We start from the raw sequence: 49,131 nt of genomic DNA, 5'->3' as shown, positions 1-49,131 counted from the left end.
ATAATTCTATATGACTATTCATTTGCAAGCTGCAGATTGCAATTCAGTTAAATTATAATACTTTATCAAATAATCGATTATGATAAAAACAATTCTGCTCCATATATTGGGAAAGAATGTACCAAAGATGATTGTGAAAGTCGGTTTTTTATCTATTTTTGTATAGTAATATTTATGCTTGAAAAAAGTCGATTAATGGAGGAAAATAAAATTATTATAACAGATAAAGAGGTGGCTGCTGCAGCTACTGCCGGAATGGATGAATTTATCAAAGTCTTTACTGATAAATATCTAGAGGTTACCGGTGGGGTAATTGATGCATCTACAATGCCTCTTCTTAATGGTCATCAGCACTCACTGCTTGGGTACCACTTCTTTAGAGAAGAAATTAATGAGGGAGGATTTATCCAGTTGATACAGAATGGATATGGCCCATACATATTTGACAATCCTTTTGCTATGGCGATGAGAATATTTGGTGCAAAGGATTTCTCAAAACTGATATATGATGCTAAGAAAATTTATGAAGAGAACCGTAAGGATCTTGAGAAGGAGTGTGATGATGATGAGTTTATGGCAATGTATGAGCAATACGAAGCTTTCGATGAACTGGAAGAAAAATTCATGGATATGGAAGAACTCATAACAGCACAGATTGCTGAATATGTAGACAATAATATCGAACAGTTTGCTAAGATAGAAAAGTAAAAAAGAGAATAGATAAAAGACTCCCACGCTACATTAAATGGAGCGGGGGAGTCTTTTTATTATATTATCAAGTCAGTCAAAATTGAAATGTAATCTTCACTTACACCATGGCTCCTGAGGAATACCTTGCTTTCATCAATAGTTTTGAAAATCTTCTCTTTATCAAAGATTAGCACGGCTCCGATTCTATAGTTGTTTATTGCATCTACAATATTACCTTGAATTATGTTCACGTGCCCTAGGTTGATATAGTCGTAAGCATTCGCTTTATCTTCGCCAATGACCAAAGAAAAATATTTTTTTGCCTCATCATAATTTCCTGTCTGCGCCAAACACCAACCAAGAGCTCTCAGTGCATTGATATTATTCTCATCAATATATATTACCTTATAGAAATATTGTTGCGCCTCTTTATATTTCTCTAGCTTTATGAAACATTGCCCTATCTGAATGTCAATATTTAGATTCTCAGGATTCAACTCTTCAATAATCTTGTAATACTCTATAGCTTTGGTATATTCTCCTATTTTTTTGTAGCACTGGGCAAGATGAAGGTTTGTCCACTTCTGCTCAGGTACTAACATATCTGCGCGAAGGTAGCATCTTATAGCTTCTTCACATCTTGATAGTTTCTGAAGTATAAATCCAGTCTTCTGCCATGACTCAGCATCTTCAGGAATTGTGATATTCATTAACTGGTATATCTGTTGTGCCTCCTGCAGGTAGTCATATTTAATTAGAAATGATCCTATCTGCTTCAAAGTTTCTTCATCACTTAACAGGTCGCATAGATATGGATTGTTCCATAAGTCGAACTTATCATTGAATATGTCATTTTCCTCATTTTTATAATTCCAGAGCTTAAAAAATCTATATAGATCCTGAATGTAGAGGCGACTGATTATATCACTTCTCTTTGATTCCTCTTCGAATAACTTTATAATCTCATTCTTATCCGAATAATTTTCGTTTAATTCTGAGAACTGACTTAAAAACTGCTCCTTTTGTGAAGCCGGAATGCTCTGGAAAGTGAAGCATAATGAATACTTATCCAAGTTGCAGAAGAATACAGACTTAATCATGATATCAATGAATGGTATCTCCTCATTCTTCATCCTATTTATAATAGGGAATATGTCAGACTGATATGTGAAGAAAGGGTAGAACCAATGGGATATCTTGAAGAAAAAACCATATTTTTTCAAGGGTGCGAACGAATGCATATAGATATCTGCACCCGATGACTGAAGTTCATTTATCTCCATTAACTTATCAGAAAAGCCGGAATCGTATTTAATCTTTTCCCAGTCAGGATTCTCCCCATCAGTATCATCTATATCCTCGGAATCCCTCTTAACTTTCATCACATCTTCCATAATGCCTTCACGAATCTTCTTATCGAAGTTATCAGTCTCGCGCGTCATTAGGAACTGTAGCTGTATATTCCTTAAGTCTTTTACCACTCTCTTGTCATCTTTTAGTATGGAGAGTTGTGCCAGTATCTCAGGGTAAAAATTTATACACTTTGAGTTTATCTGAAGTATTATAACAACACCTACCAGAGCTCTTGCTGAGATTAAAGCACTTTCATTATTGTACGAAGATATCAAAAGGAGGAATTTCTTATCATCGAAAACATGTAAAAGGCTCATTGTGATAGCACTTAAAAATATAGCCTTGTCTTCATCTGTGATAAGCAGTGAACTCATCAATTCCTTTGCCTGAATATGGTCAGTTTCACTCCAACGCAAAGAGGCATAGGTCTTGTTGAACATGTAGTTTACAACCTCCTCATGCTTTTTAGACATATCTAACTTCTTATCATCAATATCGTCGGGAGAGTATATTAGATCGGCAGTACCTATATTCTCTGTATAATTCTCCAACTTCTTTTGTATCTTATCGAGAGGGATATATTCAGAACTAATTGCTTTATTTATTTTGGAAATAGTAGAGTCTGAATTTTTGTGTCTCTTTATCAGGGCTATTCTCTCTGTGATGTTGTATGCATGAGCCAAACTCTTTCTTATCATATCATGCATGTTGGGATCTTTAATTCCTTGCATAATGTACGAAATCATCATTTCATACGATACAAGCAAATTATGTGCTTCATCTCCGATTTCACCCTCATTTATCTCTAGAGCAGCTGATTCAATCTTCAATAGAGCTGCTTTTACTGCCTTATTATCAAGCAATAAGTAGATTTCTTCTATCTTTTCGTCCATAATAGACTTAATAATTTATTAGTTAATAAACAAATATGACAACATACATGTTCACATATGCAAATCTAATAAATAAAATAAATAGGTTTTCCTTTAAATAGAATAAATGAGATATTTCAGTAATTTTGCACTATTATTTTGAATTTTATGGATATATCTGAAATACAACGTATATATAGTTCTCATCCCAATACTGTCGCAATGAGTAAAATCCTGAGTGACAGGAAAATCAAATACTCTTATTTAAAGGGGTTGCAAGGCTCATCTGCTTCACTTTTCTTTTCTAATTTTTTGAAAAGAGATGACTCTATATTCCTTTTTATTCTTGATGATATTGAGTCGGCAGGATATTTCTACCATGATATAACTCAGATAAATGGAGAGTCGAATATATTCTTTTTCCCTTCGTCTTACAGAAGGGCAATAAAGTATGGTCAAAAGGACTCTGCAAACGAAATATTAAGGACAGAGGTGCTTAGTAGTATTCAAAAGGGAAAACCTATTACAGTCATTACATACCCCGAAGCAATAACTGAGAAGGTTATAGCACATAAGGAACTTACTACAAAGACTCTTAAGGTTGTTCTCAACGACAGGCTCTCAATAACAAAGTTGGTGGAGAAGTTGTCGGATCTTGGTTTTGAGCATGTAGATTATGTATACGAGCCGGGACAGTTTGCACATAGAGGAAGTATAGTCGATGTTTTCTCTTACTCTTCGGAATATCCATTCAGAATAGACTTCTTTGGGGATGAGGTTGACAGTATAAGAACATTCGAGATTGAGTCACAGCTCTCGAAAGAGAAGAAAGATTCTGTATCTATTGTTTCTGAGCTTGATTCACATAATGGCTCTATTTCAAAGATATCATTCCTCGATTTTATACCGCAGGATTCTGTAGTCGTTATAAAAGATATTTTCTGGTCTAAAGAGAATATTGATAAAAGCTATAATGATGCGCTTTCGCCACAGGCTGTTACTGCATGGAAGGCTGAAAACGATGGCGCTCCATTTCCATTAAGTGCGCTCAACCTGATAAGTGGTGATGAGTTCCTAAGAAAGATTGTAGACTTCCGTAGGATAGAATTCGGTAACCATCCTTCACAGTCTGTTCAAGCTAAATTGGACTTCAATATCTCCGTGCAACCTATATTCCACAAGAATTTTGACTTGGTAAGTTCTACTTTGTCCGACTATCTGAAAGGTGGATATAAGCTATATATCTGTTCAGACAGTGATAAACAGGTTCTGCGTCTGAAAGATATTTTCGAGGAGAGGGGAGATAAGATAGATTTCACTCCTATAAACAGGACTCTTCATGATGGATTTGTAGATAACACAATAAAGAGTTGTCTCTTTACCGACCATCAGATTTTCGACCGTTTCCATAAATATAACCTGAAGAGTGAGAGAGCAAGAAATGGAAAGGTTGCTCTTACTCTGAAAGAGTTGAACCAATTCGAAATAGGTGATTATGTGGTACATATTGACCATGGAATAGGACGTTTCGGAGGACTTGTACGAATTCCTAACGGTGATAACACGCAGGAGGTTATAAAACTTATCTATCAGAATGATGACGTTGTCTTTGTCTCTATACACTCACTCCATAAAATATCTAAGTACAAAGGTAAAGAGGGTGAAGCTCCAAGAATAAACAAACTTGGCACAGGGGCATGGGAGAAACTCAAGGACAGAACTAAATCGAAGATAAAGGATATAGCAAGGGATTTGATAAAGCTATATTCAAAAAGAAGACAGGAGAAAGGCTTCAGGTATAGCAAGGATAGCTTCCTGCAGAACGAACTTGAGGCAAGTTTCATATACGAAGATACACCCGACCAGCTGAAAGCAACAATAGATGTCAAGGAGGACATGGAGAATGATCGTCCTATGGACAGACTAATTTGTGGTGATGTGGGTTTCGGAAAGACTGAGATTGCTGTAAGAGCAGCATTCAAGCTGTTGCCGACAATAAGCAGGTGGCTGTTCTAGTACCTACAACGGTGTTGGCTTATCAGCATTTTAAAACCTTTTCGGATAGACTTAAGGATTTCCCATGTAAGATAGATTATCTAAGCAGGGCACGTAGTGGAAAAGATACGACACGTATAACAAAAGAGCTTGAAGAGGGCAAGATTAATGTTCTGATTGGTACCCACAAGATTATTGGCAAGTCTATTAAGTTCAAGGACCTGGGACTGCTGATTATTGATGAGGAGCAGAAGTTCGGTGTCTCTGTCAAGGAGAAACTTCGTCAGATAAAGGTAAATGTCGATACACTTACTATGACTGCAACTCCTATACCGAGAACTCTGCAGTTCTCATTGATGGGAGCAAGAGATCTTTCTGTAATTCAGACTCCTCCTCCAAACAGATACCCAATTCAGACTGAGCTGCATACATTCAATGAGGATATAATAGCCGAAGCTATAAACTTTGAGATGAGTAGAAACGGACAGGTATTCTTTGTGAACAACCGAATCAATAACTTGCCTGACTTGGCTGCAATGATTAAGAAGAATATTCCTGACTGTAGGGTATGTATTGGCCATGGACAGATGGACCCTGAGAAGTTGGAGAAGATTATATTCGACTTTGTAAATTATGATTACGATGTATTGATTGCAACAACTATAATCGAGAGCGGTATAGATATTCCTAATGCCAATACTATTATCATAAACCAGGCACAGAACTTCGGCTTGAGTGACCTGCATCAGATGAGAGGAAGAGTTGGACGAAGCAATAAGAAGGCATTCTGCTATCTGATGGCTCCACCATTAAGCTCCCTCACTCCAGAAGCAAAGAGAAGACTGCAAGCTATCGAGAACTTTAGCGATTTAGGTAGCGGAATACATATAGCTATGCAGGACCTCGATATCCGTGGAGCAGGAAACATGTTGGGTGCAGAGCAGAGCGGATTTATTGCAGACCTGGGCTATGAGACATATCAGAAGATTTTATCTGAAGCAGTAACTGAACTTAAAAATGATGAGTTTTCCGAATTATATGTTGAATCTTCAGGAGAGGAGAAGATAAGCGGTGAAGGTTTTGTGGACGATTGCCAGCTTGAAAGTGACATGGAGATTATGTTCCCTAATGAGTATGTACCAAGCAGTAGTGAGAGGATGCTTCTTTATAGAGAACTTGATGGTATGGAACTCGATAAAGATGTGCTGGAATTCAAGACTCGTCTTGAAGACAGGTTCGGGAAAATACCATACGAGGCACTTGAGTTGTTGCGTATTGTACCATTGAGACGACTAGCAAAAAGACTTGGCGTGGAGAAGATATTTCTTAAGGCAGGAAATATGACGCTGTTCTTTGTAAGTAATCCTGAGAGTCCATACTATCAAAGTGACTCTTTCGGAAAGATAATAGATTATATGGGAAAGAATCCTCGCATCTGTAATCTACGCGAAAAGAACGGCAAGAGAAGTATGGTAATTAAGAACATACCAAGTGTGGAGACAGCTGTCTCTGTGCTTCAGCAAATTGTTGTTATACAATAGATTCTTAATATTTGACAGATTTTATTTGAATTGTAGAGTATATTGCAGCAAAATGCTGCTTTTTACAAATAGTATGAAATAAAAAGTTGTTGTTTGTTTAATAATTGTTACATTTGTACTGCTTAAATAACAATGAGGTAGATGAAAGCAACAATTATACAGACAGATATTGAATGGGCCAATCCCAAGGCCAATATTGCTTCGGCTGAATTGGCTATGGAGAATGCTCCCGGAGCAGATCTATACATCCTTCCGGAAATGTTTTCAACAGGTTTCTGTACGGAGCCTGAAACCGGAGTTGACAATCAGAAATTTGCACTCTCATGGATGATAAAGCAATCCTCAAAGATAAATGCTGCTATTTGTGGTAGCGTTGCTACAGATGAGGATGGTAAATACTATAATCGTTTTTATTTTGTAAAGCCTGATGGTGAAGTGACCTGCTATGACAAAAAGCATCTCTTTACCTATGGTGGTGAACACAAACACTATACTCCTGGAAAGGATAGAGTGATTGTTGAGTATAAGGGCGTACGTATTCTTTTACAGATATGTTATGATCTTCGTTTTCCTGTATTTGCCCGAAGCCACAAGGATTACGATATGATTATATATGTTGCAAGTTGGCCTATACCACGCATAGAGGCATGGAAAACATTGATAAAGGCCCGTGCAATAGAAAATCAATGTTATGTTGCTGCTGTTAACCGTGTTGGTAAAGATCCTTTCTGTGATTATAACGGAGCAAGTGCATTCATTGATCCATACGGCAAGATTATTGCAGAGTGTGAAGAGAACAAGGCAATGACTGTTACTACAGATATAGATATGGGTGAGCTTAATTCGTTCAGGAAGAAGTTCCCTGTACTTGATGATGCCGATTCATTCACATTGTTATAAAGAGAGTTTTCAAACATTTCCTCTTTATAGTTACCATTATACTTTCTGGCTCTCAGTGAGCTGAACCCTTTGTTGGTCTTCCAACATATAGTTTTAAATTGAAATAAACAGATTTTTTATATATGAAAGATAAATTACTTTTACTCGGTGACGAAGCCATTGCACTTGGCGCAATCAATGCCGGGCTCTCTGGAGTTTATGCTTACCCTGGTACTCCTTCTACTGAAATTACTGAATTTATCCAATCAAACTCTTTGGCTAAGCAGAGAGGTATCCATAGCAGATGGTGCACAAATGAGAAGACTGCCATGGAGGCTGCTTTAGGTATGAGCTTTGCCGGAAAGCGTGCTTTGGTATGTATGAAACATGTAGGAATGAATGTTGCTGCCGATGCTTTCATCAACTCAGCTGTTACAGGTGTGAATGGTGGTTTGGTGGTGGTTGCTGCCGACGATCCTTCAATGCACTCTTCACAGAATGAGCAGGACTCACGTTTCTATGGGAAGTTTGCTATGATTCCTATTTTTGAGCCATCATCTCAGCAAGAGGCATACGATATGATGAAGAAAGCATTCTCTATGTCCGAAGAGATTAAGTTACCTGTTCTACTGAGAATAGTTACCAGATTGGCACATTCAAGAGCTGATGTAACTATCAGTGAACCTATTGCTGAAAATAATATAAACCTCGATGTTAACCGTTCTGAGTGGGTACTCCTTCCGGTAAATGCAAAGAGACAATATAATAAGCTTGTTGACAAACAGGCACTATTAATAAACAATTCCGAAAAGTCAGATTTCAATAATTTCAATATTGCTGATTGCAAGAAGAGATATAAAAGAGGTATCATAGCATGTGGTATAGGATATAACTATGTTATGGAGAGCATGCAGAATGTAGAGGAGAAGATTCCTCTAATTAAGGTATCTCAATATCCATTACCAGTACAAATGATAGAGAAACTGAGCGAGGTATGTGAAGAGATTATTATTGTTGAAGATGGTCAGCCATTTGTTGAAGAGCAAGTAAAAGCTATTGCTCCTGACAATGTTAAGGTAAGTGGCCGATTGACAGGTGCTCTTCCTCGTGTAGGTGAACTGAATCCGGACTTTGTTAGAAAGGGATTGGGCTATGAGGTTACTGAGGGTTTTGCAAAATCAAATATCGTAATGCCTCGCCCACCGGCTTTGTGTATGGGGTGCGGACATAGAGATGTTTACAATGCTCTTAAAACTATTGTAGCTGAATATAAAGATGCTAAAGTATTTGGAGATATAGGATGTTACACTCTTGGAGCACTTCCTCCATTTACAGCAATAGATAGTTGCGTGGATATGGGTGCATCTATAACTATGGCAAAGGGTGCTGCTGATGCAGGTGTTTTCCCTGCTATTGCAGTGATTGGCGATTCTACCTTTACTCATTCAGGTATGACAGGACTTCTTGATGCTGTCAACGAAAATGCAAATATTACAGTTATCATATCCGATAATCTTACAACTGCTATGACCGGCGGACAAGATTCTGCAGGAACAAACAAGTTCGAAGCTATCTGCCTGGGATTAGGTGTTGAACGTGAACATCTACATGTAGTTGTTCCATTGCCTAAGAATATGGAAGAGATAGATAGAATACTTCGTCAGGAGATTGAGTATAAGGGTGTCTCAGTTATTATCCCAAGAAGGGAGTGTGTTCAGACACTTAATCGTAAATTGAGAAAACAAAAAGCAGAGAAGCAATGACAAGGAATATAATATTTGCAGGTGTCGGCGGACAAGGTATTCTGTCGATTGCAACAATAATAGGTGATGCAGCTACAAGGACAGGTATTAACCTTAAGCAGGCTGAAGTACACGGTATGAGTCAGAGAGGTGGCGATGTACAGTCGAATATGCGTCTCTCTACAGAGAAAATATGGTCTGACCTTATTCCTGAGGGAGAAGCTGATATCATTATCTCTATGGAGCCAATGGAGGCAATGAGATATCTGCCATTTTTGGAGAAGGAGGGATGGATAATAACATCTACTGATACTTTCAGAAATATACCTACATATCCTGAGGATGAGGCTGTATTGGATGAGCTACACAAGATAAAGAACCTAGTTGCCCTCCCTATAGAAAATATTGCTAAAGAGAATTCTATGCCTAAATGTGCTAACGTAATCCTTTTAGGTATGGCATCAAAATATATCTCAATCATCTCGAGAGATGAGTTGAGACAAAGTATTATTAATGTATTTGAACGTAAAGGTGAGAGCATTGTGGAGATGAATCTCAAGGCTTTTGACCTTGGCGTAGAACTAGCTCAATGATATGAAACATCAGGTATTCAGTGAAGAACTTGTAGCACAAGTAGTAAGTGAATTAAATATTGCTAACCTTGGTCAGGCAACGATAGGCGAGATTTTGCTTGTTGCCTCTACTCTCGAGAAAAAGACAGGTATCCCATTTATACGAATGGACCAGGGCTCTCCTGGTCTGCCTGCAAACAAGGTAGGCATAGAGGCTGAAAAGGCTGCTCTCGACAGAGGAGTTGGCTCTCAATATCCTGCTGCAGATGGTATCCCTGAACTTAAGTTCGAGGCTTCACGATTCATTAATGCATTTATGAATATCGATATATCTGCACGCTCATGCATACCTACTACAGGTTCAGTGGCAGGTTCTTTCGGCTCTTTCATTGCAACTACACAGAGAATAGAGGGTAAGAACAAGGTTCTCTTCATTGATCCCGGTTTTCCTATTCAGAAATCTCAGTTGCGTGTTATTGGAGCAGAATGGGAGCAGTTTGATATATATAATTATCGTGGTAAGGCACTTGAAGAAAAGCTGATAGAATTCCTTGAAAAGGGTGATATAGCATCAATTGTCTATTCAAATCCAAATAATCCTGCATGGATATGCCTTGAAGAGGAGGAGCTGGAGATTATTGGTCGCCTTGCAACTAAATATGATGTGATAATATTGGAGGACCTTGCATACTTCTGCATGGATTTCCGCCACAACTTGGGAACTCCTTTCCATGCACCTTATCCTCCTACAGTTGCTAGATATACAGACAACTATATCTTAATGCTCTCTTCATCTAAGATATTCAGTTATGCCGGTCAGAGAATGGCTTTGACATGTATCAGCGATAAGCTATACGATAAGTATTATCCTGCTTTGGCCAACAGATATAAAGATTCAGGTATCTTTGGAAATACACTTGTGGCATCAATACTATATATGATTACATCAGGATGTACCGCATCTACTCAATATGGTTATGCCGAGATGTTGAAACGCTCTACAGACGGAGAAATAGACTTCGTTTCAGATACAAGTGAATATGCACGCAGGGCAAATAAGATGAAGAAAATCTTTACCGATAACGGCTTTCATATTGTATACAGCTATGATGTAACTCAGGCTGTGGGTGACGGTTTCTTCTTTACAATAGGATATGGTGATATGGACAGCGGAGAGCTGCTCAAAGAGTTGCTATATTATGGAGTAAGCAGCATAGCACTGAATACTACCGGTAGCAATCAATCGGGTATCCGAGCATGTACATCACGTATGCGTGACGAACTTTATGAAATAATGCAAGAGAGGATGAAGGCATTTAATATGGATCATCCAATAAATACAAAATGACAACTAAAAAGAGTGATACTATGATATGGAATTCGAGTAAAGAGTGCATGAGCCGCGAACAGATGCGCGAGCTTCAAGGGAAGAGATTGAATAAACTGGTTAATCTTGTTTACCATAATGTACCTTTCTATAGAGAAAAACTTCAGGCTCTTGATATATCTCCTGATGATATTCAGACAATAGATGATATAGTAAAGTTGCCATTCACTACCAAGCAGGATTTGCGTGACAACTATCCATATGGATTGATGTCAGCACCTAAGAGTGATATTGTACGTGTACATGCCTCTTCGGGAACTACCGGTAATCCAACTATCGTGGGATATACACGTCGCGACCTCTCTATCTGGTCGGAAGTGATGTCAAGAAGTCTTGCTGCTTTTGGTGTGACAAGAGATGATACATTCTCTGTTAGTTACGGATATGGACTCTTTACCGGCGGTCTTGGCGCTCACTATGGTGTTGAAAATCTCGGTGCTACAGTAATTCCTGCATCTACAGGTAATACAGAAAAACATATCAAACTGATACGAGACCTCGATATAACAGGTATTGCTTGTACTCCATCATATGCTCTATATCTTGCTGAGACACTCGACAAGATGGGGGTTGATAAGAAGGATATTAAACTCCGTGTGGGAGCTTTCGGAGCTGAGCCATGGACAAACAATATGCGTAAGGAGATAGAGGAGAGACTTGGTCTTAAGGGATACAACCTTTACGGATTAAGTGAGATTATAGGTCCGGGAGTCTCTTATGAATGTCAGGAACAGAATGGCTCACATATCAGCGAGGATCATTTCTATCCTGAAATTATTGATCCAGATACTTTAGAACCTATTGCTGATGGTGAGACAGGAGAACTTGTATTCACTACATTGACAAAGACAGGAATGCCTCTTATAAGATATCGTACAAAAGACCTTTGTACACTTTCACATGAGACTTGTTCTTGTGGTAGAACAAATGTAAAGATGGGACCTATTATGGGAAGAAGCGACGATATGCTCATTGTAAGGGGTATAAATGTATTCCCATCTCAGGTTGAGAGCGTAATTCTTGAGATTCCTGAACTGGAACCACAGTATATGCTTGTACTCGACAGAAAGAATAATCTGGATACTCTTCAGATTCAGGTGGAGGTTCGTAAGGACTACTTCTCGGATGACCTTGGAAGCATGCTTCAGATGAAGAAGGTTCTAGGTGACAGACTTAAGAATGTCCTCTCTATAAGTGCTGATATACGACTCATGGAGCCAAACAGCATACCAAGAAGTGAAGGAAAGAGTAAACACGTTATAGATAATAGAATATTAAAATAAGAGCTATATGACAATTAAGCAATTATCTGTCTTTCTAGAGAATAAGACAGGAAGAATAAATGATGTTACTAAGACTCTTGCCAAGTATAATATCAATATGCATGCATTCAGTATGGCTGAGGCTACTGATTTCGGTATCTTGAGACTTATAGTGTCGGATGTGGAGAAGGCAGTTGAGGTGTTGAGAGCTGAGAACTTTGCTGTTATGCTTACAGATGTTGTATGCATTAGCTGCCCTAATGTAGCAGGTTCATTATCGGTGATACTTGACAATCTGGCTAAAGAGAAAATATTTATTGAGTATATGTATGCTTTTGCTCAGGGAGATACAGCTAATGTTGTTATACGTCCTAATAACATTAAGAGCTGTGTCGAGGTGCTTGAGAGAGACAATTGCAGTATAATAAAGGAAGAGTACCTATAAGGAGACAACGATAAACCGATCATGATCCGTTGCTAACCCGATCATGATCCGTTGTTAATCCGATCATGATTCGTTGATGATCCGATCATGATCCGTTGATGCTTCTGCCATGACAGAAAAAATATATCATGATTCAATAATGAGATGACTATCTAAACGGATATAATCTTAGGCAAAAATAAAAACGGTAATGAATCAATTCTTTTGTTCATTACCGTTTCTCTATTTTTTAGAATAACTATCTGTTGTTTCTTCCACCGCCTCCATAAAGCTTGTTTATAAGGTCACTTCTTCCTATTCGGTTAAGTTCATTTGTTATGTTCCTTCTTTCCTCCGGCTTATACCAGAAGAAGAACATTCTCTGTCTGAGCTTATCCATAGGTGACTTAGCGGAGAATACCGGCTCTAGTGTATAGGGGTTGTAACCTGTATACCATGCCTCTGTAGAGACAGTCATTGGAGTAGGAGTGAAGTCCTGTACCTGTTCCAGATGGAAGTCCAGTTTCTTTGTCAATACAGCAAGTTCCGCCATATCCTCTTCGCTGCATCCCGGATGGCTGCTTATGAAATATGGAATAATCTGCTGTTTCAAGTTCAGTTCCCTGTTTATCCTGTCAAAGGTATTTTTGAAATCATAGAACTGGCTGAAAGAGGGTTTTCTCATCAAGTTGAGGACCTTATCGCTAGTATGTTCAGGTGCAACCTTGAGTCGTCCGCTTACATGTTTTGCAATGAGTTCTCGAGTATACTCCTCAGTACTTTTGTTCACCTTATCATTCTTACTCTTATACTGTAACAGGTCATATCTAATGCCACTGCCTATAAAACTTTTCTTTATACCGGGTATGGCATCAACCGAGTGGTATATATCAAGCAGAGGACGATGGTCTGTATTCAGATTTGGACATACCTTTGGATGAATGCATGACGGACGCTTGCACTTGCTGCACATATCCTTGTTCTCTCCACTCATCATGTACATATTTGCACTAGGTCCGCCAAGGTCACTTAGATAGCCTTTAAAGTCGGGCATGTCGACAACCTTCTTTACTTCGTTGATAATGCTCTCCTTACTGCGGCTCACAATAAACTTCCCCTGATGAGCTGATATTGTGCAGAAAGCACATCCTCCGAAACATCCCCGGTGAATATTAACCGAGAACTTTATCATATCGAATGCAGGTATGCGTTTGTCTTTATATTTTGGATGAGGAAGGCGGGTGTATGGAAGGTCAAAAGAGTGATCCAGCTCAGCCTGACTCATAGGTGGGTATGGTGAGTTCACCACAACGACCTTATTGCCGACATGCTGTAGTATTCTAGACGCTTCATACTTGTTCGATTCTTCCTCTATGAGTCGGAAGTTGTGTGCCTGTTTCTTTTTATCTTTCAGACAATCCTCATGTGATGCCAGTGCTACATCCTCCTTATCAGAGTTTGAAGCAGGTATCTCATTTTTATTTACCAAATATGCTGTTTGTGGAATATCTTTTGGTATTGTTATAGGCATGTTCTGATTGACCTGTTGCAAGAGTTTTTCGCAAAGCTCTGTAATAGGTTTCTCTCCCATACCATATATCAGAAGGTCAGCTTTTGAATCGCATAGAATAGACTTCCTGACTTTGTCCTGCCAATAGTCATAATGTGTCACTCTTCTAAGTGAAGCCTCTATACCACCAAGGATAATAGGAACATCAGGGAATAGGCTTTTGAGTATCTCTGCATATACTATGCTGGGATATTCAGGTCGCATGTCATGACGTCCGTCGGGTGTATATGCATCTTCACTTCTAAGACGTTTGTTGGCAGTATATTTGTTTACCATGCTGTCCATACAGCCGGCAGATATACCGAAAAAGAGTCTTGGTTTACCTAGTTTCTTGAAATCTCTTAAATCGTCTCTCCAATTTGGTTGAGGCACAATAGCTACTCTTAGCCCTTGTGCCTCTAATAATCTTCCTATGACTGCCGCCCCAAAAGATGGATGGTCTACGTATGCATCTCCGCTGAACAGGATGACATCAAGTTCATCCCATCCTCTCATTTCCATCTCTTTTTTAGTAGTAGGTAGCCAATCTGTTACTTTATATTCTTTCAAATTCCTTTTTATTGTTACATGTCGCTCTATGCCTCATCATCCTCATCATCTTCCTTTTCACTTTCCCATTTGATGTAAAGCAAGATAAGCTGATGTAGTCCAAAAGCTTTCATATTATTATGATAAATCACATCTATGCAAAGGTCCAAAAGCTCTTTGCACTCTCCTTCACTTGAAGAAATCAGTGAACGTAAATTCAGTCTTAACTTCTCGAGCACCTCTTCATCAACAATTCCATTGCTATCTATAAGATGTTGAAAAAGTGCATATTTTTCAATTGTCTGAAGATTTTCTTCAGAAATATCCATGCTGCGTGTGCCAGTAGGGTTTGTCTGTATAGTGTACATAGTGCTATATTTTTATGGTTATATCACAAAGTTATTAAAAAAACGATGCAAAGGGGATTTGCACCGTTTTATTTTATGAATAATCCAAAAAATTATTTAGACATAAAGAAGTTTATCGCAGCACTCATTATTGCAGCTCTGTTATTTTCTCCGTCAACACATTCAAAAGGGAAACCTAATACAAAAGTCCTGTAATCTCCTTTGTATGCTGTAGCAGCACTATAGTTTCCCGGTGTATATACAAATGTAGAGAATGCAGTAGAGAGAGGCATGACACAATCGGATGCTTCGGCACAATAAACCTTCTCATTGAGAGTTACAGGTATTGTGAAGTTCAAACCTATACCCGAAATGTTACCCGAGTTGATGGTATGCATACTTCCACCGTTATCACATTTCAGTATCTCTTTATTGAAGTTTGCTGAGTAGTTGTCTGCACCACTTACAATATCTGTTCCACTAATAAGCAGGTTGCCTCCTCTGTTACAATATATTGTCAACAGTGCTTGAATATCTCTTGATAGAGGACTCTTCTGAGCTCCATATATATAGTCTATAGCAAAATATTTGTCAAGGTTCTGTCCACTCTTTACTAAAGCTGCCGAGCTGCATGATACATACGAATATCTGCCATCTCTCTGGATTGCCTTACCGTGAACGAATGGATAGTCGAAAGTATTACCTGCGACAATCACACCCTCGAGCTCATTACCACTATAGCCTAGCCCCTTACTATCTTCAATTCCTATCTTGCTTTTATCATTAATTATCTGATTTCCGCAGAAAGATGATGTTCGGATATATGGCATTCCTGCATCCTCTGACAAGTCGAATCCCTGTGAGACGCTGTCATTTGTAAATGCAGGTCCTGAAAGTCTGTCGAAACCATTCACTATGAGTATAGTTCCAAGACTTTTACGTGCTTTGTATGCCGATAGAATTTCGGAAGGGAAACTTTCTCCACCCTTGTTCACTGCAGTGACTTTGAAACTGTATGTAAGTCCCGGCTCAGCCTTGAATGTATATTTGTTACCTTCTACTAACACACCATTGTCGAAACCTCCATATCCAACTCTTGTATATACCTTATATGCTATTGGTTTTGCTGTAGGCTCATCCTTATCTATTGTTTCTCTCCATGATAGAGTGAATCTGTTCTTCTTATCTTCTGTAATCATGAATTCAGTAACAGGCAGAGGCTGTACGATATAATCCTCATTATGCATGGAAGAGATATACTTCAAAATAGATTTGTATACAGAACGACCAACAGTGAATTTGAATCTCGGGTCATGTCCAAGTTGCATATCAGCAAAGTTCTGATGTGACAGAAGTTCCAGAATCATAGATGGAATACCTGGAACTCTTGTCTCGCTGTAGTTTCTGTTCCACAGGCTTCTTACTTTCCAGTTAATGTTGAACTGGGATAAGATATCTCTTTTAATTCCATTAAGCATCAAATCGGCAAAATCTCTTGATGCATAGCGAGATATTCCCGAGTTGAGGAGCTTCTTGTTAGTATCTGTTGTATAAATTCCTAAGCTTCCTATAAGGCTGTCGCCTCTTGAGTATCCGGCATCGCTATGTAAACCTAGAGACAGATCTAATGGTACAGCAAGACCTGAATATATTGGGTTGTAGATAGATTTACCGCTGATGTAATTAGTTGCGTTACCTCTTACATTGATATCATCTTTATAATCGTCTTCCCCTTTACTCGGGCTATAGACATTATAAGGCATCCCGTACCACTGTGCAGAGTAACGTGCACCCTCCAGGTATCTTGGAAGTCCGCTTGTTTTGCCTCTTCTGACTATATTACCCATACCACCTCCGAATCGCACTGCATCTGCACATACCACACCTTTGCTCTTACTCTGGTTGCTGAGTACAACCATTCCGTAATCGTTACTTCCTTTATCGAAAGCAAATGTTCCAAGGTATACCCATGTGCCTTCGCCCATCTGTTGGTTGACATGGAACTCGGTCACTCCACCTTTGTGGAAAACCATATATTTGGCATCATCAATACTCTCCGGTAGAGATTGGTAGGTGACATATACTGCATACTCACCACTCTCCGGTATATTAGGTATCCACTGAGCGAAAGCCTTCTCAGCCTTCTTTTCTATCGCAGTGAAACGTATTGTGCCGTCCTCGAAAGGATTATGGTTGTCCAGATATTTTTGATATTTCTGTGCAAAACCTTTCTGTATATGAGTCATCCATTTGCCTTTCTTACTTGAAGTCTCAAGGTAAGTGCCACCGCCATCGTTGTCTACAATCACCTCGTTTCTCTGCCAGTCTCTTTCACGTGGCGTAAAAACAGTAGCACCGGCATTTTCAATCATTGGGATTATATACTGCGTTACAAATGACTGAGTGAACATATCTTCGTTTGTTGCAAAGAGGTTAGGTCTCTGCCATATCCATCTGTTCTGATTAGCATCGAAATATTTGCCATGACTTTGCCATATAGCTATGTGCCTTCCGTTCAGTCCTTTGGTAGGATAAACTTCATTAGAGATATTCTTTACCCACTGTTTGCCTTTATACTCTAATTTGCCCAGTTCTCTGGTCTTATCTCTACGACGTAAAAATATGTTAGGAACAAGATCTTCTATTGGTTTCCCATCGGCAACGACTGTTATTTCGTAATAATTGGCAGGTCCGGGGAGTAAGCTCTTAATTGTTGAGTAAATGGTTTCAACCTTTTCAGGTGTGAAAGACTGGTATCCGAAGTTTTCGTTGGGGTATATTCTCAATGTACGTTTGTCATGATTAATATCATAACTGGAGAGTTTACACTTACCAATGTTAGCATTTGTAACATATCCGGCAAAATATTCCTTAAGTTTATTCTCTATATTATTCTCAAGACTTTGCGAATAGACGCCAAGGATTGATGTTATTGTAAAAAGAAGAAATATATATAGTTTTCTCATGACCGATATTTTTGATGCGAATTTATATTTTTTTCCTCATTATATTGACTGTTTTCATCACTTTATTGGTTTATTGCTCTTCTTTGATGAAATAAAGATATAGATTCAGGGAGTCTGCATCAAATAAATTCTGTCACAATATGTATAATGGATTGTTGTCTCCTTACCATTTGTAAATGCAACATTCTCATAGTATTTCTAGGCAAAAGAGGGGGCTATTTCAGGTTAGGGGAGATTATAATAAATATTGAGTAAAATGAAGGTAGATATTATAAGGACAAAAAATAAGTGCGTTTCAAATTATCTTTGAGACGCACTTACTGTAAGTTATTCTACATTTCCTATGGAGAAACGTTCCGGATGTTTACCTCTGAAATTTTTGTAATAGAGTTTAATTTCTCTCAAATCACTTTTCATATCTCCAGAAGGATATATCACCTTTTCTGCTGAAATGCACTTATCTACGTAGTCTATACCTATAAGGATTATAGGCAGGTTTGCACCTTTTGCTATGTAGTAAAATCCTTTTTTCCAGTTACCATTCTTCTTTCTTGTTCCCTCAGGTGTTATAGCCAGATGGAACTCTTTGCTCTCTTGGGCTTCCTTAATCATCTGGTCAACCAATGATGTTTTTTTATTCCTGTCTACAGGAACTCCACCCATTGCTCTGAACAAATACCCCAAAGGCCAAAAGAACCAAAACTTCTTCATCATGAAACCTGTCTTCCTGCCATTAGCAGCAATGAATAGTTTACCAATGAAAAGGTCGAAATTAGAAGTGTGTGGCGCAGCACAAATAATATATTTATCAAAATCAGGAACAGTAACTTTTGATTTCCATCCCAAGATCTTATGATAAATAAAGCTACAAATTGCTTTTTCCATTATTGCAAGTCTTAATTAAGCAACATCTTTGATAAGATCGTTAACTTGCACTAAGCAATCGCTGTACTCTTTCTTTATATTTTTGTAGTACTCTTTAGCCTTTCCTGGTTCTGTATGGCTTATTCTTGATACTAAATCAGTCATCTTGTCGATGATACCATACATCTTATCGTCATTCTTCTGATCAACCATTACGCTGATTATGAAAAGGAAATCTATTGCGCCTTTAATGTTCTTCTTTAAAATTCTTCTACTTGCCATAACAAATTAATAATTTAAGTGAATTAATAATTCCTTTAATAATGTATGCAAATGTACTATTTTTATTTTGATAAGTTTTTATAATTCCAAAAAATGAGCGAAATTTGCAATCCAATTACGGAATTACATACATTTTAAAAAAATAAGAAAATGACTAAAAGTGCATTACAGATTGAAAGAGCTGCGTATCAGCCAAAACTTCCAAAAGCTTTGAGAGGTGCAGTTAAAGTGGAGAAAGGAAATCCAACTGAGTCAGTAGCTGACCAGGATGCTATAAAAGCATTATTCCCTAACACTTACGGTATGCCAATCATTCAGTTCGCTGAGGGTGAGGCTAAAGCTTTCAAACCTATCAACGTTGGTGTCATCCTTTCAGGTGGCCAGGCTCCTGGTGGTCATAACGTTATTTCAGGTCTATTCGACGGAATCAAGAATCTGAATAAAGATAGCCGCTTATACGGTTTTATCCTTGGTCCTGGTGGATTGGTAGACCATAACTATATGGAACTTACTTCTGATATCATCGATGAGTATCGTAACACAGGTGGTTTCGATATCATAGGTTCTGGCCGTACTAAACTTGAAGCTGAAGAACAGTTCGAGAAAGGTTACCAGATTCTTAAACAACTTGATATCACAGCTTTGGTTATAATTGGTGGTGACGACTCTAACACAAATGCATGTGTTCTTGCTGAGTACTATGCTGCTAAAAACTATGGTATCCAGGTTATTGGTTGTCCTAAGACTATCGACGGTGACCTTAAGAACGAGATGATCGAAACATCTTTCGGTTTCGATACTGCTTGTAAGACATATTCTGAAGTTATCGGTAACATCCAACGTGACTGTAACTCAGCTCGTAAATACTGGCACTTCATTAAACTGATGGGTCGTTCAGCTTCTCATATCGCTCTTGAATGTGCTTTGCAGGTACAACCAAATGTTTGTATCATTTCTGAGGAGGTAGAGAAAGAGAACCTTTCACTTGATGATGTTGTAACTTCTATTGCTGAAAAGGTTGCTGCTCGTGCTGCAGAAGGTAACAACTTCGGTACAGTTCTTATTCCAGAAGGTCTTATTGAGTTCATCCCTGCAATGAAGAACCTGATCTCTGAGTTGAATGACTTCCTTGCTGCAAATGCTGCTGAATTCGCTCTTATCAAGAAATCACACCAAAGAGAATATATCATCTCTAAACTTTCTAAAGCTAACTCAGAAATCTACGCTTCTCTTCCAGAAGGTGTAGCTCGTCAGCTTACTCTTGATCGTGACCCACACGGAAACGTACAGGTATCACTTATCGAAACAGAGAAGTTGCTTTCTGACATGGTTGCTGTTAAACTTGCACAGTGGAAAGAAGAGGGTAAGTTCGTAGGTAAGTTTGCTGCTCAGCACCACTTCTTCGGTTACGAAGGACGTTGCGCTGCTCCATCTAACTTCGACGCAGACTACTGCTACTCACTTGGCTTTACTGCTTCTGTTCTTATCGCTAATGGTGAGACTGGTTATATGTCATCTGTACGTAACCTAACTGCTCCTGCTGCTGAATGGATTGCAGGTGGTGTGCCTATCACAATGATGATGAACATGGAACGTCGTCACGGAGAGATGAAACCGGTTATTCAGAAGGCTTTGGTTAAACTTGATGGTGCTCCATTCAAATTCTTCGCTGCAAACCGCGAAGAGTGGGCTATTAAGACTGACTATGTTTACCCAGGTCCAATACAGTACTTCGGTCCTTCATCAGTATGCGATCAGGCTACTAGAACTCTTCAGTTAGAAAAAGCTAAATAATTTAGCTATATCATACTATCATTTCAGACAGGGCATGATCTCTTCATGCCCTGCTATGAAATGAAATTTTTATACCGCAACATACATGACCAATCAATCTCCTATAAATACTGTGAACAAATCTTCGAAAACAAGAAAGGGTTCATCTTCCTCAAAGGGTCGCAAGAGAAATTCCGGCACTAGGAAGAAAAAAACAGATAAGGAGATCCCTTGTTGGGTTTACAAATTATTAATGGTCTTGGTTTCGATTGTATTCATTGCTCTATTCTACTATTTTTTCATCCGCCCATACTCATACCGTTGGAAACCATGTTACGGATATAAGGCCTATGGTGTCTGTATGCCTTCAGGTTATCAGATTCATGGCATAGATCTTTCACATCACCAAGGTGTAATAGACTGGAAAAAACTTTCACAATCTCAACAAGGACGTTTCCCATTGAAGTTTATATTTATGAAAGCTTCCGAAGGTGGTGACTTTGGTGATAATGTTTTCCGGGCAAATTTTGACTCTGCAAGGGCTTATGGCTTTATTCGCGGTGCATATCATTTCTATAATCCTAACACCAGCGCTTCACGTCAAGCAGATTTTTTCATAAACTCTGTACGTTTGGAGAAGGGTGATTTACCTCCTGTGCTTGATATAGAGAAGAAAGGTGACGATGCTGAGAAGATGAGACGTGATATAAAGCTATGGTTAAGTAAGATTGAGAAACATTATGGAGTACGGCCTATAATATACGCTTCGTATAAATTTAAGACAAAGTATCTCAGTGACTCCATCTTTGATACATATCCATATTGGATAGCACACTACTATGTTGACTCAGTGAAATATAAAGGCGACTGGGACTTTTGGCAGCATACCGATATAGGTAATATACCTGGTATAGAGAAGAGTGTTGACCTTGATATCTTCAACGGCTCTCTTGATGAGCTTAAGTCAATGACTATTAAGTAGTAGGTCTCATAAAACATGTCCCTTTATAAGAAAAAACCTCGCAAGTATTAATAGATGACTTACGAGGTATTTTTTTATCTTTTAATAAAATGCAGGATATTTTCTATTCCATTACAAACTTCACAGCTGCCCAGTTGTTTTTTGCTCTATGATGGATGTATTTCATTCCGAGGCTTTCAGCTTTTTCTCTTATGATAGGTATATCTTCTACATAGAATCCACTCATAAATAGCTCAGACCCCTTTTTCATGCATGAAGCATACTTGTCCATGTCGTTAAGCAAGATGTTGCGGTTTATGTTAGCAATGATTACATCAAAAGGAGTGCAATCCTTCAGAAGTGAAGCATCACCATGTTTTACTGTGATATTATCTATACCATTCAGATTTATATTGTCAATAGAGTTGTTCACGCACCAGTCATCAATATCTATTGCCATGACAGGATTTGCCCCTTTTTTTGATGCGAGAATAGCCAAGATAGATGTACCGCATCCCATATCGAGTACAGATTTATCCTTAAGGTCTGTATCCAACAGCTCACCTATGATTGAACTGGTAGTTTCATGATGTCCTGTTCCGAAAGCCATCTGAGGATTTATAAGAATCTCATACTCAGCTTTTGGAGCATCATAATGGAATGTACTGTGTATGCAGCATCTGTCATCAATAACGATAGGTTGGAAATAATTCTTTTCCCACTCCTCATTCCAGTTCTTATCCTCTGCATGAACAATGGTATACTCAATGTTTACTCCTTCAAGAGGAAAATTACGTATCATATTATCAAGCTCATCTTGATTGAAAAGAGACTCCTGAACATATGCTTTTTCTCCTTTTTCCCACTCTATAAAACTTTCGAAACCTATATCGCCAAGTTCAGCCGAGAGAACATCGTTTACAATTTCGTTGCATGGATTATTTGTAAATGTTATTTCCAGATATTTCATATTGATAAAAATAAATTCAGAACAAAGATAATGCAATCTAAATGTAGATAAAAAGGAACTTCTCTAATTTTTATTTTTGTATCTTTCTTTCATTTCCTATTATCCATGACAGCATACTCTTTTTTATAATAAAAATAGGGGAATCCCTATAAACTAATAGGGAAATTCTCTACTTATTGATGTTTCCTATTTTTATTTTTGTATCGTAATAAAAAGAAAACTTAATATTCAATAATATGAAAAAGATTGTTTTAGCTTCGCTTATATTGGCTTGCCTGCCATATCTGTCATGGGCACAGAGTAGTGACGACGACCTTTATTTCATTCCCAAGAAGAAGACTGAAAATAGGGTTACTACAACTCAGACAGTTGACCAGGTGATACCAAAGAATAATAATAAAAATTATTCAAGCAATAATGCTCCGGTCGTTGTAAGAGATGCATCCGGAAGAGTAAGAGACGTGGATGAATATAATCGTCGCTATTCATCTAAAGACAATAACTTCGTTATGGACAACGATACACTCTATATTGAAGAAAAACCATATGGAGAAAGAGGTGAATGGGTAAATGGCTTTGAAGGTAGTCAGGATGATTACGAATATGCAATGCGTATCGTAAGATTCAGAAATCCGTTTTATGCTATTCCAATAAGCTCTCCTCTATACTGGGATGTGGTATATACACTAAATTCATGGGATTGGAACGTATACGATGACGGATTCTATGCATATGCTTTCCCAACATTTTCTAATCGCTTGTGGTGGGATTGGAGATGGAACTATCCTTATGGAGGAGGTTTGGGAATGAGTTATAACTGGTATTCACCATGGTATAATAACTGGTACTATCCATCATGGAACTATGGTTGGAATTACGGCTGGGGTTATGGTTGGGACTATGGAAGAAACTACGGATGGGGAGGCCCTTCATACGGTGGTTACCACAATTGGGGAAGACCTAATATAGGTTCAAACATAAGAAATGGTAATGGCGTATATGATAACCGTAGAGCTGATTACAGACCTGATAGAACATCCAGAACAGTAGATGGCGTGAATTATAGGACTTCCGGTAGCCGTGTATCTGGTAGAGTAGTTAACAGCAGTGATAACAATTACTCTGTAAGACCACAAAGAACTGTTCAGCCAAGTAGAGATATTAATTCTACAAGAATAGAAAACAGTGTAAGAGGTGATAGAACTTATCCATCTTCATCATATACTCGCCCGAGCATGAATAGAGGCGAATCATCATACTCAAGGCCAAGCAGCACACGAAGCAGTGTACGTGAAGGAGGTAGTGATGCTATGAACCGTTCATACAATAGCGAACGTAGCTACAACTCATCAAGAAACAGTTATCAGAGTAGCGGCAGTAGCAACAGCTTCAGAAGTAGCAGTAGTGGTGGTAGTAGTGGAAGCTATCAGAGCAGTGGTGGAAGTTCAAGCTCTTCATCCGGTGGTGGTGGTGCACGTAGAAGATAATCTAAATTAAACTTGATAATTATGAAGAGTAAAAGAAATATACTTTGCGCTTTCTCTTTGATGATGTCATTGGGAATGGCTGCTCAGACACAATTCGATGCTGAACGTCTTATTGGAACAGAACTTAATGGAACAGCCCGTTTCGTAGGTATGGGTGGAGCTATGGGCGCTCTTGGTGGAGATCTTTCGGTTATGGGTACAAACCCTGCAGGTATCGGTATATATAGGAGCAATGACTTCGCTGTATCTTTTGGAGCAAATAATTCATCGAATGAGGCAACATTCAATGGTACTATGCTGAAAGATGACAAAACTCGCTTCTCATTCGATCAGGTAGGTTTTGTTTATAGCAACAAAATTGGTAACAATACCAGCCTGAGATATGTGAACTTTGGATTCAACTATAAAAAGAATAAGAACTTCAACAGACAATTTGTGGCAGGTGGAAATCCTCAGGGTCTTTCTCAGACATGGCAGATGGTTAATACTCTGCAGAACTGTTTCGATACGTATGGAATGAACAGTGATACATGGGCAAATGAGGTTGACGCAATTTATAACTCAAAAAATCCTTATATGGATAATACTCAATATCCTTATCTTGGAGTAATGGGTGTTAGAACAGACCTTGTTGGAGTAAGCAGTAAAACTAATTTGCCTATCGGATGGAATAGTGACCTTAATAAGTTCACCAGCCGTGAAGAGGGTGGAATAAGTGAGTACGATTTCAATGTCTCTTTTAATATTGAAGATAGATACTATCTAGGTATTACATTGGGAGCATACGATGTGAACTACAAGAAGTTCTCATACTATACAGAAGATATATTTGATGATAATGGTAATCAAGGATATTATGAATTGACAAATTGGTTTAAGACTAAAGGTTCCGGTGTTGATCTGAAACTTGGTTTCATTGCACGTCCTTTTGAAGATTCACCATTCAGAGTAGGCTTAGCTATACATACTCCTACATGGTATAATCTATCGGACTACCATTATGCAGATATCACCTCTAATATAGCTTATATGAATAATGGTGTGCTTGGAAATCCTGAGGGTGTGGAAGAGTATTCTCCTGACTATACCAATAATGGTGATATTCGCATAGACTATCAGTTGGTTACTCCATGGAAGTTCAATTTCAGTATGGGTACTACAGTATCTAACATACTTGCTATTGGTGCTGAATATGAATATTCAGACTATTCAGCTGCAAAACTTAAATATGATGATGGAGCTGACATGGAAATAGCAAACTATGCCATTTCAGAGGATCTTAAGGGAGTAAGTACTCTTCGCTTAGGTCTTGAAGCTAAGATTGTTCCTGAGTTTAGTTTGCGTGCCGGTTATAATCTATCTACTGCTGCATTCAGTGATAAAGCATATAAGACATTGAACTGGAATGACACAAGAACAGATACCGATTTCAACAATACAAAAGATAAGAATACATTCACTTTTGGACTTGGTTACAGAGGCAATACTTTCTATGCTGATTTAGCTTACAAGTATGATTATTATAAATCAGATTTCTATGCATTCGACAATGTAGATCTGCCTGCAACAAAAGTGACTAATTCAAGAAATCAGCTGTTACTAACTTTAGGTGCTAAATTCTAATAAGTACATTGTGTTTTTTAAAATTATAAGATTAGTCTAATTTGAGCAACTTTGCTCATAAAAAATCCACCCATATAGTTTAAGCTATATGGGTGATTTTAATTTTTACTATTTATTTTTCTTATCCATCTTACTTTTATACGCCTGTTTCTTCCAGAAATTGAAACCCATATAGAAATTAAGTGAGCCAAAAGAGTTGGTAATTGAGAATGATGGCTTTTTATAGTTGTATGTATGAATCAACAATGATAGTCCAACGAAATATTTTGCATTGTTGTATACCACTCCCGAACGCGTGATAAGGTCGAAGTTTATATCTTGAATCCAATGATTACTGCTTGCTAAGCTACCATTTATCCTTGATTTCTTATATCCTATGGCTGGAAGAAGAGAGAGGTTGGCTACAAAGTTCTTTTTGAAGACCCAGTTGTATCCATAGCCAATGTTGATGCTATAGTCGGAATATTTAACTTGGTCGAACTTCAAAGCATCATCAAGGTCATTTTGCAGCACTGTTGGGAGTTGCGTATAGTCGAAAGATACCTTATGCTGTGAATAAGAGAACCCAGCCATAAGTGAGCCGCAACTTCTCCTTTGGTTGGTCGACTGGCTATATACAGATGGGTATGAGAAGTGCTTATAGTTGAATATCCAGTATGCATTTACACCCTTTATATCACTTCGTATTCCATTGAAATCAACGTCTTCTACACTATTTCCATTACTAAATCCTCTTGCAGAACGAATCTTGGAGCCATTTCCTGTCTCTCTGTAATACATGTCAACTCCAAACTTTGAACTATATAAACTCAGCGTGTACTCTTTTTTTGAAATTTTCTGCTTGGAACCTCCGAACAGTTCACCTACATCGAATGTGTATCCCAAGAAAATCCATCTCCATCCAAAATAAACTCCCAGCTTATAGCTCACATCCGGTGCGAAAGTCAGGCTCTGTCCTCTATTTTTTGAATAGGTACCGAATCTATACTCCTCGTATGAGGAGGTATGTTGTAACATGAAGGCAAAGTTGTACAGGTTAGGTGATATAAATGTGGTATCTATATCATTAAACTCCTTACCCATACGTCGTATTGTCCTCCCTGTTTCTCTTACTGTTCCTACCATTCCGTCGGTTACTTCGGTTATGAACCCTTTAAAGTTATTATCAGTAATAGAATCTTTTGTTACCTCCTGAGCTGAAACAGTCGAGAAGAAACATAATATCATTGCTGAAATATATACCTTACGAAATGGCCTCATATATAGTATGATGCTTTATAGTTTATTCAGAATTCTGTCCATAACCCAGTTTGTAGGGGTAGCGCTTATGCCATCGCAAGTGCATATAGCTTTTCCTTGCAGATGCTCTACTACAGCCTTTATAAGTGGCAACTGTACATGAGGTGGGTTAGGAGGTAATATTTCTTCTCTTCCTCTTTCTGTATGGAGAGCAATTGGGTCGAAGGTAAATATTGAAAAACATATCATACCCTTGTCACCTACAATTTCAATCCTATCCTCTTTGGCAGATTCGTGTGCAACAAAACACCATGATCCTGAACCTGGCAATCCCGATTCAAACCTAAAGCATGCGCTTACAGTATCTTCAGCAGGATATAGTCCGCCTCGGTTGCTTGTATAACCCTCTGCTTCGAGTATGCAACCAAACATATCCTGAAGAAGATCAAGCTGATGAGGTGCAAGGTCATAGAAGTAGCCTCCTCCTGCAATAACAGGCTGAACTCTCCAAGGAAGGTTCTTAGTATTATAATCCAAGTTTCTTGGAGGTTGAGCAAATCTAATCTGTACGTTGATAATATTACCTATCTCTCCGCTATTTACAAGGTCGCGTACTTTCTGGAAATATGGAAGGTATCTTCTATAATAGGCCACAAAGCAAGGTATTCCTGTTTCAGCAGATATTCGGTTAATCCTTGCGCAGTCTTCGTATGTAGCTGCCATCGGTTTCTCAATATATACAGGCTTTCCGGCCTTCATAGCCATTATGGCATAGGTCGCATGTGATGATGGAGGCGTAGCAATGTAGATGGCATTTACATCCTCATCACCGATAAGTTCCTGAGCATCGGTATACCACTTCGGGATGTTATGACGTCTAGCATATGATTCGGCCTTCTCTTTGTCACGGCTCATTACGGCAACAACCTTAGAGCCCTCAATTAACTGAAATGCGGGCCCACTTTTTTTCTCTGTAACCTCACCACAGCCAATGAAACCCCACCTTACACTCTTTAACTTCTCCATATTGTTATATTATTATATCTTTTTAATATACAAAGATATTAATTCTAAATAATATGATTAGCAAAAAAGTTACTTATTGTAGTATTTGCGGTTCAGCTCTTCGAACTCTTTTGTAGTAATGAAGTGGTTTAGCCAGGTGTCTAAAGTGTCTAATAGAGTCTTTGATTTCTTGTTTATACCCCATGAGTAGAACAGTGTGAAACTGATAGGGGTAGATATGTCCAGTTGTGGAAAATCTTTTAGTGAGGCCTTAGCTATGAACTCATCGCAAACGGCATAATCTATATCGCCTGAAGCAACAAGAGCAAGAAGTTGTTCTTGGCCATATTTATCTATCTGGTGGATATTTATAGTGTCACCAATTTCATTACTAAGATTGTGTATGCGGCTTATTGCCGGAGATCCTTTTACCACATTCAATGTCTTCTTTGATAGATCCAACTGAGTGCTAATATAGATTGAATCGCTTACAAGTTCTCTTTTCCTCTGTACTAAAATCTGTTTGTTTAATATGATAGGTCTTGTAAAGAGTAGTGAATCCTTTAACTCACTTGTAGTAACATTGTTATCTGCAATGATATCATACTTTCCCTTTTCCAGGTCCAGTCGTCTCTGCTCATAACTCATCTCAGGAGTAATCTCAAGTTTAAGACCTTTAGCTTCAGCAAATCTCTTCAGCAATTCATAGCTGAATCCGGCTAATGTATCCCCATCTACATAATAGCTTACAGAATTATATTCTGTAACAGCTCTCAATACTCCGGACTTCTCAATCTCCTTATATTCACGTGGGTGAACAGAAGAAGTAGATAGTCCTCGGATGACGAAGGAAGCAATCAATATAATTGCTGCAGCAATGTAAATTAAGTTCTTTCTCTTGATTATCATATCCTTAATCGAATAAGCTCCATGAAACGCCAAACTTTAACATTCTTGGATTGATAGGATAGTGTGGCGCAAGGAAATAATTAGATTTTCCTGAACCTTGATTGACATGGTTCATCATTATAAAGAATCTGAAACTATTAAGATGAATATTTGCATATACATTGACAACAGGGAATGAACCTATCTCAATTCTCTCGTTCGGATTCTGTGTGTAGAATTGACCAATAACCGGAGAGTAATCAGGTGCATAGTATTTTGAGAAATATCTTACATCTGCTCCAAGCTCAAGTTGCATGGCTTTCTTTGCTAGGTCTGTCTTGATATATAAATTACCATATACTGATAGATCAGGAAGAGGAAGAACTTCGTTGTCGCTAGATTTCTGATATGCTACCTCACCGTCAAGATGGAATATGCCAGCTCTCAATTTCTGGTTTAGTACAGCCGAGAAAACCTGAATATTCTTGCTCTGCTGTCTTACCTCAGCATTATTCTTGAAATAATCTCCGTTCCCATCTTGTGCTACTATACTTGTATTAGCGAGATATGTGTAGTTCTTTATATTCTCCACGCCAACCATAATCTCTGTGCCAAGCTTCTTGGATTTCAATGTTCCAAGAATTCTGGTCTTCATAATTTTTGATAGGTCATTATTATCCCACCAATAATGTTTAGAGTAAAAATGACGCATATAGAAGACAGGATTGAGGTTCTTTATATATGCCTCTGCACCTAACTGTATCGTATCACCAAAGAGACGGAAGTTCATGTCACCTCGCCCTTCAATATTGAATTGTCCTGAATCTTCACCGGTAAGTGTCAACTCTCCAAGTACGTTATAGTGAAGGGTATTTCCCTCTTTTTTTGACAGTACACCACCTATGGATAGATTATTTTCTTTGAATGATGCCTTTCCTCTCCTCGTCTCTCCCGGAATAGTATCTTGAAGTGTAAAGTCCCGCATCTCATAGCTTACAAAAGCAGTGAGACCAGCTTTAGCCCATTTGTTGAAACCTTCAAGAAGAGATATTCCGAAAGTATTTTTGACAATAAGGCTTTTTATCTTATTTATAGAGTCACTACCAAGATAGTTATGTTCGAAATATTTCTGGTTCTGTGTATCATCGTATGATATATAATTTCTCGAGTTATCATCTATCTGAAGTGTATGGATAAAGCTTGTAACAGGAACAAAACTCTTTACGGTTATTACAGAGTCTTTTTGGATTGTATCCGTTTTTTCTCTGTAGAAACCGAGGTTATACCTGTGTGAGATGAAAGCATGATTGCCATAGTTACGGTTCCATATCTGGTTATATTTAGTAGCTATATCGTAACTAGCATACTGTTTCTTACCCTCTGCCATATCAAGAGGGTTAGTAATATATCTGTCATCGGCTATACCTCCATTCTCTGCCATCTTCAGGTTCTCTGTATTTAATAGTGCATGCATGCTGTACTTGTCACCCAAATAGCTTGCAAAGAGTCCTCCATTGAAAAAAGCAGTAGATTGATTAGCGTATTGTCCGCGTCCGTATAAGTAGTCTATATAGAAGCCTATTCCAAATTTCTTGTTGGCATTTACAGAGAAATAAGATTTAAATCTCTCTTCTGAGTTGGCTCCAGAGCCTCCGGACCAATAAGATAAGTTTGCGAACGGAGAGAGAGTGTTTAAGAACTGAATAGTCTCAGGGCGTTTGACGCTGAAATCGTATGGATCAGTAAAGAATGCCTGAGTATGATCTTTTCTCTGAAAAAAGAGTCTTGAAATACGTGGTGAGCCAAGGTTACCAAGGAAGTTGTATTGCCCCAAATCTCCACCTGTATCGTTTGAATTTTGGAATCCCTCTTGAAGAGTATCTACGGGAACATAGTTCACGTTACCTAAACGTGTATCAACTTTCCATGCATAAAGACCTATAGGAATTGTATTGGCATCGTTTACCTTGGAACTGTCTATAGGGTTACCATTTCGGTCATATTTATCCCTGTCCAACCCGCTTGAAGATGAACCATATCTGTCGTTCCCTGTTGTTAGCTGAGCATGCAGCATCACTGCAGAGATGCACAGCATGAAAAATAGAGTAAGAATTCTTCTCATAATGTTGGCAAATATACAATATAAAAGTAAAAGGAGAAACAATCTGTATTAAGAATGATTCTCCTTTTTTGTATATAACTGATGATAAATATCTGTTACTGTTCCTTGATAATATCCATGCCAATTCGTATTGCCTCTTCGTTCATAGGTATAAGTTTATGATGACGTTCAGGCAATGTTTTCTTAAGGGCTTTTAAAACACTCTCAATAGATACTATAGGACGTAGTTTAAGAAGTCCGCCAAGTACAATCATGTTGAATGTTTTAGCCATACCTCTTTCGTTTGCCTCATCCATGGCATCAATTCTGAATATCTTGATATCCTTACGCTTAGGAGGGTCAATGATTCCGTATCCATCGTAAATCAAGATACCGCCAGTTTTAACCTTACTCTCGAATTTCTCCAATGATGGTTGGTTAAGTATAATAGCAGTATCATATTTGCTCAAAATAGGAGATGAAATACGCTCGTCGCTAACAATAACAGTTACGTTAGCTGTTCCACCTCTCTGTTCAGGTCCGTAAGCAGGCATCCAAGTAACCTCTTTATCCTCCATCAATCCTGAATATGCAAGAATCTTACCCATTGACAAAACTCCTTGTCCGCCAAAACCGGCTATAATAATTTCTTCTTTCATAATTTCTGAGTTTTATTCTTTGTCTTTTAAGTCACCCAATGGATAAAATGGAAACATATGTTCTTCCATCCACTGGTTTGATGCTGCAGGGCTCATCTTCCAACCTGAGTTACAAGTTGAGACAATCTCTACAAGGTTTGAACCCTTTCCTTGCATTGAGTTTTCGAAAGCTTTGCGAATAGCTTTTTTTGCTTTACGAATAGCTGCAACAGACTGTACAGACTGACGTGTAACATAAGCAGTACCTTCAAGAGTAGCAGCAATCTCAGTCATCTTAAGAGGATAACCATGAATTGTCACATCACGACCGTAAGGGCAAGTGGCTGTTTTCATACCAACTAGAGTAGTAGGAGCCATCTGACCACCTGTCATACCGTATATGGCATTGTTGATGAATATTATTGTTATATTCTCACCACGGTTAAGAGCATGAATTGTCTCAGCAGTACCAATGCAGGCAAGGTCACCATCACCCTGGTATGTGAATACCAGACGGTCAGGCCATAGACGTTTGATAGCTGTAGCAACAGCAGGTGCACGTCCGTGAGCTGCTTCCTCCCAGTCAATATCAAGATAATTGTATGCAAATACTGCGCATCCTACAGGAGAGACGCCTACAGTTTTGTCTTCCATACCCATCTCCTCAATAACTTCCGCGATAAGTTTGTGTACTACTCCATGACTACATCCAGGGCAGTAATGCATAGGATTGTCATTCATTAAAGTAGGTTTCTTGTAAACCAGATTTTCGGCTTTTATTATTTCTTCTTTTGTCATAAGTTACTTCTCCTATACATTAACACATGAAGCGTAAAATGAACTCAACTACTTTTACTACTACCGCTACTGCGCAAACATATATGAATGTCTTGAAATCGTCAGCAGCGAAATAGGTAACAATAGCTATAACGGTTAATACCATAAATAGTATATTCAATACGTTTCTTACACTGTCTCTGTTCATGAAATCTTATTTTATAAGTTTTTCTTTAAGTGCAGCTACTACCTCGTCAGGATCAGGAACTATACCTCCTAATCTTCCGAAATACTCTACTGGAACCTTACATTCCACTGCAAGACGTACATCTTCTACCATCTGGCCCGCATTGAGTTCGACAGAGAGAATTCCCTTAACTTGTTTTGCACGTTCAGCGATAGCTTTTGATGGGAAAGGCCATAGGGTTATAGGGCGGAGTAATCCAACCTTTATACCCTCTGCTCTAGCTGTTTCCATAGCTTTCTGAGCTATACGTGCAGAAGAACCGAATGCTACGATGAGGTATTCTGCATCTTCGCACTCAACCTCTTCAAATCTAACTTCATTCTCTTGAATCTCTGCATATTTCTTCTGAAGATTGATGTTACGTTTCTCCATCTCAGCAGGGTCGAGTTCAAGTGATGTAATTATATTTGGTTTACGATTTTTATTTTTTCCTGTGGCAGCCCATGGACAACGAGCTAGAACCTCTTCATCAGTAAGACGTTTTTTCTGTTCTGGCAATATCACTTTTTCCATCATCTGACCGATAACACCATCGGCAAGGATAATGGCAGGATTACGATATTTGAAAGCAAGTTCGAAACCTAAGCCTACAAAGTCAGCCATTTCTTGAACTGAAGCTGGGGCAAGAGCTATAAGACGATAGTCACCGTGTCCGCCACCTTTTACAGTCTGGAAATAATCGGCCTGACTTGGCTGGATTGTTCCAAGACCAGGCCCTCCTCGCATAACATTAACAATCAGACAAGGTAATTCAGCTCCGGCAATATATGATATACCCTCTTGCTTAAGACTTACGCCTGGGCTAGATGAAGATGTCATTACCATTTTTCCTGCGCCAGCGCCACCATACACCATGTTTATGGCTGCAACTTCACTCTCTGCTTGAATAACTACCATTCCTGTAGTTTCCCAAGGTTTTTCTTCGGCAAGTGTCTCCAAGACTTCTGACTGTGGGGTAATAGGATAGCCAAAATAGCCGTCAACACCGATTCTGATCGCTGCACGTGCTATGGCTTCGTTACCTTTCATTAAAACTACTTCTTTTGCCATATTTAAACTTGATTATTGTTTTACTTTATAAACTGTGATACATCCGTCTGGACATACAGTTGCACACGATGCACATCCGTTACAAGTATCTTCGATTAACTGTTCGGCGAATGTGTAACCTTTTCTGTTAACCTCTTTTGTCGATAATGAAATGATATTTAACGGGCATGCTACGACGCAAAGATTGCATCCTTTACAACGTTCCGTATCTACTACAATTGCACCTTTGATTTTAGCCATAGGTATTATTTTATTGATTATACATGTCTTTGTTATAGAAATTCAGTATGTCCATTAACATCTCACGAGCGTGAACAGCCGGACTTTCCGGATTAATGGAGATTGCTTCGAGGTAGTTGTTCAGAGCCATTTGAAAATCACCCTGTTTACGATATACATTTCCTAGGGTGTAGTATAGCTCGTCTTTTTTATAGCAGCAATTGGGATCCGATAATAGTTCGTTCAGTTTTTCAACCACACTCTTTGAATCTAAATTTTCTACAAGTTCCTTTATTCCTGAAAATTGACTTTTCATAAAACAATCCTTTTCACTGTGTTTATGCAAAGATATACTTTATTTGCAATATTATTTGTATAAGAAGTGAAAAATAGACTAGAAAAAGATAATAGCGCCAATTTATTCTAATTTGACACATATATATTTATAATAATAACATAATGTAAATAATTGACATTATAATATTCTTTATTGTTTTTTTCTTGAATTATGTGGCTTAGTACTAAGGTATTCTATAATTATTGATTTTGAATATACCCAACATTGAGCATAGAGTAGGGGGATTCTGCTGAAAGACAAAAGCTGCTTATAGTTCATTACTATAAGCAGCTTTTATTTTTGTAAGAATTATAATGATTATTCTTTTACGAGCTCTCCTACATACATATTGTATTTCCTAGAATTACTGTTATTGGAATTCATTTTATTTGCTTCCTCTCCGCTTATTGTCTGAGTGCTTATCTTCTTACATTTAATTACCAAAGCAGCTTCGGTTTTTTCTTTAATATAGAAAGATATGGTATATGAATCGTTTTGAGAGAGTAACATATTTGCCATTGTCTTCTGAGTATCAATAAGGCAGAATGTAACATCTTTCCCAAATAGATTTCCGAGACCTCCCCATGACTCCTTACCAATCTCGAACTGCTCATCATTGCCTGATGTGATTGTAATTCTGTTGGCTGAAGCTATAATATTTTCGTCTGAGAGTTTAGTTTCGTTAACTTTAGGATCAGCGTTCATTGCCACAACTTTCTGCTCAACGCTTGGTTGATTAGGAGCTACAGCTGTTGTTACTGCTGGTGCCGCTGAAGGAACTTCAGAAGGTGTGTCCGATGTAACTATAATTTTAGGAGTAGTATCTTCTCTGCCGTTCTTAGAGAGCAGATATTCACCTATTCTAGTCTGAACAGATTTAACCAGTTCGTCATTGAGATCTATAGTTTTACGACGGAACTTTCCGCTTATTGGAAGAAGTCTTGTTTTTGCCTTGTTGAGTGCATTCTTATCTGATATCCACTCCTCCGCCTTATACCTTTCTCCGCCATCGCGATCTTCATTATACCAATATTTTATTCTGCTAATCTGAAGCTTCACTTTCTCCGATGAACAATCAATCTGCAGATGATAGTATATTCTTGTTCTGTCGAGTGAAAGCATAGAGGCTGAGAAAACCATATACTCTTCTCCAGAAACAATAATAGTGCCTTTATCTTTATCTGTAAAAATTATTCTGGCATTCATCTTCTGATCAGGTTTATATCTTTCATCTGCCCATTTATACAGGATGTCATACAAGACCTGACGTGATATAGTTGGAGCTTTTATCTGGGTGCTGAAATTTATCTTACCATCGATTGTTTGTAAAGGCTCAAGATATTTTTTATCACTCTGTCCCCAAGATAATATTGGAATGATCGCGCAAAAAATAAGAATCAGTTTTTTCATAGGATAACTCTTTAAATTCATAGCAAATATATACAAATATAATTTTATATCTTTTCCCTCAGGAGATTAAATATCTTTTTATATTATGTTAATCATCATCAACAACTCTTTATGTTAATGGATTATTAATTTTATTCAGCTGAGATAATAAAAAAAGAAGAGGGTTACTTAACTTCTTAAGTAACCCTCATTCATTATAGTGTTATAAAAATTATAATTGCTTTAATGGTATTTTGGCAATCCTTTTTGCATGACGTCCACCTTCGAAAGATGTATTAAAGAACTCCTCAAGAATTTTGGATGCCATTTCAGTATCAATGAATCTTCCTGGCATAACAAGCACATTTGCATCGTTATGTTGACGTGCTAGATGTGCAATCTCAGGAATCCAGCATAATGCAGCTCTTACACCTTGGTGTTTGTTGAGCGTCATGCTTATACCTTCACCACTACCACAGATTGCTACTCCAGGGTAACATTCCCCCTCTTCGATAGCATATCCCAGTGGATGAGCGTAATCGGCATAATCTGTACTCTCAGTGCTACAAGTTCCGAAATCTTTATATTCGTAATTCTTCTCTTCGAGCCATTTTTTTACAAACTCTTTAAGCTCGAATCCGGCATGATCGGATGCTATTCCCACTTTTTTCATTATAACATCTCTTTAACTTGTTTGTATACGTTGTCAGCTGTAAAGCCTAATTTCTCATCAAGTACTTTGTAAGGAGCAGAGAAACCGAAAGATTCCAAACCGAATACTTTTCCATTAGCTCCTACAAGACCTTCAAGATTAACTGGAAGACCTGCAGTAAGACCAAATATCTTAGTACCTTTAGGAAGTATTTCATTCTGATATTCCTTACTTTGACTGCGGAAGAGACCTTCAGATGGAGCAGAAACGATTCTTACTTTAACACCCTCTTTTCTCAATAGTTCAGCACCAGCCTCCAAAGTAGATACTTCAGAACCTGAAGCAACAAGGATTACATCAGGATTGTTGTCTGAACCGGCAACGATATACGCACCCTTAGCAGCCTGTGAGTAGTCATTACCTGCTGGAAGGTTTGTAATATTCTGACGTGAGAAGATAAGTGCTGAAGGAGTTGAAATGTTCTCCATAGCGAGTCTCCAAGACCATGTTGACTCCTCTGCATCAGCAGGACGAAGAACAAGAACTGAGTTGTGTCCCTTATGGTTTTTCAATTTCTCCATCAAACGGATCTGTGCTTCTTGTTCTACTGGTTCATGAGTAGGACCATCTTCACCAACACGGAATGCATCGTGTGTCCAGATAAATTTAACTGGCAACTCCATCAATGCAGCCATACGGATAGCTGGTTTCATGTAGTCAGAGAATACGAAGAATGTAGCGCAAGCAGCGATAACACCACCATGGAGAGCCATACCTAAGCAGCAGCATGCCATAGTAAGTTCAGATACACCTGCCTGAAGGAATGCTCCAGAGAAGTCCCCTGGCTTAAATGCATGAGTCTTTTTTAGGAATCCATCTGTCTTATCAGAGTTTGAAAGGTCAGCAGAAGAAACAATCATGTTCTCTACCTGAGTAGCCAAAGCACTAAGTACAGTTGCAGAAGCAGCACGTGTTGCAGAGTTTGGTTTTTGCTCAATAGCATCCCAATTAACTTCTGGAGCCTTACCTGAGAACCAAAGCTCAAGTTTAGCAGCAAGTTCTGGATTTGATTTAGCCCAATCTGCCTTCTTAGCATATTTCTTAGCTACGATAGCTTTCAATTCCTCTTTTCTCTTAGCATAAAGTTCTTCAACTTCAGCGAAGATTTGGAATGGTTTTGTTGGATCACCACCAAGGTTCTTGATTGTATTAACATATGCTTCACCACCAAGAGGTGCACCATGAGTAGCACAGTTGTTTTCGAAGCTAGAGTTATCCTCTTTACGAGCACCCTTACCCATTATTGTGTGACCGATGATCAATGTTGGTTGACCTTTAACAGCTTTAGCCTCTTTCAAAGCTTCTCTGATCTTGTCTGCATCGTTACCATCGATTTCAATAACTTTCCATTTCCAAGCCTCATATTTCTTAGCAACATCTTCGCTTGTTACATCTTTTGTAGTTGTAGATAGCTGAATGTCGTTTGAGTCATAGAACATGATGAGATTGTCTAGCCCAAGGTGACCTGCAAGACGTCCAGCACCCTGAGAAATCTCTTCCTGAACGCCACCGTCAGAGATGTATGCATATATAGTCTGATCCATAACCTCACCAAGGCGAGCTTTTAGGAATTTAGCAGCTATAGCAGCACCAACAGCAAAAGTGTGTCCCTGTCCAAGAGGACCTGATGTGTTTTCAATGCCACGCATTATGTCAACTTCAGGGTGTCCTGGTGTTGGGCTTCCCCACTGACGGAACTGAGACAATTCATCCATTGTGAATTTGCCGGTAAGAGCCAAAGTTGAATAAAGCATTGGTGACATGTGACCTGGATCAAGGAAGAAACGGTCACGTCCTTCCCAACGTGGGTTCTCTGGATCGTATACTAGGAATTCAGAGAAGAGCACATTGATAAAATCTGCTCCACCCATTGCACCTCCCGGATGTCCGGAATTTGCCTTCTCTACCATTGATGCAGCTAGGATACGGATATTGTCTGCTGCAAGGTTCATAACTTTCTTTTCGTTCATATGTAATAGAATTTTGATTACAAAATAGAATGAATTATCTTCATATTAAAAACTTTTGCAAAGATAACTCTTCATATTTAGTTAGCAATACGTAATAGCACTCTTTTTGCCTACTTCTTATATTGTGAGGCAATTGATTCGATAGGCAAAGCAGATTTGTAGTTCTCTATATAGACGTTGAAACCCTCTACATCTTTAGGATCTGGAGCGATTTCTATTCCTTTATTACCTGCAAAAACTTTATTGTCTAGATAATCTGCAAGTGATAGAGAGTCACTATTATTTACTAGATAGGCACCAAGAAGAGCAATACCCCAGGCACCACCTTCGCCTGCTGTCTCCATTACAGAGATAGGAGAGTTGATAGCGGCAGCAAGTATTTTCTGCCCTACACCTTTAGTCTTGAACAGTCCACCATGGCCTGTTATTCTATCTACTTTAATCTTCTCTTCATTGAAAAGTATGTCATTACCAATCTTCAGGACGCCTACTGAACCATAAAGGTGAGCGCGCATGAAGTTAGCTAGAGTGAATTTATCGTTTGCTGAACGTATGAACAAAGGCCTACCATCGGCTACACCTGTTACAGGTTCTCCTGAAATGTAATTGTATGATAAAAGTCCGCCACAGTCAGCATCACCAGCAAGAGCATTATTGTATAGCTTGCTGAAAATTTCGTTCATATCAACAGGTATGCCAAGTAATTCCTGGTACTCCTTGAATATGTTAATCCAAGCATTAAGATCTGATGTACAGTTGTTACAGTGTACCATTGCAACAGGACTTCCATCAGGAGTTGTAACCATGTCAATCATTTCGTATGGTTTTGAAAGGTCTTTTTCAAGAACAATCATAGAGAATGATGATGTTCCTGCTGAAACATTACCAGTACGCTGTTTAACTGCATTTGTTGCAACCATACCTGTTCCTGCATCACCCTCAGGTGGACACAAAGGTACTCCCGCAGCAAGATTTCCTGAGTCGTCAAGCAGTTTAGCACCCTTCTCAGTAAGCATACCAGCATTTTCTCCTGCATTTAATACTTTTGGAAGTATGTCTGAGAGTTTCCAGCTGAATCCTTTTGGAGCAACAAGTTTCTCGAATTTGCTTACCATCTCTGCAGAGTAGTTCTTTGTCACTGGATCGATAGGAATCATACCAGAAGCATCTCCGATACCTAATACCTTTTCACCTGTAAGTTGCCAATGAACGTAACCGGCAAGTGTAGTTAGGAAATTTATCTCACCTACATGCTTCTCGTTGTTAAGGATAGCCTGATATATGTGAGAGATACTCCATCTCAATGGAATATTGAATACGAAGAGTTCAGAAAGTGCAGCAGCAGCTTCACCAGTATTAGTATTTCTCCATGTACGGAAAGGAACTAATATCTCTTCATTTTTATTGAAGGCCATATAACCGTGCATCATTGCGCTGATACCTATTGCTGCCAATGATTTTATCTCTGTGTTATACTCTTTCTTTACATTTGCACGTAAGTCAGAATAGCAATCTTGCAAACCATTCCATACAGCATCGATGCTGTATGTCCAAAGTCCGTCAACAAACTGGTTCTCCCATGTGTGACTTCCTTGAGCGATAGGTTTGTTTTCCTGGTCTATCAAAACAGCTTTTATTCTTGTTGAGCCGAACTCAATACCAAGAATAGCTTTACCAGATTCTATGGTTGATTTTGCATCTAATTTCATATTGGAACCGATAATTTAAGGTGTTACTATAAAAAATATAAGATAAAAAGTGCCCGGTCATTATTGTCCGGCACTTTTTATCTATAATTATATCTTCAAATTAGCAAAGAGCTTTATTTAGCATGTAGTATATTTCGTTCATGCGAAGTTCTTTCTTGAAGCAGCTTATTGTAGTATCTTTATTGATATGTACCATCTCGATACCAGCTATCTCAGCATAATCTTCCCAGTATTCTGAAGTAAGATCGTATGAGAAACATGAGTGGTGAGTACCACCTGCAAGTATCCATGCTCCAGCACCTACCTCGAAGTTAGGCATTGGGATCCAAAGTGCAGATGCAACTGGCAATTTTGGTAATGGTTTTGGCTCAATGCACTTAACATCGTTAACGATAAGACGGAAACGGTTTCCAAGGTCGATAACAGTAGCTGTACATCCCATACCTGTCTTAGATGTAAAGACAAGACGAGCTGTCTCGCTCTTGCGGATACCTATGCCAAGGAAATGTACTTCCAAGCGTGGTTTACTAGAAGCGATAAGTGGACAGATTTCCAACATGTGAGACTGAAGGATAGCGCTGTTTGCACCGTCGAAGTTCAATGTGTAGTCTTCAAGGAATGAACAACCGTTAGGAAGACCTTGGTTCATTACCCATACAGTACGGCAAAGTGCAGCAGACTTCCAGTCACCTTCAGCACCGAATCCGTAACCCTCAGCCATCAAACGCTGTGAAGCAAGTCCAGGAATCTGATCGAAATGGCTTCCATCTGTCTGGCCAAGATCGTCGAAGTTTGTTGTGAAACCTTTTGCACCTTTATCTTTAAGTATAGCACGTAATGCCAACTCTGCTTTAGCTGAGTTCCAAACCTTCTTGTAAGCTTCAGTAGATTTATCTTCCAAAGAAGCATCATGATCGTACTCCTTGAAGTAGATCTTAACAAGAGCGTCAACTTCATCATCAGTAACCTTGCTCTGGTAAGACATCAATTCGCTTACAGGACAGTAGTCAACGTGGTATCCAAGACGTTCTTCAGCTTCAACTTTGTCACCATCTGTTACAGCAACGTTGTTCATCTGATCACCGAAACGAAGGATAAGCATATCCTGTGAGTCAGCCCAACCAGCACATACTCTCATCCATACAGCGATTTTGTGAAGAGTCTCTTCATCTTTCCAGTAACCTACAACTACTTTTCTGCGGATACGCATACGAGTACAGATATGTCCGAACTCTCTATCGCCGTGAGCAGATTGGTTAAGGTTCATGAAGTCCATATCCATTGTATCCCAAGGAATTTCCTTGTTGAACTGAGTATGAAAATGCATAAGAGGTTTCTTCAACTGTTGAAGTCCGTGAATCCACATCTTAGCAGGAGAGAAAGTGTGCATCCATGTAATTACACCAACACATTTCTCATCATTGTTTGCTGCTTTGAATATAGATTCTACCTCTTTAGAAGAGTTTGCTGTTCCTTTGTATACTACTTTTACAGGTAATTTGCCGGAATTGTTCAAACCTGCTACCATTTCATTACTGTGTGCATCTACTGCGATAACTGCATCGCCTCCGTAAAGTAGCTGAGCTCCTGTTACGAACCAGACTTCATAATTTGAAAAAGCTTTTTCCATGATTTATGTAATTTAATTGTTTGAAATGTGATCTATTTATTTTGTCCGTAATATGCATTAGGACCATGTTTACGATTGAAATGTTTTTCAATGAGCAGTGGGTTCATTGTTAGATTTGGGTTGACAGAGTATGCAATACTAGCCATCTTTGCAACTTGTTCCATAACAACAGCATTATGAACGGCGTCGTTTGCATCTTTACCCCATGAGAAAGGACCATGATTTTTAACTAGTACTCCAGGTGTGTGAACAGGGTTCAAACCTTTGAAGCGCTTAATAATCACTGTTCCTGTTTCAAGTTCATAAGCACCTTCAACCTCTTCTTTAGTCATATCCTCAGTGCAAGGAATTGCATCGTGGAAATAGTCGGCATGTGTAGTACCTATGTTAGGTATGTCACATCCTGCCTGTGCCCATGCAGTTGCATATGTAGAGTGGGTGTGAACTACTCCTCCAACTTCAGGGAATGCTTTGTATATTTCAAGATGAGTAGGAGTGTCGGAAGATGGTTTAAGAGAACCTTCAACAACTTTTCCGTTTAGGTCTACCACAACCATATCTTCAGCTTTCATATCATCATATGAAACTCCACTAGGTTTGATAACAACCAGTCCGGTTTCACGATCTATAGCTGAAACATTTCCCCATGTAAATATTACTAGTCCATGCTTTACTAAATCTAGATTTGCATGAAATACCTTTTCTTTTAGTGCCTCTAACATAATCTTAATGCTATTAGTAACTTAAGTTACAATTTGAATTTAGGTTCCTTACTGTAAGCCTTATCATTAAACTTGTATAGATAAGCTCCACGTCGGGAATTTTGTTTATCAATAAGTTCAGTTTTCTCTATAAAATCCATTTCGGATATACGTTTTCTGAAATTTCTTTTATCAATCTGTTCACTATATATTGCCTCGTAGAGACTCTGTAATTGTGATAAAGTGAACAGCTCAGGTAAGAGGTTAAATCCAATTGGAGTATCGGATGCTTTATGTCTCATCATTACACGAGCCTTGTGCACCATCTCCTCATGGTCAAAAATAAGTGTTGGCAATTCATCTATCTTAGCCCAATAGGCATTGTGTTTCTGGACAAGCTCTCTGTCATATTCATTTACGTTTATCAAAGCATAATATGCTACGGATATAACTCTCTCTCCGGGATCACGGTTTGTATCACCGAATGTCCCTACTTGTTCCATGAAAACATCATTTAGCCCTGTAAGTTCTGCCAAAACCCTCTTGGCAGCATCATCAACACTCTCTTCCTCCTGTACGAAACCTCCCATAAGCGACCATTTGCCTTTAGCAGGTTCAAAATTTCGTTTTAATAAAAGAAGTTTTAGTTCTCCTTTGTCAAACCCAAAAATTATACAATCGACAGATAAATAGAACTTGGGGTTGACATTATAATATGTCCTCATTAGGCTATTACTTTGTTATTATATATTTGGAGGGAGATACCTCCCTCCATGATAGTTTACCAAAAGTAGCAGTAGAAGAGAACGCAAAGAATGATAACACCTAATGACGCGATAACATCCCACTTGTTCCAGCTCTGTTTGATAAGTTGCTTGTAGTCGCTTGTAAATGTGATAGCTTCAATTTGTTGAGCTGTAGGTGCCGGTGTGAAGAATGATATCACAACCATAGCAACAATCAAGAATACTAACAACCATACTTCGAATATCAACCAGTTTGTTTGCCAGAACCAAGTTGTGTTTTCCCAAAATGCTCCATCCATCACCGCTTTACCTGACTCAGTAATTACGTTTGTTAGAAGACGAACCATACCAATTAAGAAGCCACCGATAAGTCCCCATTCACCAGCCTTAGGAGTGATTTTCTTAGAGAATATACCAAGTGTAAATACAGCCACCATTGCAGGAGCAATCAATGATTGAATATCTTGTAGGTAAGAGTATAAGTTACCCATACCCATCATGATAGGCATCCATGCCAATCCCAAAAGTACTACAACTACTGTAGCGATACGACCAACCAATACATAATGGCTTTCGCTCATGCCTTTCTTCATTGGTTTGTAGAAATCTTCAGTAAACAATGTAGCACAAGAGTTGAAGAATGCAGCCAATGAAGCTACTAATGCACAGATAAATCCGATAGTTACAATACCTTTAACGCCGGCAGGAAGAATGTTCTTAACCATCATAGCAAAAGCTCCGTCAGTATCGTGAGTATTAGTGATGTCCATAACGATACCACTACCAGACTTTTGTGCAAGAGCATAAGCCACCATACCAGGAATCAAGAACATGAATACAGGTAACAATTTGAAGTAACCAGCAGCGATAGTACCACGACGTGCACGCTTCATAACTACATCATTTGATTCACCTTTTTGCTGTCCAAGTACACGTTGTACGATATGCTGGTCAGTACACCAATACCAGAAACCGATGATTGAAGCACCAAGGAATACTACATATCCTGGGAATTGTGGGTACATTGGATCGTTAACATCCGTATGGAACATGTGAGTAGTACCAAAACCATCGTGTGCTTCTTTACATACAGCCATCATTTGAGACCATCCTTCAGTAATGCTGCCATCACCTAATTTCATCAAACCTAGGAACAATACTAAGAATGAACCAATGATAAGAATAGGAGTTTGAATAGCTGAAAGTGTCATAACACCCTTCATACCACCAAATACGGTAAATATAGCTGTGATAACAATCAAACCTATAGCACCATACCAGAATGGCAAGCCAATAAGATATTCAAAGAAGATACCGCCTGTGAAAGCAGTTACAGATACTTTAGTCAATATATATGCTATCAATGTGATGATTGACAACCAAGAACCGGTACGTTGTGTGTAACGGAATTTTAAGAAGTCAGGCATTGTGATAATTTTACCCAACTTATTGTTCAATAGTTGATAGAATGGTACGAATAACCATCCAAGAATAAGAATCATCCAACCTTGCATTTCCCAATGTGCCATACCTACACCGTCTTTTGCACCTGTTCCAGCAAGACCTACTAAATGTTCAGAACCGATGTTGGCAGCAAATATAGCAGCACCGATAATATACCAAGGTTCACCTTTACCGAAAAGGTAATCTTGGCTATCAGCACCTTTCATTTTCTTTTTGTCTTTCATAATGGCGTAATATATCGCCCAAACAATGGCTAAGATACCGACAAAAAGAATTGCCCAGTCCAACCATATGAATTCATTCGAATTCCAATTCATAATATTTATTTTTTTAGTTAATAATTTATTTCTCTACACTAAACTTGTAAATGCAGTGGCTAGTGTATGTTTTTCCTGGTTCAAGGATTACAGATGGCCATTGTGGTTTATTAGGAGAGTCTGGGTAGTGCTGAGTCTCTAAACATACTGCAGCTCTTTGTTGGTAAACAATACCTTTTTTACCCTTTACAGTTCCATCAAGGAAGTTACCTGTATAGACTTGAATACCTGGCTCATTTGTATAAACTTGCAATGTGATTCCACTCTTTGGACTGGTTAATTTAGCAGCCAATACATTGATGTTGCCTTTATCTTTTAAGACCCAATTGTGGTCATATCCGTTACCGTTCTTAATCTGTTCACATGTTGTGTCGCCAATCTTCTCTGATATAGCTCTCTCAGTAGAGAAGTCGAATGGAGTATTTTTTACAGCCATCATCTCGCCAGAAGTCATGCATGTGCTGTCAATAGGAGTGATGCTGTCTGAATTAACAAATAGTTTGTTGTCTGTAGATAGTGTAGATGCATCACCGCTTAAGTTGAAGTAAGAGTGGTTTGTCATGTTTATCACAGTCTTTTTGTCGGTTGTTGCACTATAGCTGATGTCTATAGAGTTATCGGGAGTAAGTTTATATGTAACTTTTGCTACTACGTTTCCAGGGAAATTTTGGTCGCCATCAGCTGAGTTCATAGTAAGTTCTAAAGTCTGGTCATTAATTTGTTTAGCCTCGTATACCTGATACTGCCATCCTTTTGGTCCACCATGCAGACAGTGTCCGAAGTTATTCTGTGGAAGTTGGATAGAGTCATTATCAATTACTATTATACCTTTATTGATTCTGTTTGCATATCTTCCTATTGATGCTCCAAAATCGCTTGGCACATTAATATAATCTGCAACATTATCAAAGCCAAGGACTACATCCTGCATCTTTCCAGCTTTGTCAGGAACCATTATTGAAACAATTCTTCCTCCGAAGTTTGTTACGCAAACTTCCATACCATTCTCGTTTTTGAGAGTGTAAAGTTTTACTGCTTTAGTACCATCAATGATAGTGTCGAACTTTGCAGGATTTAAACCTGATTCAGTAAGATTTTCGTTGCTTTTTTGAGCTGTACAACTGCTTAACATTGCTATTGCTATACAGGCAATTAATGTAAATTTGTTAATGTTTCTCATTATTAAAGGCTTTATTAAGAATTAATGGTGTAAAAGTAACACTTAATTCTGTATAGTGTCTATAATACGCTATGTTTTGCAACATAAAAAAAGCTGCTATCAGCAATTTGATAGCAGCTTTATTATATTTTTATCTAGCTTATTAGATAAGCTTTCTAGAACCGTCGCTTATTACAACGTCATATACTTTTGGATAATGACCGAATTTCTCATTGAATCTGTCTTTAGCAGTCTTTATGAATGTTTCATAAAGCTCGTCTTTAACCAAGTTTATAGTGCAACCACCAAATCCACCACCCATAACTCTAGAACCGGTAACGCCACAATCGAAAGCAATGTCATTGAGGAAGTCTAACTCCTCGCAACTTACTTCGTATAGTTTACTCATTCCGTAGTGAGTTTCAAACATTTTCTGTCCAACAGTTTCGTAGTCGCCTCTTTCCAAAGCATCGCATACATCAAGTACTCTCTGGATTTCTCCAATAACATACTCAGCACGTTTGTAATCCTCTTCAGAAATATCGGCTTTAGCCTCATTAAGCATATCCATAGTGCAGTCACGAAGGAATTCTACATTTGGATATTTTTTTGCTATAGCAGCTACAGCGCTCTCGCAGCTCTGACGGCGTTTGTTGTATGCTGAAGATGCAAGCTCATGTTTAACTACAGAGTCAAGAAGAACAAGTTTGTAACCTTTTGGGTTGAAAGGGAAATATTGGTACTCCAATGAACGGCAATCAAGGCGGATAAGATGTCCTGCTTTACCGAAAACAGAAGCGAACTGGTCCATTATACCGCAGTTTACTCCGCAATAGTTATGTTCAGTAGCCTGGCCAACTTTTGCAAGTTCAAACTTGTCTATTTTGTTATCACCGAACAGTTCATTCAAAGCAAAAGCATATGTACTTTCCAATGCAGCTGAAGATGACATTCCGGCACCCAAAGGTACGTCGCCAGAGAAAGCTGTATCAAAACCTTTCACTTCAACTCCGCGTTTAATCATCTCACGGCATACGCCGAAAATATATCTTGCCCAACTTGCATGAGGTGCGTCAGCTTCATTAAGACCGAATTCTGTGTAGTCTTTAAGGTCTATAGAGTATGCGCGTACTTTGTCAGTACCATTAGGTTTGATCTCTGCGACCATACCTTTATCTACAGCTCCCGGAAAAACAAATCCTCCATTGTAGTCTGTATGCTCACCGATCAAATTAATACGACCTGGAGATGCATAAACTGATCCTGCCTCACCATTGAAATGTTTTTGGAATTTACTTCTTACGTATTCTATATCCATAATATTTAATTTGTATATTACTATTAGAGATTATTTAGTCCTTTTAAGATTATTCTTCTACAGGAATATCCTTATTTACATTAATACAACCTTTAAGTCCGTAGAACAATAGGTATACTAACATAGCGATTACCAACCAGTAGCTTGCCATATATCCATATGCATCAGAGATGAACTGCTGTACAAGTGGCATGATACCACCACCAACAACCATCATCATGAAGATACCTGAAGCTTGAGCTGTATATTTTCCAAGACCTTCTACTGCAAGGTTGAAGATACCTCCCCACATTACAGATGTGCAAAGACCACAAAGTACAAGGAATAGGGCACTTACAGGAACTTGAGCCATCTTGAATCCCTCGCTTACACTATAACCAGGCATAGAGATTGTAGTCTCTTTTGGAGTCATGATAGCGATAAGAATAAATACTATAGCTGTTGCTGACACAACGATAAGCTGTGTACGGCTAGATACTTTGCCACTGATAGCACTACTTGCTGTACGTCCTACTAACATTAACAACCAATAAATAGCTGCAATGGCACCACCGATAGCAGCACCATTCTCTAAAAGACCTGCACCTTTTGAAGAAGAGTCAGCAAGATAGAAATTCAATGTTCCAGGGATACCAATCTCAATACCTACATAGAAGAAGATACCGATTACACCTAATAAAGTGTGACGGAAGCTCCATGGGCTGTGAGAAAATTTAGCTTTAGCAGCATTGCCGCCTTTATGCATATGAGGCTCAGGTATTGAAACGAATAGGATTACAAGGAATGCCAAAACAAATACTCCGATAGCCATGAAAAGAAGAGGAGCAACATCCGACATAGCAGTCTTAGAAGTTACTGTGCCGATAAGAGCACCTACAAAAAGAGGAGTAAGAGTGCCTGATAGTGAGTTTAATGCGCCACCTGACTGTATAAGTTGGTTACCTTTGTTACCACCACCACCAAGAAGGTTAAGCATTGGGTTAACAACAGTATTAAGCATACATACGCAGAAACCGCAGATAAATGCACCAAGAAGATATATCACAAAGTTTAATTGGATAGTGAATCCTCCAAGTTCGAAAAGAGATGTTGTAGCACCGAAGATGCTAGAAAGGTATTGTATGAAAAGTCCAAGGATACCAACACCCATAGCGATAAGCGCTGTCTTTTTGTATCCAATTTTTGTAAGCATAATACCTGCAGGTATACCCATGAATAGGTATGCAAGGAAGTTCATCATGTTACCCATCATACCGAGTACGTTAGAACCTTCGTATGCGTTACGCCAGATTGTACCGAATGGAGCAGCCAGATTCGTTACGAATGATATCATGGCAAAAAGAAAAAACATTGTGATAATGGCTATAAGATTGCCATTCTTTGCTTGATTGTTCATTTTTATTAAAGGTATTTATTTAATTATTTGG

General features: G+C 38.6%; 39 protein-coding genes and 1 pseudogene. 12 read left to right on the top strand and 28 right to left on the bottom strand.

All coding sequences use genetic code 11. From position 1 onward, the window contains the following. Window positions 1-195 precede the first annotated feature (195 nt). Window positions 196-708, top strand: coding sequence for a DMP19 family protein (locus JCM15092_RS10345; protein ID WP_024994599.1), 513 nt, complete (start codon window positions 196-198; stop codon window positions 706-708). 59 nt (window positions 709-767) lie between these two features. On the opposite strand, the gene JCM15092_RS10340 is transcribed toward JCM15092_RS10345, so the two are convergent. Continuing rightward, window positions 768-2,936: a tetratricopeptide repeat protein gene (locus tag JCM15092_RS10340; protein ID WP_024994598.1), complete on the bottom strand. Its 2,169-nt coding sequence runs from the start codon at window positions 2,934-2,936 to the stop codon at window positions 768-770. Window positions 2,937-3,083: 147 nt separating this feature from the next. On the opposite strand from JCM15092_RS10340, the pseudogene mfd reads away from it, so the two are divergent. The 7 genes and pseudogenes from mfd to JCM15092_RS10305 all read left to right on the top strand — a co-directional run bounded on the left by mfd (window position 3,084) and on the right by JCM15092_RS10305 (window position 12,738). Continuing rightward, window positions 3,084-6,451: pseudogene (gene mfd, locus JCM15092_RS15780) on the top strand (transcription-repair coupling factor). A gap of 141 nt (window positions 6,452-6,592) precedes the next feature. After that, on the top strand, window positions 6,593-7,351 hold the full coding sequence (locus JCM15092_RS10330; RefSeq protein WP_024994597.1) for an amidohydrolase: 759 nt from the start codon (window positions 6,593-6,595) through the stop codon (window positions 7,349-7,351). A 122-nt stretch (window positions 7,352-7,473) separates the two neighbouring features. Continuing rightward, complete coding sequence (locus JCM15092_RS10325; RefSeq protein WP_024994596.1) at window positions 7,474-9,093, top strand: thiamine pyrophosphate-dependent enzyme; 1,620 nt, start codon at window positions 7,474-7,476, stop codon at window positions 9,091-9,093. Beyond that, window positions 9,090-9,665: an indolepyruvate oxidoreductase subunit beta gene (locus tag JCM15092_RS10320; protein WP_024994595.1), complete on the top strand. Its 576-nt coding sequence runs from the start codon at window positions 9,090-9,092 to the stop codon at window positions 9,663-9,665. The genes JCM15092_RS10325 and JCM15092_RS10320 overlap by 4 nt, the downstream gene beginning before the upstream one ends. 1 nt (window position 9,666) lies before the next feature. Then, window positions 9,667-10,992, top strand: coding sequence for an aminotransferase class I/II-fold pyridoxal phosphate-dependent enzyme (locus tag JCM15092_RS10315; protein ID WP_024994594.1), 1,326 nt, complete (start codon window positions 9,667-9,669; stop codon window positions 10,990-10,992). Window positions 10,993-11,012: 20 nt separating this feature from the next. Continuing rightward, window positions 11,013-12,314 carry a phenylacetate--CoA ligase family protein gene (locus JCM15092_RS10310; protein WP_024994593.1) on the top strand — a complete coding sequence of 434 codons (1,302 nt, stop codon included), beginning with the start codon at window positions 11,013-11,015 and terminating at the stop codon, window positions 12,312-12,314. 7 nt (window positions 12,315-12,321) lie between these two features. Beyond that, complete coding sequence (locus JCM15092_RS10305; protein ID WP_024994592.1) at window positions 12,322-12,738, top strand: ACT domain-containing protein; 417 nt, start codon at window positions 12,322-12,324, stop codon at window positions 12,736-12,738. A gap of 238 nt (window positions 12,739-12,976) precedes the next feature. Here the strand turns inward: JCM15092_RS10305 and JCM15092_RS10300 are convergent, their stop codons facing one another. The 5 genes from JCM15092_RS10300 to JCM15092_RS10280 all read right to left on the bottom strand — a co-directional run bounded on the left by JCM15092_RS10300 (window position 12,977) and on the right by JCM15092_RS10280 (window position 19,274). Next, a complete protein-coding gene (locus JCM15092_RS10300; protein ID WP_024994591.1) occupies window positions 12,977-14,836 on the bottom strand; it encodes a YgiQ family radical SAM protein in 1,860 nt (619 codons plus the stop codon). Between the two features lie 26 nt (window positions 14,837-14,862). Next, window positions 14,863-15,183: a DUF8442 family protein gene (locus JCM15092_RS10295; RefSeq protein WP_024994590.1), complete on the bottom strand. Its 321-nt coding sequence runs from the start codon at window positions 15,181-15,183 to the stop codon at window positions 14,863-14,865. A gap of 92 nt (window positions 15,184-15,275) precedes the next feature. After that, on the bottom strand, window positions 15,276-18,128 hold the full coding sequence (locus JCM15092_RS10290) for a golvesin C-terminal-like domain-containing protein (RefSeq protein ID WP_024994589.1): 2,853 nt from the start codon (window positions 18,126-18,128) through the stop codon (window positions 15,276-15,278). Window positions 18,129-18,455: 327 nt separating this feature from the next. Further along, complete coding sequence (locus tag JCM15092_RS10285) at window positions 18,456-19,013, bottom strand: 1-acyl-sn-glycerol-3-phosphate acyltransferase (RefSeq protein WP_024994588.1); 558 nt, start codon at window positions 19,011-19,013, stop codon at window positions 18,456-18,458. Between the two features lie 15 nt (window positions 19,014-19,028). Continuing rightward, on the bottom strand, window positions 19,029-19,274 hold the full coding sequence (locus JCM15092_RS10280; protein ID WP_024994587.1) for a hypothetical protein: 246 nt from the start codon (window positions 19,272-19,274) through the stop codon (window positions 19,029-19,031). A 150-nt stretch (window positions 19,275-19,424) separates the two neighbouring features. On the opposite strand from JCM15092_RS10280, the gene JCM15092_RS10275 reads away from it, so the two are divergent. Both JCM15092_RS10275 and JCM15092_RS10270 read left to right on the top strand, forming a co-directional pair. Beyond that, window positions 19,425-21,068, top strand: coding sequence for a diphosphate--fructose-6-phosphate 1-phosphotransferase (locus JCM15092_RS10275; RefSeq protein WP_024994586.1), 1,644 nt, complete (start codon window positions 19,425-19,427; stop codon window positions 21,066-21,068). An 85-nt stretch (window positions 21,069-21,153) separates the two neighbouring features. Then, a complete protein-coding gene (locus JCM15092_RS10270; protein ID WP_024994585.1) occupies window positions 21,154-22,029 on the top strand; it encodes a glycoside hydrolase family 25 protein in 876 nt (291 codons plus the stop codon). Window positions 22,030-22,132: 103 nt separating this feature from the next. On the opposite strand, the gene prmA is transcribed toward JCM15092_RS10270, so the two are convergent. After that, the gene (gene prmA / locus JCM15092_RS10265) at window positions 22,133-22,978 is read right to left on the bottom strand and encodes a 50S ribosomal protein L11 methyltransferase (protein WP_024994584.1); all 846 of its coding nucleotides are present in this window, start codon (window positions 22,976-22,978) and stop codon (window positions 22,133-22,135) included. Window positions 22,979-23,214: 236 nt separating this feature from the next. On the opposite strand from prmA, the gene JCM15092_RS10260 reads away from it, so the two are divergent. Both JCM15092_RS10260 and JCM15092_RS10255 read left to right on the top strand, forming a co-directional pair. Continuing rightward, entirely contained in the window at window positions 23,215-24,465 is a 1,251-nt protein-coding gene (locus JCM15092_RS10260) for a hypothetical protein (protein WP_024994583.1), read from the top strand. Between the two features lie 21 nt (window positions 24,466-24,486). Next, a complete protein-coding gene (locus JCM15092_RS10255) occupies window positions 24,487-26,088 on the top strand; it encodes a hypothetical protein (RefSeq protein WP_024994582.1) in 1,602 nt (533 codons plus the stop codon). 108 nt (window positions 26,089-26,196) lie between these two features. Here the strand turns inward: JCM15092_RS10255 and JCM15092_RS10250 are convergent, their stop codons facing one another. From JCM15092_RS10250 to JCM15092_RS10160, 21 genes are all read right to left on the bottom strand, one after another. Continuing rightward, a complete protein-coding gene (locus JCM15092_RS10250; RefSeq protein ID WP_024994581.1) occupies window positions 26,197-27,348 on the bottom strand; it encodes a DUF4421 domain-containing protein in 1,152 nt (383 codons plus the stop codon). Between the two features lie 15 nt (window positions 27,349-27,363). Beyond that, on the bottom strand, window positions 27,364-28,353 hold the full coding sequence (locus tag JCM15092_RS10245; RefSeq protein ID WP_024994580.1) for a Gfo/Idh/MocA family protein: 990 nt from the start codon (window positions 28,351-28,353) through the stop codon (window positions 27,364-27,366). Between the two features lie 69 nt (window positions 28,354-28,422). Next, a complete protein-coding gene (locus tag JCM15092_RS10240; protein WP_024994579.1) occupies window positions 28,423-29,241 on the bottom strand; it encodes a transporter substrate-binding domain-containing protein in 819 nt (272 codons plus the stop codon). Between the two features lie 4 nt (window positions 29,242-29,245). Beyond that, window positions 29,246-31,342 carry a putative porin gene (locus tag JCM15092_RS10235; RefSeq protein WP_024994578.1) on the bottom strand — a complete coding sequence of 699 codons (2,097 nt, stop codon included), beginning with the start codon at window positions 31,340-31,342 and terminating at the stop codon, window positions 29,246-29,248. A 95-nt stretch (window positions 31,343-31,437) separates the two neighbouring features. Beyond that, window positions 31,438-31,980: a 2-oxoacid:ferredoxin oxidoreductase subunit gamma family protein gene (locus tag JCM15092_RS10230; protein ID WP_024994577.1), complete on the bottom strand. Its 543-nt coding sequence runs from the start codon at window positions 31,978-31,980 to the stop codon at window positions 31,438-31,440. A 12-nt stretch (window positions 31,981-31,992) separates the two neighbouring features. Continuing rightward, window positions 31,993-32,757 carry a thiamine pyrophosphate-dependent enzyme gene (locus tag JCM15092_RS10225; protein ID WP_024994576.1) on the bottom strand — a complete coding sequence of 255 codons (765 nt, stop codon included), beginning with the start codon at window positions 32,755-32,757 and terminating at the stop codon, window positions 31,993-31,995. A gap of 19 nt (window positions 32,758-32,776) precedes the next feature. Beyond that, the gene (locus JCM15092_RS17300; RefSeq protein WP_185091812.1) at window positions 32,777-32,944 is read right to left on the bottom strand and encodes a hypothetical protein; all 168 of its coding nucleotides are present in this window, start codon (window positions 32,942-32,944) and stop codon (window positions 32,777-32,779) included. Between the two features lie 6 nt (window positions 32,945-32,950). Then, window positions 32,951-34,033 carry a 3-methyl-2-oxobutanoate dehydrogenase subunit VorB gene (locus tag JCM15092_RS10220; protein ID WP_024994575.1) on the bottom strand — a complete coding sequence of 361 codons (1,083 nt, stop codon included), beginning with the start codon at window positions 34,031-34,033 and terminating at the stop codon, window positions 32,951-32,953. 12 nt (window positions 34,034-34,045) lie between these two features. Then, window positions 34,046-34,273, bottom strand: coding sequence for a 4Fe-4S binding protein (locus tag JCM15092_RS16915; RefSeq protein WP_084488540.1), 228 nt, complete (start codon window positions 34,271-34,273; stop codon window positions 34,046-34,048). A gap of 10 nt (window positions 34,274-34,283) precedes the next feature. Next, window positions 34,284-34,568 carry a tetratricopeptide repeat protein gene (locus JCM15092_RS10215; RefSeq protein WP_024994574.1) on the bottom strand — a complete coding sequence of 95 codons (285 nt, stop codon included), beginning with the start codon at window positions 34,566-34,568 and terminating at the stop codon, window positions 34,284-34,286. A gap of 339 nt (window positions 34,569-34,907) precedes the next feature. After that, window positions 34,908-35,999: a DUF4468 domain-containing protein gene (locus JCM15092_RS10210; protein WP_024994573.1), complete on the bottom strand. Its 1,092-nt coding sequence runs from the start codon at window positions 35,997-35,999 to the stop codon at window positions 34,908-34,910. A gap of 211 nt (window positions 36,000-36,210) precedes the next feature. Beyond that, window positions 36,211-36,651 carry a ribose 5-phosphate isomerase B gene (gene rpiB / locus JCM15092_RS10205; RefSeq protein WP_024994572.1) on the bottom strand — a complete coding sequence of 147 codons (441 nt, stop codon included), beginning with the start codon at window positions 36,649-36,651 and terminating at the stop codon, window positions 36,211-36,213. After that, a complete protein-coding gene (locus tag JCM15092_RS10200; protein WP_024994571.1) occupies window positions 36,651-38,660 on the bottom strand; it encodes a transketolase family protein in 2,010 nt (669 codons plus the stop codon). Before JCM15092_RS10200 ends, rpiB begins: the two co-directional genes overlap by 1 nt. Window positions 38,661-38,770: 110 nt before the next feature. Continuing rightward, on the bottom strand, window positions 38,771-40,369 hold the full coding sequence (locus JCM15092_RS10195; protein ID WP_024994570.1) for a xylulokinase: 1,599 nt from the start codon (window positions 40,367-40,369) through the stop codon (window positions 38,771-38,773). Window positions 40,370-40,469: 100 nt separating this feature from the next. Further along, window positions 40,470-41,999, bottom strand: a complete 1,530-nt coding sequence (gene araA / locus JCM15092_RS10190) for an L-arabinose isomerase (RefSeq protein ID WP_024994569.1) — start codon at window positions 41,997-41,999, stop codon at window positions 40,470-40,472. 32 nt (window positions 42,000-42,031) lie between these two features. Next, the gene (locus tag JCM15092_RS10185; RefSeq protein ID WP_024994568.1) at window positions 42,032-42,721 is read right to left on the bottom strand and encodes an L-ribulose-5-phosphate 4-epimerase; all 690 of its coding nucleotides are present in this window, start codon (window positions 42,719-42,721) and stop codon (window positions 42,032-42,034) included. 26 nt (window positions 42,722-42,747) lie between these two features. Beyond that, entirely contained in the window at window positions 42,748-43,425 is a 678-nt protein-coding gene (locus tag JCM15092_RS10180) for an NUDIX hydrolase (protein ID WP_024994567.1), read from the bottom strand. A 56-nt stretch (window positions 43,426-43,481) separates the two neighbouring features. Next, on the bottom strand, window positions 43,482-45,227 hold the full coding sequence (locus JCM15092_RS10175; RefSeq protein ID WP_024994566.1) for a sodium:solute symporter: 1,746 nt from the start codon (window positions 45,225-45,227) through the stop codon (window positions 43,482-43,484). Between the two features lie 25 nt (window positions 45,228-45,252). After that, a complete protein-coding gene (locus JCM15092_RS10170) occupies window positions 45,253-46,398 on the bottom strand; it encodes an aldose epimerase family protein (RefSeq protein ID WP_024994565.1) in 1,146 nt (381 codons plus the stop codon). A 151-nt stretch (window positions 46,399-46,549) separates the two neighbouring features. After that, window positions 46,550-47,704, bottom strand: a complete 1,155-nt coding sequence (gene galK / locus JCM15092_RS10165) for a galactokinase (protein ID WP_024994564.1) — start codon at window positions 47,702-47,704, stop codon at window positions 46,550-46,552. Window positions 47,705-47,753: 49 nt separating this feature from the next. Beyond that, window positions 47,754-49,100 carry an MFS transporter gene (locus JCM15092_RS10160; protein WP_024994563.1) on the bottom strand — a complete coding sequence of 449 codons (1,347 nt, stop codon included), beginning with the start codon at window positions 49,098-49,100 and terminating at the stop codon, window positions 47,754-47,756. Window positions 49,101-49,131 lie beyond the last annotated feature (31 nt).

The sequence above is a fragment of the Phocaeicola paurosaccharolyticus JCM 15092 genome (assembly GCF_000613805.1).
Taxonomy (GTDB): Bacteria; Bacteroidota; Bacteroidia; order Bacteroidales; family Bacteroidaceae; genus Phocaeicola; species Phocaeicola paurosaccharolyticus.
The sequence above is the reverse complement of the archived record's forward strand: the minus strand, read 5'-3'. Positions and strand labels throughout refer to the sequence as shown.

Bases quoted from the DNA above. Each gene is read 5' to 3' on its own strand.
- JCM15092_RS10160 (WP_024994563.1), bottom strand. From the start codon at position 49,100: ATGAACAATCAAGCAAAGAATGGCAATCTTATAGCCATTATCACAATG.
- JCM15092_RS10345 (WP_024994599.1), top strand. From the start codon at position 196: ATGGAGGAAAATAAAATTATTATAACAGATAAAGAGGTGGCTGCTGCA.
- JCM15092_RS10275 (WP_024994586.1), top strand. From the start codon at position 19,425: ATGACTAAAAGTGCATTACAGATTGAAAGAGCTGCGTATCAGCCAAAA.
- JCM15092_RS10175 (WP_024994566.1), bottom strand. From the start codon at position 45,227: ATGAATTGGAATTCGAATGAATTCATATGGTTGGACTGGGCAATTCTT.
- JCM15092_RS10310 (WP_024994593.1), top strand. From the start codon at position 11,013: ATGATATGGAATTCGAGTAAAGAGTGCATGAGCCGCGAACAGATGCGC.
- JCM15092_RS10280 (WP_024994587.1), bottom strand. From the start codon at position 19,274: ATGGCAAGTAGAAGAATTTTAAAGAAGAACATTAAAGGCGCAATAGAT.
- JCM15092_RS10250 (WP_024994581.1), bottom strand. From the start codon at position 27,348: ATGAGGCCATTTCGTAAGGTATATATTTCAGCAATGATATTATGTTTC.
- JCM15092_RS10215 (WP_024994574.1), bottom strand. From the start codon at position 34,568: ATGAAAAGTCAATTTTCAGGAATAAAGGAACTTGTAGAAAATTTAGAT.
- JCM15092_RS10255 (WP_024994582.1), top strand. From the start codon at position 24,487: ATGAAGAGTAAAAGAAATATACTTTGCGCTTTCTCTTTGATGATGTCA.
- JCM15092_RS10285 (WP_024994588.1), bottom strand. From the start codon at position 19,013: ATGGAAAAAGCAATTTGTAGCTTTATTTATCATAAGATCTTGGGATGG.
- JCM15092_RS10260 (WP_024994583.1), top strand. From the start codon at position 23,215: ATGAAAAAGATTGTTTTAGCTTCGCTTATATTGGCTTGCCTGCCATAT.
- JCM15092_RS10330 (WP_024994597.1), top strand. From the start codon at position 6,593: ATGAAAGCAACAATTATACAGACAGATATTGAATGGGCCAATCCCAAG.
- JCM15092_RS10230 (WP_024994577.1), bottom strand. From the start codon at position 31,980: ATGAAAGAAGAAATTATTATAGCCGGTTTTGGCGGACAAGGAGTTTTG.
- galK (WP_024994564.1), bottom strand. From the start codon at position 47,704: ATGGATATAGAATACGTAAGAAGTAAATTCCAAAAACATTTCAATGGT.
- JCM15092_RS10235 (WP_024994578.1), bottom strand. From the start codon at position 31,342: ATGAGAAGAATTCTTACTCTATTTTTCATGCTGTGCATCTCTGCAGTG.
- JCM15092_RS10225 (WP_024994576.1), bottom strand. From the start codon at position 32,757: ATGACAAAAGAAGAAATAATAAAAGCCGAAAATCTGGTTTACAAGAAA.
- JCM15092_RS16915 (WP_084488540.1), bottom strand. From the start codon at position 34,273: ATGGCTAAAATCAAAGGTGCAATTGTAGTAGATACGGAACGTTGTAAA.
- JCM15092_RS10185 (WP_024994568.1), bottom strand. From the start codon at position 42,721: ATGTTAGAGGCACTAAAAGAAAAGGTATTTCATGCAAATCTAGATTTA.
- JCM15092_RS10200 (WP_024994571.1), bottom strand. From the start codon at position 38,660: ATGAACGAAAAGAAAGTTATGAACCTTGCAGCAGACAATATCCGTATC.
- JCM15092_RS10270 (WP_024994585.1), top strand. From the start codon at position 21,154: ATGACCAATCAATCTCCTATAAATACTGTGAACAAATCTTCGAAAACA.
- JCM15092_RS10180 (WP_024994567.1), bottom strand. From the start codon at position 43,425: ATGAGGACATATTATAATGTCAACCCCAAGTTCTATTTATCTGTCGAT.
- araA (WP_024994569.1), bottom strand. From the start codon at position 41,999: ATGGAAAAAGCTTTTTCAAATTATGAAGTCTGGTTCGTAACAGGAGCT.
- JCM15092_RS10315 (WP_024994594.1), top strand. From the start codon at position 9,667: ATGAAACATCAGGTATTCAGTGAAGAACTTGTAGCACAAGTAGTAAGT.
- JCM15092_RS10245 (WP_024994580.1), bottom strand. From the start codon at position 28,353: ATGGAGAAGTTAAAGAGTGTAAGGTGGGGTTTCATTGGCTGTGGTGAG.
- rpiB (WP_024994572.1), bottom strand. From the start codon at position 36,651: ATGAAAAAAGTGGGAATAGCATCCGATCATGCCGGATTCGAGCTTAAA.
- JCM15092_RS10295 (WP_024994590.1), bottom strand. From the start codon at position 15,183: ATGTACACTATACAGACAAACCCTACTGGCACACGCAGCATGGATATT.
- JCM15092_RS10195 (WP_024994570.1), bottom strand. From the start codon at position 40,369: ATGAAATTAGATGCAAAATCAACCATAGAATCTGGTAAAGCTATTCTT.
- JCM15092_RS10320 (WP_024994595.1), top strand. From the start codon at position 9,090: ATGACAAGGAATATAATATTTGCAGGTGTCGGCGGACAAGGTATTCTG.
- JCM15092_RS10340 (WP_024994598.1), bottom strand. From the start codon at position 2,936: ATGGACGAAAAGATAGAAGAAATCTACTTATTGCTTGATAATAAGGCA.
- JCM15092_RS10325 (WP_024994596.1), top strand. From the start codon at position 7,474: ATGAAAGATAAATTACTTTTACTCGGTGACGAAGCCATTGCACTTGGC.
- JCM15092_RS10210 (WP_024994573.1), bottom strand. From the start codon at position 35,999: ATGAAAAAACTGATTCTTATTTTTTGCGCGATCATTCCAATATTATCT.
- JCM15092_RS10240 (WP_024994579.1), bottom strand. From the start codon at position 29,241: ATGATAATCAAGAGAAAGAACTTAATTTACATTGCTGCAGCAATTATA.
- JCM15092_RS10305 (WP_024994592.1), top strand. From the start codon at position 12,322: ATGACAATTAAGCAATTATCTGTCTTTCTAGAGAATAAGACAGGAAGA.
- JCM15092_RS10220 (WP_024994575.1), bottom strand. From the start codon at position 34,033: ATGGCAAAAGAAGTAGTTTTAATGAAAGGTAACGAAGCCATAGCACGT.
- JCM15092_RS17300 (WP_185091812.1), bottom strand. From the start codon at position 32,944: ATGAACAGAGACAGTGTAAGAAACGTATTGAATATACTATTTATGGTA.
- prmA (WP_024994584.1), bottom strand. From the start codon at position 22,978: ATGAAATATCTGGAAATAACATTTACAAATAATCCATGCAACGAAATT.
- JCM15092_RS10290 (WP_024994589.1), bottom strand. From the start codon at position 18,128: ATGAGAAAACTATATATATTTCTTCTTTTTACAATAACATCAATCCTT.